A 57,671-nucleotide genomic window follows, 5' to 3' on the forward strand; every position below is an offset into this window, starting at 1 on the left:
TGTATATTATTCACCGTTTATTGAGGCCCCAACAGATCCACTGCGCTGAACAAGACCACCTCAGCCGCCAAGTGGCCGAGGACTCATCCTTCGGAATTTGGCAGCAAGCACAGCTTGAGAGGAATGAATTCCTTTCCCTGTGGATCACCGTGCTGTTAGGATGCACCATGATCCGACATCAACAAATATGGGCCGCCCTTGATCAAATCGCCGAAGATCACGGTTTGACGCCTTCGGGACTGGCCCGCCTGGCACAACTCGACCCGACCACGTTCAACCGGTCCAAGCGCACCACCGCGCAGGGCAAGGCGCGCTGGCCGTCGACCGAAAGCATTTCAAAGGTGCTTTCCGTCACCGATGTCAGTTTCCGGGAATTTTCCGAACTGGTGGATGGCAATGGTGCTGGGCGTATCCCTGTGATCGGCTTTGCCCAGGCGGGCAATCGCGGCTTTTTTGATGATGCCGGTTATCCGGTTGGCGGATCATGGGAAGACATCACCTTTCCGGCTCTGCACGATCCAACCGCCTATGGGTTGCGGATATCGGGGGAGTCCATGGCGCCGGTGTTTCGCGATGGCGATCTGATCATTGTCAGCCCGGCGTCAAACATCCGCCCCAAGGACCGCGTGGTGGTCAAAACCCATGAAGGCGAAGTCATGGCCAAGGAACTGGTCCGGCGCGGCGCGCTGGGTGTGGAGTTGAAATCCCTGAATCCCGATTTCGAAGACCGTTTTATTCCGGCAGAGGAAATCGACTGGGTCGCCCGTATTCTGTGGTGCAGCCAATAAGCATTCGAGTAAGCCTTTGGCCTTTCGCGCACATTCGATGATTGATCTATTCAAATCCGCCCTGCGACACATTACATTTGGTCTTAGCAAAAGAACCGGCTGATGCCAGAGGGGAAGGGGAACAATCGTTTGACGCTGCAACGCCATCACATTGTGCGTTCTCTGGTGGTTATCCTTGCCTATTTCGCAACGGGCTATGCCGGACTGCAACTTCCGTTCTTTGGCACAAGTGTAACCCTTGTCTGGCCGCCATCGGGCATCGCAATTGCCGCGATGGTGTTTTGGGGCTGGCGATATTTCCCGGCAGTGTTCATCGGTGCCCTTCTGGTTAATCTGGCGACGTCGCCGTCGGTGCCTGCGGCCCTTATGATTGCGGCGGGCAATACACTTGCCGCGGTGTTGCCCGCCCTTTTGATCGTGCGCCTTGCCGGGAATTATCCGCTGGCGCAATTCCGCAGCATGCTGGTTTTCCTTGCGCTGGGCGCGGTATGTAGCCCTGCCATAGCTGCCCTTTTGGGCAGCACCACACTCAGCATGATTGTTATCGGCAACTTTGATCAGTTCGGCGAAATCTGGCAGGGCTGGTTCCTGGGCGATCTGGTTGGTGCGATTGTGGTCGGACCACTGACCTTGCGCCTGATGAACCGGCAGCCGGTATCGCGTTCGCTCCAGCACTATGGCGAGCTTTCCTTCATCGTAATTGCAGCCGTCGTTCTGGCCTCCGCCGTTCAGACAACGCCGCTGATCTCAAAGCCCGAATATCTGTTTATCTTTGTCTCCGTACCGCTGGTGATCTGGGGGGCGGTGCGCTATGGGCTGCTGGGCGCGGTTCTGATCAACGCCGTCATCGTTGCCGACATCATCGTCTTTGCCGCCCTTGGCAATAAAACCTTTGTCGGCGTCGGACTGAATACAGGCCTTCGCAACCTTTATGGCTATGTCATTGCCATTTCGGTCTGCACCTTGTTTCTGGCTGCGGGCATGGAACGGATTGCCGCGATCACGACACGAACCCTTGATGGGCGGCAATCCGAAGATGTCCATCGGTTGCGCCGGACGCTGTCGATCATCATTGGCGTGATCGGGTTTGGCGTCTCGGGGCTGGCATCCTGGTACACCTATACCCAGCTTGTTGCCGCCGACCGATCATCAACCGACCAGTATCGCCTGGCGTTTGAAGCGTCCCTTCGCGAAGAACTTGGCGGGGCCACCGATGCACTGATCGCCGTCCGGACCCTGTTTGATGTGCATGGCAGCATTTCGGCCAATACCTTTGATGCGATGATTGCCCCATGGGTCAACCGTCGGCCCGGTGTTGCCGCCCTTGAATGGGCGCCGCATGTTGAACGCCGGGCGCGCGGCCTGATTGAAGAAAATGCCGAGCTGCGCGGGGTGACCAATTTCGCCATCCGCGCCCTTGTCGATGGCGAACTGCAAACGTCAAGCGAACAGGATACCTATTATCCGGTCTTCTTTGTCTTCCCGCGGTCAGGGAATGAAAAAGTCATCGGCTTTGACATGATGAGCGAGCCTTCGCGCCGACGTGCGCTTGAAACCGCCCTTCAGACCGGCAATGTCACCCTGACCGAGCCGCTCGAACTTGTTCAGGCGAATTCGGCGGTCGTGACCTCGCTTGCGTTTCTGGCAGTTGAAAATCGTCGGGACCGCACCGGACCACCACTTGGTGTCGCCATCGGGGTGTTGCGTCTGACCGACATGATCAGCCGGGCGGCACGGGTGGCGCGCATTCCACTGAATTTTGAAATCCATCTTGCCGACCTGAAATCCGAGTCTGATAAGAAACTTATCTATTCCAACCGGTTAGCCAACTATGCGATAGAGCACATTCAAGAGGAACTGGAAAAGCCGTTCAACCCGAATGTTTCGAACTTCACGTTTGGCTATCGCGACTGGACGATTGTCCTGCATCCGTCAGAGCCGGGCTTTGGCACGCTGCTTTATTGGCAGCCATGGGCGATCTTTGTGTTTGGCAGCACGGTCAGCATTCTGCTTTTGATCTATCTGCGATCACTGAACCGCACCGAAAAATACATCGTCAATCTGGTCGAGACCCGAACCCGCGAACTTGAAGACGCCCGCGCATCTGCCGAAAACGCCATGAACCGGGCCCAGCAGGCTGATCGGGCCAAATCGGAATTCATCGCCCATATGAGCCATGAATTCCGCTCCCCGATGACATCCATTTTGGGCTATGCGCAGCTCGCCAGTGACAGTCTGGACAAAGATGCCAATACCGAAACGCTGCGCAGTTACCTGTCGACCATTCGCGGGGCCGGTCGCCATGTCTTGTCGCTGATTGGCGATATTCTTGATATTTCCAAGATCGAGGCCGGTAAGCTTGTGCTGGAAGAAAACCCGTTTGACCTTCATCACATCTGCGAAGAAGTTGTTTCGATGATGCTGGTCCCGGCACGCGCGCAGGAAAGCACGCTTGAACTTGAAATCGATCCCAAACTGCCGCGCCATGTCACCGGCGATCCTGTGCGACTCAAACAGGTGCTGACCAATCTTGTTTCCAACGCCATCAAATTCACCAAACAGGGCAAGGTTCAGGTTCTGGTAAAGGCACTTGATGTCGGGGATGAAACCGTTTCATTCCGCATTTCTGTGCGTGATGACGGGATCGGCATTGCACATGACAAACTCGAAGCCATCTTTGATGCCTTCACACAGGCCGACACCACCACGACGCGTCGTTATGGCGGCACGGGACTTGGCCTGACCATTTGTCAGCGCATGGTTCAGGCCATGGGCGGCCGGGTGCAAGTCGAAAGCCAGGAAGGCAAAGGCAGCCGTTTCTGGTTTGATCTGACCCTGCCACGCAGCAGCGAAACCGACGTTGCCCGACAGGAAGGACAAACGGCAAACCCGGACGACGCCCGGTCTGAAAAGGCCGAGGCAGCTGATCCGGGCGCATGGAACTTGCTTTTGGTCGAGGACATCGAAATCAACCGCATCCTTGCCCAGAAACTGCTGGAAGCGCAGGGGCATACGATTACCACGGCTGCTGATGGCCAGATCGCGCTTGATATTCTTGCCGGGGCCGATTTCGACGCGGTTCTGATGGATCTTCACATGCCGGTTCTTGATGGCATCGAGGCCACCCGGCGTATCCGCGCCTTTGACGATCCGGTCAAGGCGACCATTCCGGTGCTTGCCCTGACCGCGGACATATCAAACGACAATCTCGAAAACTTTCACGAGACTGGCTTTGATGCCTATTGCACCAAGCCGCTTGATATCGCGATGATTGATGCTCAACTAGCCCGCCTTATTCACCGCAAATTTGACGCCCGTCTGGCGCGAAATGACACGCCGGCAACCTGATGCGCGGGCCGCCTAACGGCTGATACCGGTCATGGCTTTAAGTTCTTCGGCGACATTGGGCCCCGCAGTCAGGATCGGTGCGCCTTTTTCAAGCGCATCGGGTGCGCCCAGATAATCATTGGCCCAACCGCCGGCTTCCTGCATCAACAGGATCCCGGCCAGACAATCCCACGGATTGATATGCGGTTCGTAATAGCCGATCATCCGCCCGGCCGCGGCATAGGCCATCGAAAGTGCGCCCGATCCGTTCCGCATAAAGATGCCCTTGCGATCCAACAAGTCCTTGATAAACGGCATAATCGCGTCACTTGTCGTGCGATGTGACATGCCAAGCCCCATCACGCCATCGCCGACGGTTTTGGCCTCACTCGCCTTGATCGGCTCGCCATTGGCAAGCGCCCCCTGACCGCGACGGGCACTGAACAACTCTTTGCCACATGGCTGATAAATCAGGGCAATCTCGATCTTCCCCTTGACGACAAGGGCGATGGAAATGCACCAGCTTGGCATCTGATTGACAAAGCACGCCGTGCCATCAATCGGGTCAATCACCCACAGGCAGTCATTGTCGCCCTTCTCAATGCCCATTTCCTCGCCCAGGAAGCCGTCCTCGGGAAAGGTGTCGGCGATCTGATCACGAATAATCGCCTCGACATTCTTGTCGGCGATACTGACCATATCGAGCGGATTTTCCTTGGCCTCGACCTCAAGATCGCCGGCACTGCCGTCGAAATACTCCATCGCCCGCTTTCCGGCAGTGCGGATGACGTCGCGGGCATGTTCGAACCGCGCGTCGAGATCAAGTTTGACGTCATCACCCATCCTGTTTTCCTTTCAAAGCGGAAAGCGTCTCAAAATCAACTATCTATAGAAAAACCTATCGCATAACTGCTTGCAAGGTTTCATGACATTTCAAAGGCACTAATTCGGTGATGTTTTCTTTGACCATCTGATTGCAAAAATCCTATGCTAGGCAGCGCTAATGAACTGCCCCACAGGAGTACAAAAATGGGTCACGCCGCCACCGAAAGCACTGTCACAAACTGGACCTGGTATCAGGGCCAATGGCACGAAGGGAACCCAAACATCATGGGGCCGCAAACCCATGGTGTATGGATGGCCTCGACCGTGTTTGATGGCGCGCGCCGCATGAACGGCAAAATGCCCGACCTTTATCCGCATTGTGCGCGTGTGATCCGCTCCGCCGAACTGATGGGCATGAAGCCAGCGATTACGACCGAAGAAATTGTCGCCCTGGTCAAGGAAGGCGTTCAAAAGTTCGACCCGGAGCTGGCGCTTTACATCAAGCCGCTGGTCTTTGGCGGCGAAGGCTTCATCGCGCCGACGCCCGAAAGCGCGCAGTTCGTGCTATGCATTTCTGTCAGTGAAATGCCAGAAGCCATCCAGACCGGCTTTAGTGCCCGCAAATCAAGCTTCCGCCGCCCGTCGCCGGAAAGCGCTCCGACCGAGGCCAAGGCATCCTGCCTGTATCCCAATGTCGGTCGCGCGGTGACCGAGGCCACCAGTTCGGGCTTTGACACCGGCGTGATGCTTGATCCGATTGGCAATGTTGCCGAGTTTTCCTATGCCAACCTGTTCTTTGCCAAGGATGGCACGGTTTACACCCCGGCGATCAATGGCACGTTCCTGAATGGTCTGACCCGCCAGCGCGTGATCAAGCTTTTGCGTGAAGACGGCGTTGATGTCGTGGAAAAGACCTGCAAGTACGAAGAACTCGAAACCGCTGACGAGATCTTTGGCACCGGCAACTATTACAAGGTCGCCCCGTGCGTGAAACTGGATGACCGCAACCTGCAGCCCGGCCCGATCACGCGGCGCGCGCAGGACCTTTACACGGCCTTTGTTGCCGCCAGCGAAGACTGATCGTACTTGGCACTTAGGCACTGTGCACTTCGCACATGATCGACAGACAAACGGCCCGGATATCCGGGCCGTTTTTTTGTTCCGTCAGAACGCCTTCTTACTGCGTCAAGGCCCTCGTTCTTACTGCGCCAAGGCTCGGGGCGCGCTATTGCCCGCCACATACGGATATTGCGCAAAGATCGACGCCACCGCCGCCCGCACCGTTTCATTGGGGGCCTCGCGAAGCGAACTTGTCACCCGCGAAACAGCAGTACCTTCCCAGACCATCTGACGGGTCTGGCGGTCGACAAGATCGATGCTCAGCGTGCCCTCGGTGTAGCTATCGACATAGCCCGGTTCGACATAACCCGGCCAGCCGACATACATGCCGCTGCGATAGCCATAATAGCCGCCCATATAGACCGGCGGTGAGGAGCGTGTCTTTTCCTCGGTCTTGAGATGGAAATTGATCAAAAGGTCGGGGTTATGGATATCAAGCTGATATCCGCGCGACACCATTGCGGTGTTGATCGCATCCTCGATCCGCTGACCAGACAGGGTCTGATATTGCGCCTCGGCATTCTTGCCGGCCCCTTCGACAAAGGCGAATGTCTGATACTGTCCGAAATCGGCCGCCGGATCGGCATCGGTATAGATGCGCGGACCTGTGGCACAGGCCGCCAGGACCGTTGCCATCATTGCCACCAGCACAAGTTTCATCTTCGTCATTGCCCGTGTCCTTTGGTTTGAAATGTTTGCCGGACCAAGTGCGACACGCATCGGGTGAATGCGCCAATCCCCTAATTCATCATCAGAAAATGCGTAAATAATGGCAATCAACTTTTGAGGGAAAAACAACCGGGGTTTAGCCAAGCAGATCTTTGGCCAGTACGCGCAATTCATTGATCTCATCATCAAGGATGGCCCGATCCCCCATGCTATGGGCCAGAATAATCGCGCCTTGCCAGCGCATGATGATCTGACGACCGGTCTTTGCGGCTGTTTTGCGATCTGCCCCGCCTTCTTCAAGCTGATCCGCAACCCAGTTGATCAGGGCGTCAAACACCGCCTGGCCGGTTCTGCGCGACGGGGCGAAGTCGGCATCATTGGGCATATCAAGCATCAGTCTTGCCAACGGACAGCCGTGACTGACCCTGCGCGGGGTCATGGCATCAAGATAATCAAAGAACTTTGCCAACCGATCCGCGACCGAACGCGACGTCGAGATACTTTCAAGAAGCGGGACAAACTCCCCTTCCATGGTCTCAAGCGCCGCCAGGGCAAGGTCATGTTTCTTGGGAAAGCGGTAAAACACGCCACCGGCGGGTAACCCGGCCTCGGTCGCGACTGCCTGAATGGTGGCGGCGTGATAGCCATCGCGCCAGATCACATTCATCGCCGCACGGGCAAGCTTTTGACGCTTTTGCTCGGAACTCAGCTTGGTGGCCATGGATACCTCAACACATATAAGTCAGTTCACTAACTTATATCTTAAACATTATGTTCCTGTTAACTGCGCGGTTTAGGTGCCCTTTGGATGCCTTAGTCCGCATTTAGGCATACGGAGAAATTTGAAAGCATTGCACAGGGCGTGTATCACTGATCCATCGGACACACGCCAAAACGGCACAAGAGCAACAACACACACCGGAGCCACCGTGAAAAACAATCAATTCACCCTTGCTGATATCCGAAATGCGGTATCGGCCGGCGTGCTCAGCGAAGAGGCCTTTGCAAGGCTTGAAGGCTACCTTGCTAAACAAGCACAAGAGTCGCCTGAAACAGAAAAATTCACGCTGTTTCGCGGCATGAATGACATTTTCATCGCCCTTGGCATATGCGCACTGACCATCGGCTGGTTCGTTCTGTGGGGCCTGCTTGCTAATGGCCCGGCATTCTGGATTGCACCACCGCTTGCCATGATCGCCTATGTCGCGCTGGCGGAATATATCGCAGGTAAGCTCAAGGCGTCCCTGCCCTCGATCGCGATTATGGCCGCCCTTGGCGCGACGCTGATGATCTATGCGGTGGCGATTTACATGTCGCTTGCCGGGCCTGCCGGGCAGTTGTCCGATCTTGATACGGTGATTGATTTCGGGCAGCGGTCGATGAATGTGCTGGTGTTTGTCGCCATCATCGGCTTTGCCTTCCAGCTGGGCTTCTTCCTGCGTTATCGCCTGCCGGTATCCTTTGCGCTGATTGCTGCTGGCCTCGTTGGCGTTTTCTGGTCTGCTTTGATGGCGACCTTCGGCCCGGCGGCAGAACCCTATATCCCCTATCTGATCACGGCGACGGGCATCTTGTTGCTGGCCCTTGCGATCTTTATCGACAGCCGCGATCCCAAGCGGATCAATGGCTGGGCGGAATGCGCGTTCTGGCTTTATGTCTTTGGCGCACCGCTGACCATCCATTCGATTGCCGCAACGTTTGAGGCCGGCGCCCTTGCGATGATCCCGGTGATTATCATTGCCATGGTGCTGTCCCTGATCCTGGATCGCAGATCGCCGATCATCAGTGGCCTGATCTATGTCGGGTATCTGCTGCAATCCGGGTTCGAGGGGGCGGCGATTGATCCGTCCATGACCATCGTTCTGGTTTGCTTCATCGTTGGCGGGCTGGTGATGGCGTTTGGTGTGGGTTGGCAACGTGCCCGCCACGTGCTTCTGGCACCGTTTGAAGATCATCCGCTGCGGCGTTACCTGCCCCCAAGCTGATTTGAACGCATGAGGCCAGCACACATTCATGCTGGCCTCATGCGTTTTTATTATCGATGAAGCCCCGACTTCATCAATAGCAACAGGTTGCGCGGGTTCTCCCCCACCCGGCGCCAGGCATAGGCCCACCAGTCCTTGCCAAACGGCGCATACAGCCGCAGGCGATACCCCGCCGCAAGCAGTTCACGTTGCAACGGCTGATTGACCCCATAAAGCATCTCGAACTCGAACTGATCGCGCGCCCAGCCATTGTCATCGGCAAGCGCCGCGATCCTGAGCACCAAGTCGCGATGGTGACTGCCAAAGACAGGGAAAAACCCGCTTTGCTTGGCGGCATCTGACAACATCATCCCGGCCAGTTTCAGATAATTGGCATCAATCTGATCACGCTCGGTAAAGGATACGCTTGCCGGTGGGGCCATTGCCCCCTTGACCAGCCGCACCATCGCGCCGCGTGAAATCATGTCATTCAGATCAGATTCCGTCCGGTACAACCGCGCTTGCAAGGTTTGGGCAACCGGCACGCCAGCCGTCGCCAACCGATCGTGCAGCGCCAGCGTATCATCGACCATATCGAAATCTTCCATATCGATCATAAGCCGGATGGTCTGCGATGAGTTTGCCTGCGCGGCAATATCGCGGATCTGATTGGCGATCTCATCGACATGTTTGGTCAGAGCCGCCTCGCCCTGCATATAGCCCAGCTGCGACGGATCAATCGACACATGGACATCCAGTCCAGACATATCGAGGCTTGGCATCACAAAACAAAGCTGATCAACCGTTTCGCGGACCTGCGTGATGTCTTCAACATATTCACCAAGATAAAAGCTTGAAATCCGGATACTTTGTGCTGCCAGCGCATTTGCCCGTTTGACATGCCCGGCACCGTCATTGGCACTGACAAACTGCGCGGCCAGTCCGGTCTTGCGACCAATGGCCTCGCCAAGGGTGCGAAGCGGTTTGGAACAGGCGACCGCGATCATTGATTTCTGCCAAAATCCCATATCATTCAATTCCTTGCTGGTGACGCAAAGCACCGCAATAGCCAAACTGACCGGCAAATTATTGAATGATATGACCCAAAACGCAAAACGGCCCACCAAATGGCGGGCCGTTTGAGGCTCTTATCTGATCGATTGTTTACGCAGACAGGTCTTCACCCGCCAGAACGCGATCAATCAGGGCAACACTTTCATCAAGGCCATAAAGCGCGATGAAGGAGCCCATGCGCGGGCCCTGTTCCTGACCCAGCAGCACTTCATAGAGCGTTTTGAACCAGTCGCGCAGGTTATCGTAATTGTGGTTTTTGCCCACGGTGAAAACTTCGGTCTGGATGTCAGACGGGTCGGTGCCCGGTGCAATTTTAGCCAACGCATCGCGCAGATCCTGAAGGGCTGCTTTTTCTGCCTCGGTCGGGGCGCGGTAAGACTTGGTCGGTTTGACAAAGTCGCTGTAATAGTTGATCGCATAGCCGACCAGCTTATCAAGATACGGCGAGCTTTCAGGGGTTGCGCCGGTGGCATAACGCGAAATGAACTTCCAAAGCAGGTCGCGATCATCGGTATTGCAGACCGAAACAAGGTTCAGAAGAATACCGAACGACAACGGAATTTCGCGATCCGGTGCGGTCCCGGCATGAATGTGCCAGGCTGGGTTCTGCAGGATCTTTTCCGGATCGGTTTCGGTTTTAAGCTTTTCGGCAAAGGTCAGGTACTCATCCACGGTTTTCGGGATGACATCGAAATACAGACGCTTTGCGGTTTTCGGCTTCTGGAACATGAACAGCGACAGGCTGTCTTCCGGCGCATATTTCAGCCAGTCTTCCATCGAAAGACCATTGCCCTTGGATTTGGAAATCTTCTGGGCATTTTCATCGAGGAACAGCTCGTAGTTGAAGCCTTCCGGCGGGGTGCCGCCAAGCGCCTTGACGATCTTGTTGCCAAGCTCGACTGACGGAATAAGGTCTTTACCGGCCATTTCATAATCAACGCCCAGCGCATACCAGCGCATCGCCCAGTCCGGCTTCCATTGCAGTTTGCAATTACCGCCCGTCACCAGCGTTTCAACCAGATCACCGGTTTCCGGATGTTCGTAAACGATGCTGCCGCTCTCAGGCTTAAGCTCGGTCACCTTGGCCATCAGGACCTTGTTGGTGCCCGGCTCGACTGGCATGAACGGGCTATAGGTCGCACGGCGTTCTTCACCAAGGGTCGGCAGCATGATTTTCTGGATCGCGTCATAACGTTCCAGAAGGCGCAAAAGCGCCTCGTCAAACATGCCCGAACGATAACAGTCGGTCGATGATTTGAATTCGTACTCGAACCCGAAACCATCAAGGAATTCACGCAGCTTGGCATTGTTGTGATGGGCAAAGCTTTCATGCGTGCCAAACGGGTCCGGAACGCTGGTCAGGGCCTTGCCAAGATGCTGCGCGACCATGTCCTTGTTTGGAATATTGTCCGGGACCTTACGCAGGCCATCCATGTCATCGGAGAAGCAGAACAGCTTGGTCGGGATATCGCACATGGTTTCGAACGCGCGACGGACATAGGTCGTGCGCGCAACTTCGCCAAAGGTGCCAATATGCGGCAAACCCGACGGACCATAACCGGTTTCAAAAAGGACATAGCCCTTCTCAGGCGCCTTCTGTTTATACCGCTTGACCAGCTTGCTGGCTTCCTGAAAAGCCCAGACGTTGCTGTTAAGTGCGGCATCTCGAAGATCGGCTGTCATTTTTGAAACCTTGTTTGTCAGTTGGATCGTTAAATTCTCGGGAAATATACGTATCACGCTGATCGCATGTTTGCGCGAAGCTATACCCCACTTCGGGCCAAGATCAAGCACCTGTTGCGCATGGCTGCCAAATAATCGCGGAATTACCGGGCCAATCGCCGATATTTATCTGCAGGCGGTTGCTTGTAAAGCCAGCTCCGCGGCTACACCTAAGTGTAGTTGACTTTAGTCACCTGCCAACAAATATCGGATAGTGGGCAAGCACGCTTAAATTGTGAAGAGCTTTTATTGCATAACCATACGCTTATGCTGCGATACACTATTAGTTTAATTTAATACTATTGATCGTCCGCAAGCGAAGGCAAACCCGATCGACCAACCAAACACGATGATTGGAGTGTGTTGATGTCGTTTGGAGAGACCGGTGGGCACATCACCGAAAACGCCTTTCCGACGAAAAGTCCGGATCAAAGATTTGAACGCGTTGTTGAGTACGCGCCAAATGCCATGATCCTGATTAGTGCGGATGGCACCATGGAAATGGTGAACGCCCAGACCGAAATCATTTTCGGCTATGCGCGTGATGAACTGCTGGGCCAGCCGATTGAAATGCTGGTCCCCGAACGTTTTCGTACCGGACACCCGCGTTTGCGCCGATCCTATTCGGAGCAGCCCAATCCCCGCCCGATGGGGGCTGGCCGCGATCTTTATGCCTTGCGCAAGGATGGCAGCGAGTTCCCCGTTGAAATTGGTCTGAACCCGATCTCTGACGGTGAAAAGCATCAGATCCTTGCGGCTATTTCCGACATTTCCGAACGCAAACATCGCGAAGAACAGATCGCACGATCGCTTCGTGAAAAGGAAACGCTGCTTTCCGAAGTCCATCACCGGGTGAAAAACAATCTGCAGATCATTCACAGCCTGCTCGATATGCAGACATCCTCGGTCATTGACATCCAGGCACGCGAAGCTCTGATCGACAGTTGCAATCGCGTCCGGTCAATGGCGCAAATTCACCAGTCGCTGTATCAAAGCGAAGACATCGCCAAGGTGAATTTCGCCGATTTCTGCGAAAGCCTTATTTCGTCGCTTCTGGCGACATTCAATGTCGATATCAACCGGGTGCAAGTCAAAAGCAATCTGGCCCATGTCGAACTCACCATCGATCAGGCCGTGCCATGCGGACTGATTGCCAACGAACTGATCACCAATGCGCTAAAACACGGTTTCCCCGACGGCGCAAAAGGTCAGATTACGGTATCGACCCAGATGAATGACCAGGATGTTGTGACCTTGCGAGTATCCGATAACGGGCGCGGCATGCCCGATGACTTTACCCCGGGCACGAGTGACGGGCTTGGCCTGCAACTGATTGAACTGCTGGCCGACCAGGTTGGCGGCACGCTTGATATCACGACCAATGGCGAAACCACCTTTGTCATCAACTTCAAAATAGGGAAGTGATCGGGATGCCACATTCAGTCCATGTCATGATTGTCGAGGACGAACGTGTTATCGCCCTTCATTTGCGCAAGCAGCTTGAAAAGCTGGGCTACCAGCGCACCAGCGCACATACGCGCGGCAGTGACGCCCTTGCGGCCATCAATGAAGATCCACCTGACATTATCCTGATGGATATCCGCATCGAAGGCGATATTGACGGCATTGAAACGGCGGCTGGAATCCCGCCGCACCTGATGATCCCGGTCATCTATCTTTCGGCCCACTCCGAAGACGCGACACTGGCGCGCGCGCAAAAAACCCGTCCATATGGCTATCTGATCAAACCGTTTTCGGACCGTGAACTGCATGCCACGATCCAGATGGCGCTGGAACGCCGCACAGCCGAACTGGCCCTGTCAGAAAGTCAGCACCGTCTGTCGCTTGCGATGAACGCAGCCCAGATGAGTTGCTGGGAAATTGATGTCCTGACCCGGCAAATGCACTCCACCGGGCTTGGCAATGCCGACCTTAATCAGAATGCCGAAATCGTCACCGAAAGCTGGGATGGCTTTCTTGAACGCGTCGCAACAGAAGACCGAGACATGGTGCGCAAGGCCTTTGCCTATGCGGTTGCGCATGGCGATTTTTATGACGTTGTCTTTCGCAGTCTGGACACGGATCAGAACTATCGCTGGCTGCGGGCCCGCGGCAAGTCCTTTGGCGATGATCGCAAAGGGTCACAACGCATCATCGGCATGATGCAGGACATCACCGATCAGCGCCTGACGCAGGACAAGCTGCGCGAAGCCATGACGGTGTTTGAAACCACCCAGGACGGCATTCTTATTCTTGATCCTGACCTCAATGTTACCAACGCCAACAACGCCTATTACCGGATCACGGGCGAGACCGAAGAAAACACGCTGCAAAAGCCGCCCTATTTTCTTTCCGCCAATGAACATCCTGCCGAATTCTTTCAGGAATTGTTTTCCGGGCCGGGTGCCCGCCGCCAATGGCATCGCGATCTTGATACCCACAACGCCAGTCGTGGCCCGATATCGCTGTCCCTGCAGGTTATTGCCGTTGAAAACGAAGAACACGAGCTGACCCACTATGTGATGATCGTCTCTGACCGGACCGCCATCCGGCAGGCCGAACAGGAATTGCATTACCTTGCCCAGTATGACGGACTAACCAGCCTGCCCAACCGGTTGCTTGCGACAGACCGCCTTAATCGCGCGATTGAACGTTGCGAACCCAGCGGCATGATGGTCGCCTGCCTGTTTCTTGATATCGATGATTTCAAGACGATCAATGACACACTTGGCCATGCCGCCGGCGATCAGGTCATTCTGATTGCCGCAACCCGGATCAAGGGTATTACCGAACGCACCGATACGATATCCCGGTTGGGCGGCGATGAATTCCTGATCATTCGCGAAAACATTCCCAACGAAACAGCGGCCGCCAATCTGGCGCAAAAGATCATTCAGGAACTGCAACGCCCGTTCTATATCCGTGGCCACGAAATGAATATCGGGGCAAGTTTGGGCATTTCACTCTATCCCGTGCATGGCCGCTCATCGCACGACCTAATCCGCCTTGCCGATACCGCGATGTATGCTGCCAAGGATCGCGGACGCAGAACCTTTGCCCTCTATGAGCCGGAAATGACGGCCAATGCCGCCCATTACATGACGCGCTCCCTTGAATTGCGCCGCGGGCTTGAAAACGAAGAACTGGTTTTGCATTACCAGCCACAGATTGATGGCAAAACCGGCGACATGGTCGGTGTTGAAGCTTTGCTGCGCTGGAAACATCCGGTCCACGGGCTTGTCGGGCCACATGAAATCATCCCAATTGCCGAAAAAAGCGGGCTTATCCTTGAAATTGGCAGCTGGGTGATCCGCGAAGCCTGCCACCAGGCCCGTCGCTGGCAGGATGAATATGGCCAGAAACTGCGCATGGCCGTCAATGTATCGGTCCGCCAGATGCAGCAACCCGGTTTTGCCGACAGCATCGCCCATGAACTGGCGATTTCCGGCCTCCCGGCCGAGGATCTTGAAATCGAAGTCACCGAAAGCATGATCCAGGACGAAGTCAGCATGATCCAGACCCTGCACGACCTGCGGGAAGTGGGGGTTTCACTGGCAATTGACGATTTTGGCACCGGCTATTCATGCCTGCGGTCGATCAAAAGCCTGCCGATCAGCCGCATCAAGATCGACCGTGCCTTTGTAAGCGGAGTACCGGGCAACAGTGATGACGTGGCCCTGATCAACGCAATGCTGGCAATGGCGGGTGCGTTGGGCCTGTCGGTCACCGCAGAAGGCGTTGAAACCAAGGCACAATATGACTTCCTGCGCGATGTGCCGGGCATCAAGCTGCAAGGGTTCCTTTTCGGAAAACCTGTCCCCGCCGAGGAAGTGTTTGCGCCGACAATCGGAAAAACCAAACGATTTTAATAACAAAAACTACATATTCAGACAGCTTCCCTTTCCAAGTATTATACCTTAGAGTAATCGCCTAATATGACGTGCCTTATTGCACTGCCAAGCCATTGACTTGGCTGGTGCATTACTCAAATGCGATCTTCAAACGAAAGCATAGGTCGGAAGGATGACTGTATGAACTTTTCGTCCCTGTCCCTTGGCGCGAAGCTGACGCTTGTCAGTGCTGTAACCATCGCGCTCTGCCTGATTGCAGGCATATCTCTTCAAACCGTTCAAACAAGCCAGACCACCGAGGAACTGACCGTCGGCGAAGCACGTGGGGTGGCAAACCATCACGCAGAGCAGGCTGGTAGTGTTCTGAATGGCGGGATGTTGGTCGCAAAAAATCTGGCCGGGGCCTTTCGTGCGATCCGCGAAAAAGGCGGCGTTGATCGCGCGGCATATAACGAAATTCTCAGTCGAACCCTGATCGATAATCCGACACTTGCCGGCGCATGGGCAGGCTTTGAAACCGATGCCCTTGATGGCAAGGATGCCGATTACGTAAACGAGGGTGAGCCATTCGGCGACGGCAGCGGCAAATACGTCACTTATTATTATAATTTTGGTGACGGCATTACCCCCTATCACCTGACTGGCCTCGATAATCCCGAGATCAACGAATATTACACCACCCCGCGTGACACCAATCAGCCCTATGTCACCGACGCCATCACCTATGACATTCAGGGTCGTGACGTTGTTCTGACATCCTTTGTCTATCCGGTGCAAAACCCGAACGGTGATTTTCTGGGTGTGCTGGGCGTTGATCTTGAACTCAATGCCCTGTCAGAACGCTTTGCCGAATTGACACCGTTTGGCACTGGTACGGTCAATCTTGTCTCCGCCCAAGGAACCTGGGTTGCCCACGAAGACCCGGAAATCCGTGGCACCACCCTTGATGGCAACAACCCGATCCATGCGGCCATCCTCAAAACCATGCAATCGGGCGATGCGATGCGGATTGATGATGACACAACCATGCACATGATTGTCCCGGTCGAGATTACCGGATACCCCAACAAATGGGGCGTTGTGGTCAATGTGCCGCTGGCGACCGTCTTCGCCCCGGCAGACAATCTGCGCAATATCACCCTGATCGGCGGTGTCATCCTGTTGGCGATTGTCATTGCAGTGGTTCTGTTGTCGACCAGAACTCTGGTCGCGCGCCCGATGACGCGGGTGACCAGTGTGATTGATCACCTTCAGAAGGGTGAGTTTGACATTACAGTGCCCTATCTCAAACGCGATGACGAGATCGGGGCAATTGCCAAGGCGCTAGAAGCCTTCAAAGAGGCCTCCGCACGCATGCAGATGGCCGAACGTGAAAAGCTTCAAGCCGAACAGCGCGCCAGCGACGAACGCAATCGCACGCGCTTGCAGATGGCCGACGAGTTTGAAAAATCGGTGGGCTCGATCGTTGTCAATGTGTCTGACAAGGCCGGAAACATGGAACAAGTGTCCCGGCAAATGCGGCGTGCTGCTGATGAAAGCTCCGAACAGGCTGTTGTTGTTGCCGCCGCCGCGGACGAGGCAAGTGCAAACGTTCAGACCGTGGCGTCTGCGACTGAGGAACTGTCTGCCTCCATTCAGGAAATCAGCTCCCAGGTGGCGAAATCATCTGACATCTCGAACACCGCTGTCGAAGAAGCTTCACGTGCCAACGCCATGGTTACCGGTCTGGCCGAGGCGGCCGATCGCATTGGCGAAGTGGTTAACCTGATCAATGACATTGCCGCCCAGACCAATCTTCTCGCACTGAATGCCACCATCGAGGCAGCCCGTGCTGGCGAGGCTGGCAAAGGCTTTGCCGTCGTCGCACAGGAAGTCAAAAACCTGGCCAACCAGACCGCCAAGGCGACCGAAGACATCGCCCAACAGATTGGCTCCATCCAGTCCGAGACGCAAAATACGGTTGGTGCGATTGAACGGGTGACCGAAACCATTTCCAGCATCAACGAAATCGCCACCGCCATTGCATCCGCGGTCGAGGAACAAGGGGCTGCCACCGCCGAAATTTCAAGTAACGTTCAACAGGCGGCGGCGGGCACCAACGAAGTTTCGTCCTCTATCGGGATTGTTCGCAATACGTCCCAGGAAACCGGCGAAGCGGCCTCGAACGTCCAGGCCGGCGCAACCCAACTGGCCGAAGAAGCCCGCAATCTTGACGCACAGGTCAAAAACTTCCTTGATCGCCTGCGCAATATCTAGGGCGCAATCACACCTTTCGGCACATGACAAATCGGACGGCACCATGATTGGTGTCGTCCTTTTGTTTGATCCAAACTGCATTCAGTGATTGAATTCGAAAATAGTTTCACAATCCCCTTCACAAGCCGGGAATACTGACATGCTGCCGCTGCCCGTAACCATCTTTATCACCGCTGTATTTGTTTTGATGCTGACCGTGCTCAGCCTGATGGTTTCGATCCGGCGCGCCCAGCTTAATGTGCTGAGCGGGGATGGCGATGACAACACCCTGCGCCGGCGCATTCGTGCGCATGGCAATTTCGTTGAAAACGCCCCGCTTTGCATTCTGCTGATCCTTGCCATCGAGGCGATCCTGGCAACATCGACCATCATCTGGATTGTAGCTACCATCCTGATCGCAAGCCGGATTTTGCATGCCATTGGCACCCTGACCCGGTCCAAACGCATCATCGCACCGGCCATGGTCATGCAGCACATCACCCTTGCGATCTGCGGTGTCTGGCTTCTGATCCAGTCCCTTGGCAATCTGAGCGCTGCGGGCATGTGATGGGGTCTGGGGATTTCGCAAACCCGGATGTTGCGGCAAAATTCAATGCCTGCCCGGCGCACGCCCGGCGGGCATTGATGTCGATCCGGGGCTGGATCTTTGAACTGGCGGGCGAAATTGACGGGGCTGGCCCGATCACCGAAAGCCTGAAGTGGGGCGAACCCGCCTGGCGGCCCAAATCCGGATCGGGCATCACCATTCGTGCCGACTGGAAAGCCAAAACACCTGATCAGGTCATGATCTTTTTTGATTGCAAGACCGACCTGATTGACCGGACGCGCAGCCTGCTCTCGGCTGATCTGACGACCGAGGGCAATCGCGCCATTATCCTGCCGCTGGATCGACCCTTGCCTGAACCGGCGATCAAAACCGCGCTTGGCTGGGCGCTGACCTATCACCGGGACCGGAAACAAGATCGCAAACAGCAGGCGAACTAACCGCGATCAAACCTTCTGACCGCCGGCCTCCATCTGATCGCGCATGGTCCGCAAATCACGGTTCAGGCGTTTGGCGGTCTCGATATCAAGTCCGCTGGCCTCAAGAATGCAGGGCGGAACTTCTTCTGCCTTGTTCCGCAGATCTTTTCCGGCGTCCGTCAAGCTGACGCGCACAGATCGCTCGTCCTCCGGATCGCGCTTGCGGCTAACCAGTCCGTTGGCTTCAAGGCGTTTGAGCAACGGTGTCAGCGTACTGGATTCCAGATACAGCTTTGAGCCAATGCTCCGCACTGACTGATTATCTTCCTGCCACAGGGTCACCATCACCAGATATTGCGGATAGGTCAGCCCCAGATTATCCAGCAGCGGCTTATAGACCCGGTTAAAGGCATGACCAGCTGAATAGATCGAAAAGCACAGAAACTTTTCGAGCTGAAGCAGATCATCTTTGGATGAGTTGTCCATTGGTCTGGTCCTTTATTGTGGGTCAACAAGACATCGCATTGCGCAGAATTCTGCGCTTTCCATACCCACTGGCGATGTCCGTCTTCTCAAAACATCTTGGGTCTGAAATTTTCGAAGCCCAGCAAATTAAATCGCACGCGATTAAATAACAAGCGATTTTATTGCATGGCTGGGTTTCTCTTTTTTATATCGTGCACGACTTAATTGTGTGCGATACATAATTCAACAAAACGCAACGCCGCCCATCAAACATCACGGACGGCCCATTTAAAGGATCAGACCCATGAGCCCATTCAATTCAAAAGTTGCCGCTGCTGTTGTTTCTGGTGCACTGGCATTGTCGACCTCCCTGACCAGCACCGCAGCCTTCGCAGAGCCGGTTCTTGAAAACACCACCCAGGAGTTCATTGATGTCCTTTCCGCGTCTGGCGGCCCGGCCATCTACACTCTGACCCCGGCTGAGGCCCGCAACGTTCTGGCTGGCGCACAGGCAGGCGACGTTGCCAAACCAGCCGTTGATATCACCGACACCGTCTTTGGTGTTGGCCCAACAGGTGCCACCAAGGTCCGCATCATCCGCCCGGCGGGCAATACTGATCGCCTTCCTGTGATTGTTTATTTCCATGGCGCAGGCTGGGTGATGGGCGATACCGGCACCCATGATCGTCTGGTTCGTGAACTCGCGGTTCGCGCCAATGCGGCCCTGGTGTTTGTGGATTACGAACGCTCCCCCGAAGCACGCTATCCGATCGCGATTGAGCAGGATTACGCTGTGACCAAATATGTTGCTGAACATGGTGAACAGCTCAATATCGATCCAACCCGTCTGGCAATTGCCGGTGACAGTGTCGGGGGCAACATGACCGCTGTGGTGTCGCTTCTGGCCCAGGAACGCAAAGGTCCGGAAATCACCGCGCAGGTTTTGTTCTATCCAGTGACGGATGCCGATTTTGACAACGGATCCTATACCGAATTTGCCAACGGCCCGTGGTTGACCGAGCCTGCGATGGAATGGTTCTGGAACCAGTACCTGCCCGAAGGCGTTGATCGTACTGACCCGAAAATCACACCGATCCATGCAAGTGCCGATCAGCTTGCCGGTCAGGCCCCGGCACTTGTGATTACGGCGGAAAACGACGTGCTGCGGGATGAAGGCGAAGCCTATGCCCGCAAACTGAGCCAGGCTGGCGTTGATGTCACCGTCACGCGTTACAACGGCACGATCCATGACTTTGTCATGCTCAATGCCCTTGCCGATACCCCGGCTGCCAAAGGCGCAATTGCCCAGGCCGGTCAGTATCTCCACACCGCCCTGCACGGCGAATAACACGACGAATACAGGGGAATTGTCCCCAAACTTTAACACTCTTTAGGGTAGGTGCGGTTGCACCTGCCCGCCCCCGGCGACATATGAACCTAACAGCCGGGTAATCACCAACCGAACCAATGTTTAAACAAAGGATGAAAACCATGTCTGTTGATGTCAAATACACCGCACTCGCTTCTGCAACCGGTGGCCGCGATGGCCGCGCCTCGACTGACGATGGATCGCTTGATGTCAAGCTGTCCACGCCAAAGGAACTCGGCGGTGCTGGCGGTGACGGTCATAACCCGGAACAGCTTTTTGCCATGGGCTACTCGGCCTGCTTTATCGGCGCCATGAAGGCTGCCAGCGGCCAGACCAAGATCAAGGTGCCAAATGACGTCGGGGTTTCGGCTGAAGTCGGTATCGGTCCGCGCGAAGCAGGCGGCTTTGGCATCGCGGTTGAGCTCACTGTATCGCTGCCAGGTCTCGACAAGGCCGATGCAGAGAAGCTTGTGGAAACGGCGCACACCATTTGCCCCTATTCCAACGCAATTCGCGGCAATGTCGATGTGACCACGACCATCGCCTAAATTTCGTCTCCCCCCTGCTGGTCAGCTCCCCCCAAACTGTTGACCAGCAATTCCAGGCCCGGTGTCCCCCGCACCGGGCCTTTTTCTGTTCTCTGCCTGCTTGTGAAACAAACATTTGTCCTGCACTGTGGTTGGTGATGATCAATCAAAATGCCAAACAATCAAAATGACAGGAAACCGAAATGTCCAAGCAGCTTACCGTTGTTGCCACCGCACGCGCCAAACCCGGCATGGAAGACGAACTTGGCAAACGGCTTTTGGCATTGGTTGAACCGTCGCGCGCCGAGGAAGGCTGCATCAGCTACGACATGCACCAGTCAAATGACGATCCTGCCCTCTGGTTGGCCTATGAAACCTGGCGCTCGGAAGAAGACCTCGCCCGGCATTTCGAGATGCCCTACCTAAAGGCCTTTGCCGAGAGCAAGGATGAAGTGCTTGCACAACCGCTTGATGTCCGTAAATTCAGTCTCAAATCATAACGCCTGACTTGATCAGACTGGCTTTCAAACGTGCTTTTCGCCCTTTTCCTTTCCGCACTGACATCCGCAACCATCCTGCCCGGCACGTCCGAGGCGGCATTGGCCGCCCTCATTGCGTCCGGTGATCATGCCATATGGTTGTTGGTACTGGTCGCCACGGTCGGCAATGTTCTTGGATCGCTCATCAACTGGTGGCTTGGCCTTTATGCCGAGCATTTCAAGCACAAGCGCTGGTTCCCCGTCTCCGCCGAGGCACTGGATCGTGCATCGCGCTGGTTTGGCAAATACGGGCTGTGGTCATTACTGCTTTCATGGCTTCCGATTATTGGGGATCCGCTCACACTGTTTGCCGGGGTCATGCGGGTGCGCCTTCTGCCCTTCATCATTCTGGTGACCATTGGCAAGGCGGCGCGCTATGCCATGATTGCCGGTGGGGCAACTGGCTTGTCGAACATGTTTTCCGGTTGAATCATGAAATAATTCTTCAAAATATCGAAAAATAAAACCGCTCCCCTTCAGAAAATCCACCTTTGATTTAAATATTTAAAAATAAATCAATTGTAATATTACATCATCAATGTTTTCTTTTTATCTAACAGAGCCACGAAAAATACTTTTCACGGCCTGATTAAAAGGAATTTTATTTATGGCTATCGAAATCCCTGCATGGACAAAGCCCGGAATTTGGGGCGGCATTATCGGCGCCGCACTGATCACCATTGTCGGTTTTAGCACCGGCTCGGTGGTGTCTGGCGGCACTGCGCAGGAAATGGCCGATGCAAGCGGCAAGGAAGCAACGATCTCGGCAATGGCACCGGTATGTGTCGCCCAGTTCAAAATGCTTTCGCCCAACAATCAGACGGCGGAACTTACGGCCCTCAAGGCTGAAAGCTCTTACAAGCGCGACGATTTCGTGATTGCAAAAGGCTGGGCAACCATGCCGGGCAGCGACGAACCCAACAACGAGATCGCTCAGCGCTGTGCATCACTTCTGATGGATCTGACGACAAGCTGATCTGACACCGGTTCCGGTACAGCAACCGGAACACGGATATCGACAGCACGCAACGCAACCGGCTCCACATCCGGTTGCGTTTTTTTATGCCCAAAGCCGAAATCACCTTCGCGCAGGTCAATTTTGTTCAATAAACGCGACGCCAGACAGCGCATGTTGATCAACAACAAAAAACACACCGTGCGAGGAACACCAAGATGTCCGGCTTTAGCGCAACACTCAGCCTGTATCTTTCGATGGCCGCCTTTGCCTTGGCCGCCTCCATCACACCGGGACCGGTCAATATTCTGGTGTTGAGTTCTGGCGTGCAATATGGCTTTCGCCCGTCCCTTCGCCTTGTTTTTGGCGCGACGGCGGGATTTTGCCTTTTGCTGCTTTTGATCGGGCTGGGTCTGCATGAAATGCTTGAAGCCTTCCCGCAACTGACCACGGTCATTCAGTGGGCCGGGGTGGCGTTCTTGCTGTTCATGGCCTGGAAACTGGCAACGTCAAACGGCGAACTTGGCAAGGGCGATGCCGCATCTGGACCAAAGGCGATCACGGGGGCTGTCATGCAATGGCTTAACCCAAAGGCCTGGCTGGCCTCCATCGCCGGGATGGGCGCCTATGCCGCGTCCGGCGCGCCAACCCTGATCTGGGAATTCACCGCCATTTACTTTGTCATCTGCTTTGCCTCGGTCGCGTGCTGGGCCTATGCGGGCGCGTTCCTGTCGCGTTTCCTGGGCGAACCATCCCGCATCCGCGCATTCAACCGGGCGATGGCGGTGTTACTGATCGCCAGTGCTTTGTACTTACTAGCAGATTAGAATGGCAACCCACGCCGAAGCGCCTCGTATTCGTCAACTCCAACCCTATTCAACTGCGCAGTCATCTCCGCCACAGCCCTCTGCGCTTGTAACGGCTCTACATCAGCTATCCACTGAAAAGCTTGCTCATTTCCATTCGCTGCACAAGATTTAAAAACGAAAGTACCATCACCTTGTTTTTCAGCAAGCACTCGGCGCGTCGCTGAGTCCGGGGCAAATTTAATGAAGTCGCCATCTTTTGGGTTCGCACGCAAACTCAGTACTGCGTGTGTTTCATCCCCCTTCACCACGAGCCAATACTTGCCCACATCCTCGTTCTGAGCTTCGCAATCAGCTTTCCGATTCAATTTTAAAAGAGGAAAGAAGCGGGGCTCGTCCATTCGGACACTATCACAAAGAGGTTGCACGCAAAGCCAGTACTCGGCGCCATTTCCACCATCGGACTTCAGTATGGACCCTAAACCGAGTGTCGGCCGCCACTTTTCAGGCAGGGGCATAGCTCCATCATACTCACGAATAAGCTTAGATAGCCTGCCCATTCGAACGGTGACATTGCTGAGGTGTTGCTCATCCTGATAAGGCGCATGCCTAGCCGCCTTCTCCCACTTCTTACGTTGTTTCCCTTTAGGTTGTTGACCCAGAGCTGTTGAGTAGCATTTCTCCATCAAATCAAGAAATTCAGAAAGTGGAAGAGAGGTACCTTCTATTTCACGAGGATTAGGGCAGTTTAAATTTATCCAGTTTTCAAATCTTTCTTGAGATAAAGATTCTCTGTGAACAGTATTTGTAGAAAGTATGGACCTCAGCTGCATTATTAGAATATCCAGTCCAAACAATTCTGCATCATCAGAGTCAGATAAATACATACGGTGCCCTACAATTGCCGGATCAAGTTCTTTTGAAAAGGCCGACAATAGGCTATGAGTATTTTTCCTCAATGCCGCAACTGAATTAATTGCAAACGTTGGCAACAATCCATCTGTTATCTTCGAAAAATCTTCAATTAGCCTTTTAGGTAAATCGCTTGGAAGCACTTCTTTCTTATTCAAGAATATAATCCGAACGTCTTCACCAAGTGAAAGGCTGTTGTCGTGGTTCTTCACACACGAAACATCTCTACACTCCTCAACAATCCTAGATTTTAGGTTATCGGGGAGCGAATCGACCTCTTCTCCGGTATAAATGCATACCAACCGTGTTCGCCATTCACCCTTTTGATATGCAGATACTAAGTCCTGGACAATTTTTGATGTTAGTTCCGGGCTCGAGTTTTTTAAGAACCAATCTATGACAACGATATCCGCAATCTTGCTAAGTTTATGGGCCTGCTGAATAACTTCAGTCTCGTCATCATCGGAACTTGGAAACAAAAAAGATGCGGAGATTTCCTGATCAGCAAAACTTGCAATCAGCTCTTTGACCTTCAGATGGTGTTCGTCGGCGGACAAAGATACCGCCTCTACTGCATCCAGAGGTGCGTCGACTTTAATTTGTTCAACCACCTCGGCAGCGCCCATGGCTGCTTCTTCGGAATCATCCTTTTCTATGAGCAAAGGTATCTCTGATGATCCCCGATCCTGTTCAACCCATGGCCTGTCATCAATAAAAACAACGTTTGAAATAAAACTTTTGGCCGAATTAAACTGAAATTCGTTCCACTTTTCCGAGGGGGAAGCTGTCTTCTCCGCGATACTATTCATGTTTCCTCCCTTGGATCAGTATGGATCTTGAAAACTGGACCAACGTTTTCGCCACTCTTAACAAGCGTCAGATCAAAACCTTCTGCTCGCAATGTGCTTCGAGAAATTGATAGACCAATTCCTTTACCGCCAGACTTATCGCTTTCACCAAATTCGAATATTCGATCAACGTCTTTGGCTCGAATTCCGGGCCCATTGTTTTCAATCAGAAACCCTTCTGCGTCTGCATCAAACGTTACGCACTTTGAACCCTCGCCCTCATTGATTAGCCAGTAAATCGCATTATCAACGATGTTCGTAAATGCACCCAGGACAACCGACGACCGCGCAGTAATTGAGTGCTTCAAAAATGCTGCGCTTGGATCAAAGCGGATTTCGTTCTCGTCTATCCGTTTTTTGAACAGCCGGTGCAGATAAATTAAAATCATCTCGCCAGTTAATTCGACTGATCCAGTACGCATTTTTCGACCGATGGGGTCGATAATTTTCAGATAGTTGTCGAGTGTTTCAAAACTTGTTCTGAGGCGATTGTATATACGAAGAAGTCCATCATTCCTGCGAGCCCAAGGCTGGATCTCGTGAATGGCTGAACGCAAATCAGACGCAACATGGTCGAACTCATGTTGCAAAATCCCCAAGCCCATACCCATCTGAGCGTACTCTTCGTAGAACTCCACTTGCTCTTGGAGTTGCTCAGCCCGTTGCTCCCAAACAAAAGCTCGCGTATCTGCCGTATATCCACTTTTGAGATCTTCGATCAACGACAACATTTGATCCCGGACAGAGGAGAAATGTAACAATTGTTCTTTATTGATTTGCTCAAAACGGTTCTGAAACTCCGCATACAACCGTTCGATATCGTCGGGCCTGTTAACAGCGTCGCGCGTAAACTTCTCTACCCCATCCATCATTTCAGACTTAAACTTGGAGAACTCTAATTTGAATGTATCCCTTAACGCACGTTTAAACGCTTCTGTGGCTTGATATGCTTCATTTCGAATAGCGGCCACTTCTTTGACCAGCTCATTTGATTTATTCTGCAAGGCAGCTGAAGCTTGTACGGAGCGATAGACGTCGTCTATTTTGCGACCAGCTTCCTGTAAGCTTGCACTGATTTTGTCTTTTACGGGAGCAAACACATTTTCTTGCAAGTCCGAGATTAAGACTCCATACCGCGCCCAATCCTTAGAAAGAGCACCTTTGATAGGCAGACTGGCAGGCTTGGTAACCCTTGCTGACGCCTCTAAATCTCGCATGCTCCTATAAAATTCTATTCTATGACGGTTCAAAGTCTCGGCATATTCAGTGGGATCTGCAGCAGCATCTATATGGTTGATCAAATTAAGGTATTTAGCCTCAAGCTCAGCAGCATCTTTTGAGTACTCTTCATTTTCGTAAGATGAAAAGAAATTATTCAAGTGATCTGCTAGATTTTTACGCTGTTCCTCAACCCGCTTTCTTTGGTTTTGCGCAGCTTTAAACTCTGCATCAACCCTATCTTTTACTGCCCAGAACAGATCCGATTGATCACCACCACGCCTGAAAAACTCGATTGCCAACCGATCAAGCAAATTCATCAAAATCTGTCGAAAATCTCGGTATGCTTGGTTTTGTCGAAAACCTTCTCTTCCTGCTTTTTCTTGTAAACTGGGATTGGTTTCATGAGACACAGCTGCGTACCCGACCATCCGCCGGAACGAAAAGAATGCATCCTTTGCTGATTTCGCGCGCTTTCTTTCAACGTCCAGAAAATCAAAATCCGAGTTGCCATAGGGTAGGATACGAATACCATCTCGGTACATATAAATCCCACCGAGCGCTTCACACTTATCCCGAAGGCTTTTGTACTCGCCCTGATCCAGAAGGCTTTCGCGCTCCCATCCCATCAGGTACCCAAATTTAAAGCTGAAAGGCCCACATTTTGTCAGGCGCCCTTTCGCTCCAGGCCAGTTACAGATAAAGCGTACAGGTTCGTTATCATAAATTCGGACAGTTCCCTTAAATTGCCCAAACTCGTCGATTTCACCCTCAACATATTGATCGCAGTCTCTAAGTTCTCGATTGGTAAAGAACATGCCGCGAGCAATATGATCTGGAACGGAACCATCTATCTGATGATCGCGAAAATTTGCCGCTATCGGAGGGACATCTGCCTCCATCGAATTGCTGAAACCTAATAGATTGCGTTGCAGAGGTGTCGCTTCCTCATCTCCAGTCCGATCGCCATCGATGTCGCTATTAAGCTCTGGCGCAGTCGGCAGCATGATGAACTGAGTGCCGTACCCTCCATCACGAAGAGAAAAAGTCTTAGCTTCAGGATCACGCTCTTTTGCTTGTTTTTCCAAGAGAAGGTCAAATGCAGCTGGATCGACAGTGATTTGATCAAGCGTTTCACTTAGCTCTTCATATTTTCCCTTGCCAAGCTGAGGACGAAGAACTTCAAGGTTTTTGCGAATATCTGCGACAAGCTTATCAATATCTTCGCGGTTTGGAAGCGCGCCATCTTTAAACTCTGCAATCGGCACATCAATTTGCTGCACTTCAAGGCCAGGCTGCTCAAACAAGCCCCAATGGACCAAACAGACAACAAGATCAGAGACACCGTCTTCTCGTACAGCCCGGGTTAATAACAGTGTGATTGGTGCAATAGCGGCGATGGCCAGACGACCAATCCCCTTTTCCCCCATCATCGGGCGACGCGGCAGTTTTTTGGGGCCAGTCCAAACAGCGTCATCGCTGTTAGCCCCTACTCTGCTCTCAGTGCCAAGAGTGAGCCACCGGTTTTCCACGTCGGCACGTGTCATTCCATAGCCGTCATCACGCAAAACCATAATTCTTTGTTTGCGGAAATAGTCGACTTCGACACGCTCGGCATAAGCATCGTGAGCATTTTTGAAAAGCTCGTGAATAGCTGTCGGGATACCAGCAATTTGTTGCCGCCCCAAAAGATCAACTGCCCTTGCTCTTACGCCAATTTTCGCCATGGATTCTCCCTTAACTCCGGTTTAGCGTACGCAATTCACGGCAGGCAACCCAAAATTGCATTCAAAGCCATACCTCCACCCTTAAGAAGGGGTTACTAGGCTAATAATACGTTCTTGATACGCTCTGCGAGAACTTGCATCATTCTTGGTGGAACCGCATTGCCAATCTGCGTAGCTATTTCGCTTGCGTTCCCAGCAAATTTATATGTGTCAGGGAACGTCTGTAGACGCGCGGCCTCACGAAGCGTAATCGCCCGATCCTGTTCCGGATGAACATAACGGCCCCGTGTGAAGTCCGTGCATCCGGTCGTCAAAGTAGGCGCTGCTTTTTCCCATGACATCCGCCCATAGCAATCTGGGTATTCGTTGTCACTTAACCCCCTGTGACAATCCAAAACCAAGTGCTCCGGCAAAGAGTGCCTACTTCCGCCATTTTTGGGTATATGCTTTAAGCGCTCGAGATTTAGTGGCGAGTGCCGACGTTTGTAATGCAGTGGATCTTCTAGTGCTTCGCAATTGAACGAAGGTTCTGGAAGATCTCCAATGGCATCCCTAACAGTCATGGAATCGCAGTTATTTACATCGAAAAGGCCATCAAGCCATTCTTCACGTAGAGCAGCACAAAGCACCATCCTTACCCGTCGCTGAGGAATACCAAGCTCAGCAGCATCAACCTTTTGCGGCGGTCGAATGGAATAACCAAGTTTATTGAGATCACGACAAAGCTTCTCAAAAACGCGGTTTTTCTCAAGTCCAGGTACATTTTCGAAGACAACGAAAGATGGCTTGAGAGACCGAATGAACTTCACTGATCTCAGAACCAGATCAACCCTTTCATCTTTGGTTATGCGGTTGCGATTCCGGTTACTAAATGGCTGACAAGGGGCACAAACGATTAGTAGGTCTATCTGCCCCTTAAACCTATCGAACGTTCGCGCAGGAACTTTCCTTATATCTCCACGGACTAATTTTACATTCTTATGATTAAGAGAATAGGTCTCACACGCTTTGGGATCGAAATCCAAAGCGCCGACAACATCAAACCCAGCACTCTTGAGGCCAGAAGACACAGCACCAGAACCTGCAAATAAATCAATAGCTTGCAGTTTTTTTACCACTGAGCATCCGTCTATTCTAACTTCCAATTTCAAGTGCCTACTCCCCCATAGGCAGATACCCAAAAACCATACATGACATCCGTTATAAATCACAGATGACTGTTATCGGTTAACAATCTTGCTGTTTTATATTTCTTCAGATGAATTGCAAGCCTTGGCCTCAAGTCATGAGGATTATCAGGCGGCTTGCGCCCGGGCATATTGCCGTGGGGTAGCCGCCATAAGGCGTTTGAAAATGCGTTGGAAATGCGCCTGATCGGCAAAGCCGGTTTCAAGCGCGACATCAACGATCTTTTCCCCACGTCTGAGCGCATGGCGTGCGCGCTGCACCCGGCAATTGATCAGATAGGCATAAGGCGTCATGCCAAAAGTCTTTTTAAACGCCCGCACCAGATAGGACCGGGAATAGCCAACCAGTGCTGCCAGATCATCCAGACTGATATTTTCGGCATAATGGGCGCGGATATACTCGCCCACCCAGGCCATCTTTCGATCATGGACCGCACCGTTGGTGCGCAATTCGCAGCCTCCCAACACACCGCGCCGGTCAAGCTGCACATGCAGATCGCCAAAGAACGATACCAATGCCGTTTCCTTGCCAAGAATATCGACATCCGGATTGGCCAGCATATCGGCCAGATCAATCAAACCCTCATACAGATGCGGATCATGGCTGAGCGTATCGGAAAACATCGCGAACTTTCCGGCTGCGTCGGCATCGAGTTCAATCTGCAAATCGGTAAGCCAGTCCGGATCAACAAACAGCATGTCATAAACCCAATCCGCACCCTTGACCGGGTTGCAGCCATGCACATCCTCGGGGTTGAGGATCACCACTGAGCCTGCCTGCGTTTCATGGGTTTTGCCCCGGTTCCAATAGGTACTGTAACCGCCCTTCACCGTTCCGATGGAAAAGGTATCGTGGCTGTGGCGTTCATAGCAGACCTGATGCCCGTCCGCCACGCGCCGCAATTCGACAAACGGCATGGCGTCATCGCGCCAGAAATGCTGATTGCGGGTATTGGGGGCTGCCATTGTGGTCCGTCTTCTTGTGTTTGGGTGTTTGCTTTATAAATTCGAAGATAGGTCAATTTCCCCGGTGGCGCCACTGTCGCTGTCTGCTTATAGTGCCCCAAATGTTCGATGATCGTTCCGAAGAGTCCCAACCGCGTTTCATGCCGCCCAACGCACCTGTCATGGTCGTCGGATTGCGTCATGCCGTGTTTTTATCGCCCGATGGCGAGATCGAGGAACTCCCGCACGGGGCCGCGGCCAAACGTGCGCGGTCATCACGCCCCATTCTGGTCCATACTCCGGCCTGTGCACGGCGGCTGAAATCCGATCCGTTTCCGGCCCATGACCTGCTGGAGCTGTTTGCCTTTGTCCGCCCGGCACAGTTTTGTGTGCCGACCCCGCGCGGCATTGCATTGGCGACGGGCCAGAAACCGGCCGATGACCTTATTGGTCAGGCAGAGGCACTGGCAGAAGCCATGAAACGCCTTTTGCAGGAACTCGCCACCCTTCATCGCAACAAACGTGGCCCGGCCCTGTCGGTTGCATGGCCGATGGCGCGCGGCCACTGGCCGTGGGGTGTTTCGGTTCTGGCCGCCCTTGGTGCCGATGGCGATGGTCCGCATCGTTATGCGGTATATGAAGGCCTTAAAGTCTGGAAAAAGCTTGGCGAATGGGCCGAACATGCCCCGCCACCGCCGCCTGCCAACTATCCGGTTGATCCCAAGGATGCCCGTAAACGCCTGAAGGAACTTCTGGGCGAAGGCGCGGAAGAACGCCCGCAACAGGCCGACTATGCATCATCTGTCTGCTCCGCCTTTGGACCGCGCCTGCATGATGGTGCGCCAAACATTGTTTTGGCCGAGGCCGGAACGGGGACCGGCAAGACATTGGGTTATGTCGCCCCGGCATCATTGTGGGCCCAGAAGAATGACGGTGCGGTCTGGATTTCGACCTATACCCGTAACCTGCAACGCCAGATCGATCAGGAACTTGATCGCCTGTATGACGATCCCAAGGACAAGCGATTAAAGGCCGTCGTGCGCAAGGGTCGGGAAAACTATTTCTGCCTGCTGAATTTCGAAGAAGCGCAAAGACCGCTTAATCAACAACCGCATCAAGCCACCCCGCTTGGCCTGATTGCGCGATGGGCATCGCATACCCGTGATGGCGATATGGTCGGCGGTGATTTCCCGGCCTGGCTGACCGAATTGCTGGGCAATCGTTTTACCGGGGCGCTTGCCGATCAGCGCGGTGAATGCATCTATGCCGCCTGCCCGCACTATTCGAAATGCTTTGTCGAAAAGACTGTACGCCGCGCCCGCTCGGCCGAGATCGTGGTCGCCAACCATGCACTTGTCATGGTGCAGGCAGCCCTCGGCGGGCTTGATGATGCATCCATGCCGACACGTTACGTGTTTGACGAGGGCCATCATTTGTTTGACGCGGCGGACAAGGCATTTTCATCCCACCTGACCGGGATGGAGGGGCAGGAACTTCGCCGTTGGCTTCTGGGCGCAGAGCAAAAGGGATCATCGCGTGCGCGTGGCCTGAAGCAACGGCTTGAAACGCTGATCCTTGATCGTGACGAACTGCGTGATGCCGTCAATGCGGTGATTGTCGCTGCGCAATGCTTGCCCGAACAGGGCTGGCTATCGCGCATTCATGATGGATCACAACATGCCAAGGGCCCGGCGGAGGTCTTTTTGGCCCATGTCCGGGCACAGGTGATGGCACGCTCCGCCGAGGGGGATCGTGGCTATTCAATCGAGACCGATTGCAAACCCGCATTGAACGAGGTTCTTGCCAGTGCAGCCGACCTTGATCGCGCGCTGGAGGCCATGGAAAAACCGGCCAAATCGCTGATCAAGATCATCGCCCATATGCTCGATGAAAAGGCTGATGAGCTTGACAGTGCTGAACGCCAGCGCCTTGATGCCGCGATCCGCTCGCTTGAACGCCGCGCGATCATGCAGGTTGGTGCGTGGCGTGAAATGCTGGCTTCCCTGGTTGAGGAAACACCAAAAACCTTTGTCGACTGGTTTGCGATTGAACGCCAGTTTGGCCGCGACTTTGATGTCGGCATGCATCGCCATTATCTTGATCCGACCATCCCGTTGACCACATCCCTTGCCCCCACCGCGCACGGCATGGTGGTAACGTCCGCCACCCTGCGTGATGGCACAGGGGACGAAGAATTCGACTGGGCCGTGGCGGAGGATCGTACGGGTGCCGCCCATATGCCGCTGCCCGCCATCCGGGCGGCGATGAAAAGCCCGTATAACTACCGCGAACAAACCCGCGTGTTTATCGTCAATGATCTTGGCCGGGATAACCCGGACCACATTGCGGCGGCCTATCGCGAGCTGTTTTTGGCATCGGGTGGTGGCGCGCTTGGCCTGTTTACCGCGATTACGCGTTTGCGCGCAGTTTACGAACGCCTGACCGGGCCGATGGATGAAGCAGGTTTGCAACTTCTGGCCCAGCATATTGATGGCATGGATGTCTCGACCCTGATTGACATTTTCCGGGTGGAGCGCGATGCCTGTTTGCTGGGTACTGATGCGGTGCGTGACGGGGTGGATGTGCCGGGTGATAGCTTGCGCCTGATCGTCTTTGACCGCGTGCCTTGGCCCCGGCCCGATATCCTGCACCGCGCACGCAAATCGGCGTTCCATGGTGCCCGCTATGACGACATGCTGACACGATTGCGCATGAAGCAGGCCTTTGGCCGCCTGGTGCGGCGTGCCGAAGATCGCGGTGTGTTTGTGTTGCTTGATAACCGCATGCCCTCACGGCTTCTGGGTGCCTTCCCCGATGATGTCGAGGTCCAGCGTGTTGGCCTGCGCGAAGCGATTGAACAAACGCGAAACTTCCTTGGCAATGACCGGGATCGCGAAGAAGGTTAATCGGTTTCTTTAGCCTCAATTGTGACGGCGGAAAGGACATACCATGCATGTCATGCTGATGACCTATGGGACGCGCGGTGATGTGCAGCCCTTTGTCGCGCTGGGTCGTGGGCTGATCCAGAAGGGGCATCGGGTCACCGTTGCCGCGCCGGAACGCTTTGCCAGTTTTATCACCGATCATGATCTTGAACTCGCGCCCCTGACCGATGCACTGATTGCGCTTATGGATGATCCTCAATTTGCCCGTGCGTCTGATCCGAAGGCATCGACTTTTCAAAAGCTGAGATCATTATTGTCCATTGGTAAAAAGGCGCGCGGTCTTCAGGACACGCTGCTTGATGATATTTTCCGCGCCATTGATCAGGCCAAGCCCGACGTCATCGTTTTTCATCCGAAAACCTTTGGTGCGCTACCGATTGGCAGGCACTTCGGCATCCCGGTTGTGATGGCGCAACTGATCCCGTCCTTTATCCCGACCGGCGATTATCCGCATATGGGCGTTCCCGATCTTGTCCCAAGCGGTATCTTGGGTCGCTGGTACAACCGCTTGACCGGCAAGCTTATCTACCGGGTTTTGAACGCAACGCTGCGTCGGCAAGTTTGCCGCTGGGCGGTACGACGTCAAAACGGGATCGAGACCAAGTCTTTGGACATTGTGAAGTCCTGCCAATCCGACAGGCTTCGCATCATTCATGCCTTTGGCAACGCGGTGATTGCCCAACCCGATGACTGGCCGAAACACGCGACCGTCACCGGATACTGGTTTTTGGACGGAGCCACCCAAACAAACCCACCCGATCCGGCAGTACAAAACTTCGTCGAACGCCACAAAAACCTGATCTATATCGGGTTTGGATCAATGCACGGCAATGATCCGACCGTGATGGCAGAGATGATTGCCGAGGCGGTATCGCAGGCCGATGTTAGCGCTATCATCGCAACCGGCTGGGGCGGCATGGATAACATTAACTGGCCATCCAACATCCTTGCGGTGCGTGAAGTTCCCCATGACTGGCTATTCCCGAAAGTCGATATCGTCATTCATCATGGCGGGGCTGGCACCTGTGCCGCGGCCCTCTGCGCCGGTCGTCCATCCATCATCATTCCGTTTTTCGGCGATCAGCCTTTCTGGGCAAAGCGCCTGCACAGGCTTGGTGTTGCGCCACGCCCGATCAAGCCTGCAAAACTTGATGCCGCTATGCTGGCCCGACAAATCAAAACCGTCCTTGAAACGCCGTCCTATCGCAATAACGCCGAACGTCTGGCAAACCAGATCGCCGATGAAGACGGCATCACCAATGCGATTACCCAAATCACGCGCGCCGCTGAGCAACCTGACCTTCCCAAAACTGGAAGCCTTTGACACATCCCGGTGAAGCGCCTAAACACGATCCAGACAAAGCTTGATGGATCGCAACACGTGCAACGCAAACACCATATCAGTCTGATGTTCAGACAGGGCCTTTCGGCGCTGGTGGCTGTGGTGTTCCTTGCCAATACCATCATGTTTGGCTTCATGCATATTCCCATGGCAAAGGCCAACGGTGCGTCACTGGCCTCTGTGATGGATGGGGTGGTGCGCATTCCGATTGTCATTTGCACCGGATCCACTTTCAAAACCGTTCTGGTCCGCGCCGATGGGCTCCCTGATGAGCCGGGCCAGAATGCAGACGCGCCGGATGGCTTTGAATGTGCGCTGTGCGGTTTGGGTAATTATGCCTTTGCCATGCCGGTCACGCCGGAGCTTCCCGAACCGCAAGCAATCGAACTTAGCAACGCCGTTGCTGCCCTTCACATTACCGCGCGCAAGCACGTTTTCTGTGCCCTTGCGCCATCGCCACGCGCCCCGCCTGCTGTTTCTTGACCATTTGCCTTAGCACGCCTGAAAACCCGCAAGTTCCATAACAGGATAATTGCGCGTTCAGATCTGCTTTTTCCCAAAATTACCTGTGCCCTTGTCGTGTCGACGTCACACGCCTTGCGCACATGCATGGACAAGAAACATGACTGACACTTCGAAATCCCCGGCATCACAGGGGAATACAAGCCTGTATCGCGCTGTCTGGCGCTGGCATTTTTATGCGGGCCTTCTGATCCTGCCCTTCATGATCCTGATGGCGATCACAGGGGCGGCTTACGTCTATCGCGATGAAATCGATGACTGGTATCACGCCGACCTTAAATTCGTTGAGGCATCGGGCAAGACACCCCTTCCGATAAGCCAACAGATTGACGCCGCCCTCCTTGCGGTTCCGGGCGTTGCCGCCAAGGTCATGCCCCCGGCAAGTCCGGATCGCAGCAGCGAAATCGTCATTGCCACTGAGGCCGGCGGGCGCGAGGCGGTTTACGTTAATCCTTATACCGGTGACGTTCTGGGGCATATGCCCGATCGCACTACCATCATGTGGGTGGTCCGGCGCATTCACAGCCTTGCCGAATTTGGCACCATCCCGAATTACATCATTGAAATTGCATCAGGCTGGGCGATCCTTCTGGTTTTGACCGGGATGTATTTGTGGTGGCCGCGCGGCAATCAGAAAGGCGGTGTTGTCAGCCTGCGTGAAACACCCAAACGTCGCATCTGGTGGCGTGATGCCCATGCCGTCACCGGCATCTTCATTGGTGTATTCATTATCTTCATGGCAGGGACCGGCATGTTCTGGTCGGTATTCTGGGGCAAATATGCCAACCAGTTTTCCAATGGCACGCCCAATGGATATCCGTCCGGCGTTCGGGTCGATGTGCCGCTTTCGACCATTCCGATGATCGATGCCTTTGGCGACGTAAGTTGGACCAATGAAAACATCCCCCTGCCGCAATCAGTGGATGGTGGAGCCAATCCGGCCACAACGCCAAACCCCATCGGCATTGATCAGGCCGTCGCAACCTTTAACGATATGGGGCTGACACCGGGCTACGCGGTTGCCCTGCCGCGCACTGAGACCGGGGTTTATTCTGCATCGATCTATCCCGATGACTTGTCGCTTCAACGCGTCATTCACTTGGATCAGTATTCCGGAAGGCCCCTGATCGATATGGGCTATGCCGATTACGGGCCGTTCGGCAAGATCATGGAATTTGGCATCAATGTTCACATGGGCCAGGAATTTGGCATCGCCAATCAGATCATCCTGCTGGTGATCTGTGCCCTGATCATTTTCATATCGGTATCGGCTGGCGTGATGTGGTGGAAGCGCCGCCCAACCGGTGCCCTTGGCGTCCCGCCGATGCCGCGCGACACAAGCAAGCTCAAAATGGTCACCGCCATCCTTGCCATCGGCGGCATCATCTATCCGACTGTTGGCGCATCGATGATCGTCATCTGGCTTCTGGATTACCTGCTGGTCGCCCGCCCACAGCGCAAATTGCGCACGGCATAACCCCTGCCATCTCGTCGCGGTCCGCAAACATATTCGGGCCGCGACTTTCCATCTCAGTCGTTCTAGTCCTCGACAATATCGGCATCAATATTATGCCGGATCGCCAGTCGAAGCGCATTGAGGATCGCGATGATATCAATGCCCTCCTGCAACAGCGCGCCTGCAACTGGCGTGATATAGCCTGCTGCGGCAAAGCCCATGGCAACGATGGAAAGCACCATGCCGCCAATCACGCTTTGCAAAAGGATGCGGCGCATCGCCATGCTGATGTGAAGAAGCTCGTCGACGGTCACCAATGAGGCCTCTGGGATCACGGCACCCGCGGCATCGGCCGTCACCGCACTTTCCTTACCAAAGGCGATACCGACGGTGGCGACGGCCAGTGCCGGGGCATCGTTGATGCCATCGCCCATGAACAATGTCGGGGCCTTGGCGGTTTCTTCGCGGACGATCGCAACTTTCTGTTCCGGGCTTTGCGATGCCAGGCTTTCGGAAATACCCAGCAATTCGGAAAGGTAGCTGACCTCGCTTTCGCGGTCGCCTGACAGCAACATGACCTTTTTGAAGTGATGGATGTCGCCAAGATGGCCGACGAAGCTCTCGCCCTCTGCGCGCGGCGTATCGCGGAAGCGGAAGGTCGCGCCATATTTGCCATCGACAAGCACCACGCATTCAAGCCCCGCTGCCGTTTCCGGCAAAAGCCCGGCGATCTCGGGGTCGGATTTCATCAGTTTGTTGCGATGGGTGACGGCAACTTCATGGCCATCGACCTGCCCGCTTAGGCCCTGCCCCGGTTTTTCCGAGGCATGATTAACCTCATCAAGCGGCAGCTTGCGATCCCGCGCGGCGTTCAAAACCGCCGAGGCCAGCGGATGTTTGGAATAACGTTCAAGGCTGGCGGCCAGTCGCAAGACAAGGTTGCCATCCATGTCGGGTGCGGCCAGCACCTCCACCAGTTCGGGTCGGCCATAGGTCAGCGTACCGGTCTTATCGAAAATCGCGGTTTGGCAGGTGGGCAAGCGTTCCAGAACTGTCGGGTCGCGGATGACGATGCCACGCCGGGCGGCGATTGAAATCGCACTCATCACCGTGATCGGAATGGCAATCAAAAGCGGACAGGGTGTCGCCACCACAAGGACGGCCAGAAAGCGTGATGAATCATCACTTAGATACCCGACCAAGATCGCAAACAACAGGGCCGCCGGGGCAAACCACGCACCGATCTGATCACCAAGACGGCGAATGCGCGGACGTTTTTGTTCGGCCTCGGCCATGACATCCATGATCTGGGCATAACGGGAATCCCGCGCACGCTTTTCCGCCCGGATGATCAGGACCGCCTCACCATTGATCGCACCCGACAGCACATTGGTGCCCGGTGCCTTGGCCACCACATAGGGCTCCCCGGTCAGGTAGCTTTCATCCATGCTGCCATGGCCATCAACAACGATGCCATCGGCGGGCGCAGTTTCATGCGGAAAGACCGCGATCAGATCGCCAATGTCGATCTCATCAATCGCGATATCAGTAATCTCGCCATCGGGGGATTTGCGATGCGCGACACTTGGCATGCGCTTGGCCAGGGCATTCAGGGCCGAGGACGCCTTGCGCATGGCAAAGCCTTCAAGAACCTGCCCGCCGGTCAGCATCAAAATGATCAGACTGGCGGCAAGATATTCCGCCAACACCACGCCGGTAACAAACGCAATGGCGGCCAGAAAATCAGCCCCCATTTCACGCCGCAGAAGCTTGATTGCAAGCTGCGCCAAAATGGGGATGCCACCCACCACAAACAGAACCAAAAGCGGGAGGTCGGCCGTGCGTTGGCCCAGCATGATGTCTGGCAGACCAAACACCCCGGGAAACATCAGGATAAAATGCCCCGCCATGGCAAGCAGGGTAATGATCAGAATGGCGCGGTTAAGGGCCGGGGCGGACAAGGTATCATCACACCTTTCAAGAACACCAACCGGTGGCGTGTTTGCCATGCCTTACCCCTTATGTGTTTATGGTTTTCAGGCCTGCGAAACCTTGCCCATCGCCATTGATACCATCAGATAGCTGAAACCCGACGACAACAAATTGATGCCAATCAACAAACCAATCGCCCACGTGGCCGAGCTTGGCAATTCGGCAAAGATCAGGACACCCGCCAGAACCGAAATCCCGCCAGAAACCAGCATCCACTTCCAGCCCGGAAACTGTTTGAGCCACAGCGCCATCAGGGTTTCAAAAATCCCGTGCAGCAAAAAGGCAATGGCCAGCAACACGGTCAATGTCACGATGCCACCCTCTGGCATGAAGGCCAGCCAGCCGCCAATCAGGGCAAAGACAATCCCCTGCACGACATCAAGGCTGCGCCGTGTCGGGGTATCGGCATTCCAGGCCCCGTAAAAATGACCCAGCGCCCCAAACAGGAACAGCCAGCCAATCACGGTTTTAAAGGCAATTGTCGTCACAAAGGGAAAGGCCACCGCCAGCACGCCCAGGATCAGCATTACCACGCCGACGTTGCGCAGCCGTTTGCGCCCCTTTTCCAAAAGGCCACGCATTTCCGGCGTTCCGTCATTAACGATCAAGGTCATGGTAGGGTGCTCCTGACTGCTGTGGATCGCGGCAATATCAACCTGAAATTGCTGCAAATTATAGCCCATCTAACGCCTGTAGAATAGGACAAGTTCCCAATGCGCTGATCTTAGTCGCAGGCCTTCGCCGCCGTGATCAGGCGTTCAGCAACCGCACGCACCGCTGGGCGCTGGTCATAGGCCGGCTGCACCAAAAACGTCGCAAGCGGGCTTCGAACCGGTGCGAAAGGCAGCATGATCAGGTCATGATTTTCAATTGCCGCACGCGCAAACGGCAAGCGCGCCAAAATCACGCCAAGCCCCGCATCCGCCGCAGACAGCCCGACACTGTAATCCTCAAACCGGCGATCAGATGGCTTGGGCCGATACTTGACCCCATGTTCGGCCAACCAGTGCCGCCAGCCGGTGGCGTCGCTGTCATTTAAAAGCGGTAAACTTGCAATTGCATCTGCATCAAGGCTGTGCGGATCGCGCCCATCCAGAAGCTTGGGCGAAATCAGCGGCACGAGATCATCGGCAAACAACACGCTTGATTTGGTGCCCGGCCATTGTCCCTTGCCACAGCGAATGGCGATGTCGGTCTGCCCGCCATCGAAATCGGCCAGCCGTTCGGTAATCTCGAGTTCAAGCCGCACATTCAGATCACGCTCGATCTCGGGCACAAGCTTAAGAAACCAGATCCGGGCATAGGATGGCAGCAAACTTATTTTGATGACATCCGGTCCACGACGTTGCCGCCAGGGCTGCGCGCCTTGCGACAAAAGATCAATCGCCGCCTGTGTTTCGCGCAAAAACCGTTGTCCATCTGGCGTCGGACGCACCCCGCGGCCATAACGTTCAAACAGATCATAGCCAAGCCATTGTTCGACCTGCGCAACATGGCGGCTTATCACGCTATGCGTCACACCCATTTCACTGGCGGCGGCCGAAAAGGACCCGTTGCGCGCCGCGGCCATCACCGCGGGCAACAGCGCAAGAGGCGGAAGGGAAAGGTCATTGCTGTGCACCATATGCACATCTGATCCCCAAGCTATGTTCTATGTCAACACTCATGATCGCGCTATCAGCAAGACAGAAGACAAATTCATTCGCATAGAACGAAGGGAATGCCGATGTTCTCACAAGCCACTTTGGGCCTTGCCTGTGCCCTGATTACGGTTCTGTCCTGGGCGGCGGCCTTTCCGTTGATCGGGGTTGCGCTTTCGGGGCTTGATCCCCTGCCCCTTGCAGCAGTGCGCTTTGCGTTGGCGGCCTGTCCGGCTGTGATCTGGCTTGCGATCAAACGTCCGGAAATGCCCAAGCTGGTTGATCTTGCAAGGCTGGCTCTTGGCGGTGCGCTTGGCATCAGCATCTATAACTGGTTGCTTAATACCGGTCAGCAAACGGTATCACCGGGCGCGGCAAGCTTTATTATCAATACGCTTCCGATCTGGACGGCGATGCTCGCGACAGTGTTTTTGCGCGACCGGTTCGGGATTGGTGCCTGGATTGCCACGGCGGTGAGTTTTTCCGGCGTGGTCCTGATCGCCGTTGGTCAACCCGGCCCGATGCGTTTTGGCAATGGCAGTTCGCTGATCTTGTTGGCATCCATGCTGTCAGCCACCTACTTCGTTTTGGTGCGCGGGGTGATTACGCGATATGGCCCGGCCACCTGCACCTGCTGGACGCTGATCACGGGCGCGCTGTGGTTAACCCCGTGGTTGCCCGACGGGATGGCGCAAATCAGTGTGGCTTCGGTTTCGGTGATTTCGGCGGTGTTGTTCCTTGGTCTTGTTTCCGCATCCCTTGGCTATGCCACCTGGAGCATCGCAATCGGCCATTTCGGCCCGGCATCGGCGGCAAACTTTTTATATCTGGTGCCGCCGATTGCCGTTGTGCTGGCATGGACTCTAAACGGCATTACCCCCGATATCCTGACCCTGATCGGCGGCGCGGTTGCGATAACCGGTGTGGTTATGTTGCGCATTTCCATGGCAAGATCGGCGCGCAAGGCAACTGCGTAACCAAGGGTGTGCCGGGCCTGGCCCGGCATATCAGAACGATTATAAAGAAAAACTGATAACTGGTTCACAATTCGATGCTTTGACATGGGGGTTTCAAGGGTCTATCAAATCCCAGACCTTATCCAATCTGGATGGAAACCCGTGTATTTCACACCGCTCAACAGCTTGGTTGCACGACGCACCCTGTCACTTTGTGTGGCGTGGCTGTTGCTGGTCAACGCGCTGTTTTTCGGGTTCATGCACGCGCCTGTCGCGCTTGAAACCGTGCCGACGTCGAACACGGAAGTTTCCCAGACCTATGTCCCGCTAATTATCTGTACCGCAAATGGCATCAAAACCATTTCGGTTCCAGCCGACCTTGCCGCAGATCGCACTGCCAATCCGCACAGTTCCGACGCCTTTGATGGCTTCCAGTGCGCAAGCTGTGGCCTTGGCAACCATGTGGTCGGCATGCCGGTTGAACCTGAATTGCCGCTGATCCATCGGATCCGGCTGTCTAATCAGGTCACTGCCCTTCACATTACGGCACGTCTGCACGATTTCTGCCCGATTGCCGCATCCCCGCGCGCACCGCCGGTCGCCATCTGACCGGATTTCCAAGCACTGTCTTTCAGGTCCTTGATGGCTGTTTTACGCCACAACTGTATCTGACGGACGTGGTTCTATCCGATCATTATCCCATACCAGCCGGTAAAACCGGCAACTTCCGGGACATCCCGGTTCACAGACTGGTGTCGATACGCGACGGCATTGCCGCGTATCCGTAAGTTTGCCAATGGGAGATCCCCATGAACAAAGACGACGCCTTGCTTGTATTGGAAAAACTTGCCGAACCCGCCGTTCTGACTTTGCCATCCGATGCCAGCATCGGACATCACAGCCAGGACCACACTTATGTTTACATTGTGCAGTCCGGGCTGGCACTGCGCTGCAAATACACCGAACAAGGGGAAAGGCAGGTCTGCCGGGTTTATCGCCCCGGCGATCCGATCGGCCTTGAAATGCTGGCGGTGACCGACCCGTCACTGGTGATTGAAACCATCGCACCCTCGGTGATCAAACGCATACCGATCCAGCGGATCCGTCTTGCCCAGCAAAATGACGCCCGCACGCAATCGGCTGTGACATCGCTTCTGGCAAGCGAGGTCATGGATGGTCAGCAACTTAAGATCAGCTTTGGCACCGGATCGGCCATGCGCCGCATTTGCCGGTTCCTGTTGTGGTCTGCCCACAATGATCTGGTATCGCTGCCCAACCGTGAAAAGCTTGGCAATATCGTTGCGACCACGACCGAAACGGCCAGTCGCATGATCGCCAATCTGAGGCGTGAGGGTGCAATCATCCGAAACCCGCGCATGCCATCGACCATGCGGATTGATCGCGACAAGCTGTGCAAGGTTGCAGGCGACCCGCAACAACAATCGGCGGCATAACTGGCCGTCACGATCATCAAACAACAAACGCACCGGGATACCGTTCCGGTGCGTTTTCTTTTGGACCAACACTGATGCTGATTATGACCCGGTGGGCTAAGAACCGGGTTGGGCAACCGGGAAACGGGCGGGCGAGGTCAGGTTGGCCTTAAGCAGGCTTTCCATATCGCTGGCACTGATCGGCTTGCTGAAATAGAAGCCCTGAACTTCATCGACACCCTCGGACGCGATATGTTCAAGCTGGGTTTCGGTTTCAATGCCTTCGACATTGACCGCCATGCCAAAGGATCGCGCCAGGAACACGACGGCGCGCACGATCGCAGCATTACCATCGGAACTGTCGATATCAATGATGAAGGACCGGTCGATCTTGATCTTGTCCACCGGGAAGCGTTTGAGATAGGCCAGCGACGAATACCCAGTCCCGAAATCATCAATCGCGATACGAATGCCCTGATTTCGCAGGATGCCAAGCGTGATGGCGGCTTCGCGCGGGTTGTCCATCACGGCCCCTTCGGTCACCTCGAACTGCAACTGATGGGGATCAAGTTCAGTGCGCGAAAGCACTTCGCCGACACTTTCAATCAGGTCTTCATGGCGGGCCAGTTCAAGCGGCGAAAGATTGACCGATATGGTCAATTGGCCATACCCCGCATCGCGCCATGCCTTGGTCTGATGGCAGGCCCGGTTCAGCACCCATTTGCCGATATCGGCAATGATGCCCATGCGCTCGGCAACCGGGATAAAATCAACCGGGCTGACCTGCCCGCGTGACGGGCTGAACCAGCGGACCAGTGCTTCCATACCGATGATACGATGACCGACGATATCAATGATCGGCTGATAGAACAGCTCCAGCTCGTCATTTTCAATCGCGTGGCTCAGATCGCGTTCCATCGCCTTGCGTTCCTGAACCTCGACCTGAAGTTTCGGTTCAAAGAAGTGATAGCGATTGCGTCCCTCGGCCTTGGAACAATAAAGCGCCAGGTCGGCATTGCGCAGCAGGTCCTTTTCATCGCGACCATCCTGCGGATACATGCAAATCCCGACCGAGGTCGAGGCCTGCACTTCATTGCCATCCAGCATGAAACGTTCGGAAATGCGTTCGATCAGGCGCTGGGCGACAAAGGTCACTTCCTCGACCGAGCCCGGCTCGTGGATCAGAACCGCAAATTCATCACCGCCAAGACGCGCGACCACATCCTCGTTGCGCAGGCAAACCCGCATGCGTTCGCCAACCCCCTGCAAAAGCAGATCGCCAATCGGATGGCCAAGCGTGTCGTTAATGTCCTTGAAGTTATCAAGATCAAACATCATCAGGACAAAGTGGCAGCGTTCGCGTTTGCTGCGTGCAACTGCGGCTGCCAGACGTTCCTGGAACAGGGTCCGGTTCGGAAGCCCGGTCAGCCCGTCATGATGGGCAAGGAACTGAATGCGCGCTTCGCTGCGTTTGCGATCGGTAATATCGGTGATCGATCCGTCAATCAGGGTCGGACGGCCCTTCTCGTCGCGGACAAGACGGGCATTTTCCTCGACCCAGATGATTTTGCCGTCTTCACGGCGCATCTCGGTTTCAAAGCCCTGCACAATCCCGTCGCGCAACAACCGCCCGATAAACCGCAAACGATTGACCGGGTTCAGATAATGAAACGCCCAGTCATGTTCCTTGGCGATCAGGCTTTCGACCGCGTCATAGCCCAGAATGGATGCAAAGGCCGGGTTGGCCGACAGGATCGGGCCAAGCGGAATGCTTTGAAACAGGCCTTCTGCCGAGTTTTCGAAAATGCCGCGGAATTTTTCCTCGGCATGGCGCAATGCGCGTTCGACCGACAGTTTTTCTGTCACGTCCTGACCGATACAGATCACACCGGCAACATCGCCATCTTCGCCGAAATGCGCGCGTGCATTCCATTGCAGCAGGCGGGTTTCCCCGTCGCGGCGCTTAAATGACAGGACTTCGTCCTTGATGATTTCGCCCGACAGCAACCGGCGCACTGCGGTGCGGACCCGTGCGCGATCTTCCTCAACCAGCAAGAAGTCAAAGAAGTTCTGGCCTGCGGCCTCCATCCAGGAATAGCCGAAAGTCCATTCACATTCGCGGTTATATTCCAGAATGCGCCCCTCAGCATCGAGGAACAGGATGACGCTGCCCGCCGTCTGAACCAAGGCGCGATAGCGTTCCTGACGCCGACGCAGGTCATATTCCGCCTGCCGGTTCTTGGTAATGTCGGTGATGGTAACGCTATAGCCCAGCAGCATACCGCCTTCGCCACGAATTTCAGTGGCATTGACCCGCACCCAGATCTGGCTGCCATCGGCCCGGCGCATTTCAATATCGCGGGCCTGAACACCCTTGCCGGATGCAAGATCACGGCGCAGCTGAATGCGGTCGCTGTCGCTGGCATAAAAGGTTTCGGGATGGCGAAAATAGGCCTGGGTCACTTCGCGCACGGAATCATAATTGAACAGTGACGCGGTTTCTTCGTTCACATTGGTGATCGTGCCTTCGGCATTCAGCTCGATAATCCCATGCACCGCATGTTCAAGGGCGCGGCGATAGCTTTCCTCGCGCGTGCGTTCCTGACCAAACAGCACCAGACAACCCGAATTTTCCAGCGTGATATATTGCCACTGGAAGAACCGCTGCCCGTAATGGACGGTGCGCGGGCTGTCGGTGTCAAATTGCGGACCTTCGTCACTGACCAGCGGGCGCTGGTCGCTTGGATGCATCAGATCAAGCGGCGATGCCATGCCCATTTCAAGGGCAAGCTGCTCTGCCGCGCAATTGGTGCTGCGCAGGCGACCGTTGGTTTCCACCAGCAACACCGGTTGCGGTGAAATCAGCGATCCGATGCCCGATGAAACAGTGGCTTCAATGGTTGTAAAGCGGATATAGGTGCGCCGACCGATGCTCAGCTTCCAGCCGAACAACACACATGCAGAGTCCCGGAACCCGCATTCGATATAATGGTAGCCGCCAATATCAAGAAGCCGCCCGGAAAGTTCGGCAAGCGGTTTCGACAGACCTTCAACTGCGTCGGGAGAAACCCATGCGCCGACCTGGACACTCTCGTCATAGGCTTCGCGCCATGCTGAATTTACGAGCAATCGTCCTTCGTCTGGATCATATGCTCCAGACGGCAAACACAGGTGGCTGATCAACGCCGTCAACATACCGACGGAATCGATTGCGTTGATGTCTCCCATAGCGGCTTTATTCGTCATGTTTGTTGTCGCTGCGCGACCATAACTGCTACCCCATGCAGTGCAAAGCCAAATTTTCCCCGACGAGAGCCACCAACCCCAATCATTTTGCTTGTATTTTTGTAGCGGCTTCATTTTTTGTTCTTTTGGTCGCGCATGCTGCCTTTTTCACGGCTTTCAACGCCCGCGCGACCGGTGCCGACAGAATGAACGCGATTTCACTACGTAATCCTTAAAATCCTTGAAAATTCATCGGTTAACTGTTGCCCGTGGAAGTTTATCGGCATACCATCGCTCGGCTCGGTGGTTTTCACACTGTCCGGATCCCAACGTCAAAGTCCGGATAAAAGCGTTTCAGGGAACCATCCTCGATAAGGAGTAACCAACGTGATTTCGCATCAGGACGCCTTGATCTACACAATGGTTATGGTATCGGCCGCCGATAACGATATCACCGACGCCGAACTTTCCGCGATGGGCCGCCGGGTCCGTTATCTTCCGATTTTTGCCGGATTTGACAATGATGGCGTCACCAGTGTTGCGCGCGATTGCGCCAAGCTGCTGGGCGAAGAAGACGGCATGGACCGCACGCTGGATATGATCCGCGATGCCCTGCCGCGCAAACTGCGCGAAACCGCCTATGTCTTCGCCTGTGAAATCGTCCTGTCCGACAGCGAAATCAGCCAGGAAGAACTCCGCATTCTTGAATTGCTTCGCCACCGGCTTGATATTGACCGGTTGGTCGGATCGGCCATCGAACGCGCCATGGCGGCGCGCTATGTCCGGCCCGGTGATTTTTGATGTTTGCAACGACGGCCGCGGCACCTTGCCAGCACGGCCTCGTTGAGTGAAAAACGGTTAATTCAGCATTCCAACTTTGTGTTGGGCCTGTCTGATCGAATTTGTGGAACCCAAAGCGCATTTTGGGCGTTACGCCCTGAACCTGCTGCTCTTGGTCATCCATAATGGGTCAGGACCCAGCCAACAAAACTTTCCGGTTTCGGGCCAATGGGCGCGGACCGTTTTTGCGTCGCCAATTCAGATATCGCTACCGTCACACAAAGGGATCGCCGTCATGACCGCTCTTTCCGGGGAAAACATCGCCTTTATCGGACTTGGATTGATGGGGCGTCCGATGGCGCTCAATCTTGAAAAGGCCGGTGCCGTCCTGACCGTCAATACCCGTAATCCCGAAACACTCAATGCCTTCGAAGACCTTGGCATTGCAACGGCCGGCACCCCGGCCGATGCCGCGGCCGAGGCCGACATCGTCATCATCTGTGTTGCCAACACACCCGCACTTGAAAATGTGCTTCTGGGTGAAGAAGGCATTATTGACGGCCTCGAAGAAGGCACCATCGTCATCGACATGGGCACAACCTCGGTCGAAGCCACACGGCGCTTTGCCGATGTGGTCGAAGAAGCTGGCGGCACATGGATTGATGCCCCGGTTTCCGGTGGCACCCACGGGGCTGAGAACGGCACCCTTTCCATCATGGTCGGTGCATCGCCCGAAGATTTCGAACGTGCCCATCGGGTGTTTGACGTCCTTGGTTCGCGCGTCACCCATGTCGGCGATGTCAGTTCCGGCCAGATCGCCAAGGCGGCCAATCAGATGATCGTCGGCATCACCATTGGTGCCGTTGCCGAAGCCTTTTCCATGGCCGATGAAGCCGGTGTCGATCTTGATAAATTGCGATCTGCTCTGACCGGTGGCTTTGCCGATTCCGCGATCTTGCAAAAGCACGGCGAACGCATGATCGAACGCAACTTCGAGCCGGGCGGCAAGGTCGTCACCCAGCGCAAGGACCTGTTCCAGGCGCTTGAATTTTCCGAAGGCGAACTGGGGGTCGAACTGCCCATCACCCGTCTTGCCATGGAACTTTATGACGAATTGATCGACATGGGTCATGGCGATCTCGATCATTCAGCATTGATCAAAGTCTATGAAGAAGACTGATGCCGATAACGTCGAACTGGTCTCGGTTCTGACCTGCGCCGAATGCGGGCATGTCGAAACCGAAACCATGCCGACCGATGCCTGCCAGTATTTTTATGACTGCAAGGGGTGCGGCGCGGTTCTGCGTCCCAAGGCCGGTGATTGCTGCGTTTTCTGTTCGTACGGCACCGTCCCCTGCCCGCCGATCCAGTTGCATGGGCGCGATGCGGACGGTGGCTGTTGCGGGCATGGCAACTAAGCCGTCCAATTGATCAGGCAACAAAGATTAGGCAACAATGCCCGGCTTGTGACTGCCGATCCGATACAGATAAAGGTGGTCTGATCCGGCTTTCATCGGCACCTCGCCAAACGCCTGCCAGCCGGGAATGGCAAAGGCGCGTGATATCAAAATGCCGCCATTTGCCATACGCTGATCGAGCACATCGCCAACATCGCCCATCACCCGTGGATCAAGAAAACACACCACAACGTCGCCCGGATCGCGATCAAGGGTTTTAAAATCCCCCCGTATGAAATCAAGGTTGGGCCGTGCAGCCAAAACCGCCCGCATCCGGCTGATGGCATAGGGGATTGGCGAAAGCTCGATACCGGTTACTTTGACCTCCGGCCTTGCCCGCGCAATCGCCAGCGCCAGATCCCCCCAGCCAGATCCAAAATCCGTCACGGCCTTGGTATCGCCGGGGATATAGGCGATGATTTCGTCGGCTGCCTTGGCCGATGTCGGCATCGGAACGGCCTTGAGACGGATTGCATACCCCGCAATCAGCGCCAAAATAATTCCGACAAGGGCCAGTACGGATAAATCAGTCATCAACCATCCAGATATGTTAGGGTCCGTGCCGCGCAGTGGTGCCACAGGCATGCGCGTACCGCAAGTCACGGCATACACAGCCAACTGAACACATTTGCAGAAGATACCGGAATGAGCCACGAAGAAACCGACAGCCGCATAACCGAGCTTGAAATACAGCTTGCCCACATGGAAACCGTCGTCACAGACCTGTCCGACATGATCAAAAAACAGTGGGATCGCATCGATCTGCTTGAACGTCAGAACAAATTAATGTCGTCTGATATTAAACGCATGATCGATTTCCTGCGTACAGCACCCGAAGACGACGCACCACCGCCGCATTATTGATGGCACGCAGGGTTTGCTGGTTTCTGGCGATCACGCCTGCCAATGAAAGATCGATTTGACCAACCTTTATCTCGACATACCGACCTTTGACGACTTCGGAAAGGTTCTTGATGGCACGGTGTATCATGCCCTTCCCGATGACTGGTGGGTGGGTACATCCGATGTGATTGGGTCGACCAAGGCGGTCGAAGCCGGTCGATACAAGGACGTCAATATGGTCGGTGCGTCGGTGATCTGCGCGGTCAGCAATGTGCTTGGCCATTCAGATTACCCGTTCCTGTTTGGCGGCGACGGCGCAAGTTTTGCCTGCCCCCCGGATCAGATTGACGCAGTGCGCGATGCCATGGCATCCACCGCCATCTGGGCGGCTGAAACCCTGGATCTTGAATTGCGTGTCGGTCTGGTGCGGATCGGCGATATCCGGGCTGCTGGCCATGATGTCCGCATCGCGCGCTACGCCGTTTCCAATCCGGTTTCCTATGCCATGTTTGCTGGCGGCGGCATGCAATGGGCCGAAGATCAGATGAAACAGGGCAACAACATGATCCCGGCGGCTCCGCCCGGCAGTCGACCGGATCTGACCGGGCTTTCATGCCGCTGGTCCCCGATCCGGGCCGAGGGTTCGGACGTCATTCTGTCGATTATTGTTGCAGGACGTGACGACCGCACCCGGTTTGATGCCACGGTTCATGAACTGTTTGCCATTCTTGATGACAGCCCGCGCAAAAGCAGCCCGATCCCCGAAAACGGACCAGGTGTCGCCTTCCCGCCGCCCGGCATGCATCTTGAGGCAGAGGCCACCAAACACAAGGAAGGCGGTTACGTCAAAGCATGGCTCAAGGCGCTTTATATCGCGCTGATTGCGGCCATCCTGATGAAAACCGGCTGGAAACTAGGCGCCTTTGATCCACGCCGCTATCGCGATTACACCGGCTACAATACCGACTTTCGCAAATTCGGCGATGGCCTGTGGATGACGGTGAATTGCAGTTTGACCCGTGCTGAGGAAGTCGAAGCCCTTTTGCATGCGGCAGAACTGCAAGGCGATATTCATTTTGGCACCCATCGCCAACGCAGTGCGATCATGACCTGCATTGTGCCCTCCATCACAAGCGATGCGCATTTCCATTTTCTTGATGGCGGCGAAGGCGGCTATACCGCGGCGGCCACGGCGTTCAAGGCAAAAAGAAAGCGCGATCAGGCCCTTGGCGCATCACCCGCTAATGCGTGAAACGCATCGATTGTGACGCTACAATAGATTTCTTGCATGACCATGGATTATCCCGGACACTTCCCTGATCCCGCACGGATCAGGATAGCCCCATGGACACCCGCGAGCTCGAAACCCTTATCGCCGTTGCAGACGCGCAATCCTTTCATGGCGCGGCGGATCGCCTTGGCCTGACGCAACCGGCCGTCACCCGCCGTATTCAGCGTCTTGAAGAACGCATTGGCAAAAGCCTGTTTGACCGCGCCAGCAAGCCCCTGCAACCAACCATCGCCGGGCACCGGGCGCTTACCGAGGCACGCGATTTGCTGCGCCGCCTTGAAGGTTTCAGTGACTCTGTTCTTGGCAACACCAAACGCCAGGGCCCGTTTCGCCTCGGCGTAAGCCACGGGGCCGCCCCGCTTTTGGCCGCCCAAGAACTCCGTTCCCTGCATCAGGCCTTCCCGGACATGTCGCTTTCGATCAAAAGCGGCTGGTCAGCCGAACTTCTTCCGCTGCTGCGCCGGGGTGAAATTGATGCCATGCTGTCGCTTGACGGGCCTAATGGCATTGTTGGCGGGGTACAAAGCCGCGATCTGCCCGCCAGCCTGTCGCCGCAAACCCTGCTCGATGATGAAATCGTTGCCATAGGCCCGAAATCATCCCGTTCCCATCCGACAACCATCGCCGAACTTGCCAAAAACCCTATGATCCTGATGCCCGAAGGCTGCACCTTCCGCGCGCTTGGCAATGCATGGGCGCATAAAAACGGGGTCGAATTTACCTCGGTGATTGAGGTCTCCGCCCTTGAATTGCAGATCGAAATGGTCGCCGCCGGGGCCGGTTACGGGATCATGGCACGTCGGTTTTGCCAGCACAGCCCGGCCGCAAACCGGATCAAGATCCTGGATATCCCTGGCATGAACTGGGGTATGGCCATCACCCTGATCCGTCGCGCATCAAGCTCTGATCTTGACGATATTATCGACAAGGTTGGCGAACTGGTGATTAATGCCGGCAAAGCATCCGATACCCCCCATGCAGAAATGTTATCAGCATCATAATCCGAATGAATTGGACGCATAGCGCCACCGCGTTCAATATCGCCACCAAACAATAATCCCTCCCGGAGGAACGCCTATGAGCCCCACTCAAAGCTCGCCCCAAAGTCCGCCGCCGCAAAGCCCCACACGCATGACCATCATGCGGGCAAAAAAATGGTTCCCGTGGCTGGTTCTGCTTTCGGGCTGTCTCGTTTTGTCGCTGAACCTTGGTGTGCGTCAGTCACTTGGCCTGTTTATCCCCGATATGCTCAATGACACGGGCTGGAACGCTGCCACCTTTGGTCTGGCCTTTGCCATTCAAAACCTGATGTGGGGTATTTCCGCCCCGATCGCCGGTGCCATTGCAGATCGGTTTGGCACAACCCGGACCCTGATTGGCGGCGGTATCGTTTATGCGCTTGGGCTTTATCTGATGGGCACATCAGCCTCCCCCGGCGAGCTTTACCTCACTGCAGGTTTCCTGATCGGCACCGGTGTTGGCATAACGAGTTTTCCGGTGGTACTTGCCGCCATCAGCCGCGTTTTCAGCAATGAAAAGCGAAGCTTCGCACTGGGTCTGGCCTCCGCCGGTGGTTCCGTTGGTCAGTTGGTAATGGCCCCGACCACCCAGGCGCTCAACAGCTCGCTTGGCTATGTCTCAGCGCTTGTTATCCTCGCAGCCATTTCGATGCTGATCATCCCGGCCGCCTTTGCCATGACCGGCAAGGCCGAAGGCAACAGCCCAACCGCCACCCCCGATCTGGGTCCGCAAGGCTTGGCCGCCGCGTTCCACGAGGCCCGCAAACATCGTGGCTTCGCATTGCTCAATGCCGGTTTCTTTGTCTGCGGCTTCCATATCGCGGTGATCGCCACCCACCTTCCGACCTTTACCGAACTGTGCGGCTTGCCCCGTTCGGTCGCCGCCGAAGGTCTGGCATTGATCGGTCTGTTTAACATTGTCGGCACGCTTACGGCCGGCTGGGCCGGTGGCAAATGGCGCAAGAAATATGGCCTGTCGTTTATTTACGGCATGCGTGCACTGGTCATCGTGATCTTTATCTTCGCACCCAAAACATCCGAAACCATCTTGCTGTTTTCGGCATCGATGGGCGCACTTTGGCTTTCGACCGTGCCACTGACCAGTGGCCTTATCGCACAGGTCTTTGGGCCGCGTTACATGGCAACCCTGTTTGGTATTGTCATGCTGTCCCATCAGATCGGCGCGTTCTTTGGCGCCTGGATGGGCGGCATTGTCTATGACCTGACCGGTAATTTCGATGCCGTCTGGTGGGCATCGGTGGCTCTCGGCGTCTTTGCCGCCATCGTCCATATGCCCATTGATGACAGGGAACTGCGCGCCACGGCCAAGGCGTAGGTTCGCCAAGCATTTCACAATTCAAAGCAGCGCCCGGCACCATTCGGGCGCTGCTTTTTTTGTCCTCTTTTCCAACCATCGGCTTTGCGTTAAAACGCAGACCATGGACAGACCGATTTACATCACCCCCGAAGGGCTAGAGGCCCTTAAATCCGAACTCGACCACCTTTGGAAAAAGGAACGGCCCGAAGTCGTGGCTGTCGTCCATTGGGCCGCGGGCAATGGCGACCGTTCGGAAAACGGGGATTACATCTATGGCAAAAAGCGCCTGCGCGAAATCGACCGGCGTGTGCGATACCTGCGCAAACGGATCGAGGATGCCGTCGTTGTCCGCTCTGATGAACAACCCGATCACGCCCACATCTTCTTTGGCGCCACCGTCACCTATGTGAATGCCCGCGACGAAGAAAAAACCATCCGCATCGTTGGCGAGGACGAAGCCGACAGCCTCAATGGCAAGATCAGCTGGATCTCGCCGGTGGCGCGCGCCCTGATGAAATCGGGTGTCGGCGATGTGGTGACGGTCCGCACACCGTCCGGCGAAGACGAACTCGAAGTCCTTGAAATCAGCTATCCGGCCTAAATCTACATCCGGCTTTTAACCCGCCGTGTTGGCTCGGCAACTTGCGGATCATCTGGCCAATAATGTTTGGGATAACGCCCCTTCATCTCGGCCTTCACCTGCGCATAGGATCCGTTCCAAAAGCCGATCAGGTCACTGGTCACCTGAATGGGCCGTTGCGCGGGGGATAGCAGATGCAGCGTCACCGCAACCTTGCCATTCGCCACCTTTGGCGTTTCGGTGGCGCCAAACATTTCCTGCATGCGCACCGGCAAAGCAGGTGTTTCACCGCTATAATCAATGCGGATGTTTGAGCCCGTGGGCACCTGCCAATGGGTGGGGGCCAGACGATCCATGTCCTGTCGCTGGTTCCAGTCAATCCCGGCGAGTAACGCCTCAGACAGATTGATCTGTTTAAGCTGGCCTCGTTTGGCAATGCCACCAAGATAGGGTGCCAACCAGTCTTCAAGCGATCCCAAAAGCCCTTCATCAGAAACATCGGGCCAGACATCACCCTCCACCCGATGAAGAAACGCCAGCCTTGCGCGCAAACCTTCTGATGCCTTGTCCCATGGCAGGCAATGCAGGCCGAGCTTGCGGATACCCTCGATCATGGCCGCTGTAATCGCCTCCGGATCGGCTTCGTCATGGGTGGCTTTTTCATCCAACACCAGTGCGCCAATCCGGCGCTGCCAACGGGCCGCCACCGCATCGCTTTGCGCGTCCCAGAAGACTTCCGTGCCCTCGGATATCTGATCGGCAAAATGGGTCTCAAGGGTTGCACGCGCCACCGGGGCTGCAAGGTAAATCTTGGCCTCGCGCGCCTGCCCGTCCAGCTCGGCCACCGCGATATAGGGCTCCGACGCCAAGCTATCTTCATTGGGTAAAACACCACCGCGCCCGCCCGACAGGCGATAGCGCGCGTCCGCCCCCTTGCGCCGCTCCCCGATTCGGTCGGGATAGGCAAAGGCCAAAAGCAAGCCAACCTCATCGGCCCGATCCACGCGCGCGGTATCGGGTTTTGCCAACCCGCCCTGCTTGGCGGCATCGCGCAAACGGCGGGCCAGTTGCTTGGCGGCCTCGGAGATCATTTTGGGTGCCCGGCCCTTGATGATCGCTTCCACCCGAATGCGCAAATCCGCCCCGCGCCCGCGCATGAAATCGCGATCAGACAACAAAGCCGCTAAGGCACAGGCGACATCATCAAGGCCAAGCTGTGCGCCGCGCAACATCATATGCGCCAACCGCGGATGAACCGGCAATCCGGCCATGGCAGTGCCCATCGGCGTAATGCGGTTATCATCATCAAGTGCTTCAAGCCCGCGCAAGACATCGCGCGCCTGATCAATCTTGGCATGATCGGGCACATCGAGCCACGGCAGCGTTTCGGGATCGGTAACACCCCAACGGGCCAGCTCCAGCGTCAGCGGTGCCAGATCGGCATCAGATATTTCCGGCGCGGTAAAGGGCGCACGGGCACGATGTTCGTTTTCCGGCCACAGACGATAACACACGCCCGGTTCCAGTCGCCCGGCGCGACCACGGCGCTGCTCGGCACTGGCTTGTGATGATTTGACCGTGACCAGCCGCGTCATGCCCGATGCCGGATCAAACCTTGGCAGGCGTTGCAGGCCGCTATCAATCACCACCCGAATGCCATCGATGGTCAACGACGTTTCGGCAATCGCCGTGGCCAAAACCACCTTGCGCTTGCCGTCCGGGGTGGGCTGGATCGCGATGTCCTGCGCCTTGGCATCCATTGCGCCATAAAGCGGGGCGATGATGACATCACTTCCCACTGCATCCTTAAGCGCGCCTTCAACCCGGGTGATTTCGCCCTGCCCCGGCAGGAAGGCCAGGATCGATCCGCTTTCCTCGCGAAGCGCCGTTTTGATCGCCGATGTCATTTCGGCGTCTATGCGGACATTGCCCCATTTATCGGGCTTGGGGGCCACGTATCTCGTTTCAACCGGATAGGCGCGGCCTTCGGATGTGATCACCGGGCAATCGCCCATCAGGCGTGCAATCGGTTCGCCATCAACGGTGGCGGACATGACAACAAGGCGCAGATCATCCCGCAGCGCCCCTTGCGTTTCAAGGGCAAGGGCCAAGCCCAGATCGGCATCAAGGGACCGTTCGTGAAATTCATCAAACAGGACGGCGGCAACACCCGAAAGTTCGGGGTCATCCTGAATCATGCGGACCAGAATGCCCTCGGTGACGACCTCGATCTTCGTGTCCTTGGAAATCTTGCTGTCAAACCGGACGCGATAGCCCACACGCCCGCCAACCGCCTCGCCGAGTAACTGCGCCATGCGCCGCGCACTGGCACGCGCGGCCAGACGACGGGGTTCGAGCATGATGATCTTCTGATCCCCGCGCCACGCGCAATCCAGCAACGCCAGCGGCACCTTGGTCGTCTTGCCCGCCCCCGGTGGGGCCTGCAGCACGGCATTGGTGCCCCGTTCCAGCGCGGAAATCACATCCGGCAGAACAGCATCAATCGGCAGGGCGGGAAATCGGGAACTCATATGTTTTCAATACTCAGCTTGGCACAGCAGATGTCTGTTTGCGGGCATTGCCTAGCAATATCCCTGCGGGGTTGGCCGGGGCAATGAAAATCACGCCAGAATTTATTCTGGCAGCGGATGCCGATTGATCGGCCTCAATGCGCGCGCCCCTGATGATGATAGAATGGTTTTATTGTTTTGGGCAGTTTCCCGCCTTCGATCTGCAAAAATGCGACGGGTCATCTGCACATAATGGTCTCATCCCTTCGGAACAGGAGACTTATGATGAAAAGATATCTCGCAATTACCGCAGTCGGACTGATGCTTGCCGGTGCGCTTGGCGTCGCCCAGGCCCAACAAGGCCCACAAATGATGAACCCTAACGGCCAAGGCATGATGCAAGGTCCGGGCATGATGGGTCAGGGATATGGCCCGGGCAACGGACAAGGTTACGGTCCCTGCAACACGATGCCGTGCAATGACGGTGCGATGGGGCCCGGTATGATGAATGGCGGCATGATGATGGGCGGCATGATGGGCAAAATGCATGGCCCGGAAATGATGATCGTCATGATGGACACCAACGGCGATGGCCAATTGGCGCTTGAAGAATTCCAGGCGGTCCATAACCGGATGTTCAACTATCTTGACGAAAATGGCGATGGGCAACTGACCGCTGACGAGCTGCGCCAACGCTAGGCGCAATGATCAGGCCCCGCGCCTGACACCAAGGATGATGCCCTGCTCCGCTCCGATGCGCTGCAGGGTCTTCATCCCGCGCGTCAGGCCATAAAGCGTTTCCATCGCCCCTTCCGCCTTGGCCCGCGATGCTGCCGCGCGTGTGATGTCATAAAGCCCACGAAACACCGGTTCGGGCAAGGCACGCAAAGCCGCCTCCTTCTCCACCCGGTTCGGATCGGGATGGGCAAAACTGAGTGGCGCGGTCGGGTCGAAATTTGGCATGGTTTAATCTTGCGGGCTCGACGGGTTGGGGTCGGTGTTTTCTATCACGATTGACAGCGCCCAGACCATCCATGCCTGCGTCCAGCGCATGTAATTGCGCCGATCCGGTCTGCCGTCTTTCTTGATCCCGGCAAAGAACAGATCGCGGCTCGGATCAAAAAGCCTATCTGCGGCCCATACTGCCACCCGGATTACGTCATCCAGCTCCCCAAACCGGCAAAGACTTGCCATCGCCTGTGCAACTGCATGGGCATCAAGGTAGCCATCGCGCCCGGCAAAGCTGCGCGGCAGATCATCTTTATCGAAGCACGCAGCGCGATAGAATTGCCACCCACATGCAATGGCATTGTCCAGCCCGCGTATCCCCAAATTTCGAAACCGGTCCAGCAGATCAAGTACATAGCCCGTGTGAAACCCGTCCACGAACTGGTGATGGGACCGCGTGCCATAGGCCCAACTGCCATCAGCCTTTTGCGCATTGATAACGCGCGCCACCGCCTGTGCGTTTTTATCATTCGGCCCGATGATCCGATGCAGCGCAAAGGCCGCCCACAGGCTGGCATTATGGATTTCAACGTTACTGTGATCGAAATAGGCGAAATAGCCCTCCCGCCAGAGCTTGCTTTCAACAAACCCTGCTGCATGAACCAACGCCGGGTGATCCTTTTGCATCCCGCTTTGAAGTAACGCGTCAACGACAAAGCTTGTCACAATCGCATTGCTTTGATGGCGCTTGGCGTAAAAGGCCCGCGCCTGCCATTCAAACGGATATCCCCACCCGCCATCCGGGTTTTGCATTTCAAGCAGGCGTCCCCGAACATCACAAAGGACCACACCATGCGCAGCGCCACTTAGCAGGGCTAGTGTCTTGGGATTGACCATAGGGGGAATACGAACAACCTTGCGCAAACCTTGCGGGCCACGCTTGATTGCCTGTAACCATGCCAACCGCGCCAGTCCGAACCGGCCAAGGCCGCTTGCGCGGAATACAGCACTTTCAAGCCCGTCAAAGGGATCAGCCCCGGCAAAGCCATCGGCGACCATGCGGGCCATCACGCGATCCCGGATATCGATCAGACGATCCCTATTCATGCGCACACCCCGCACGCGAAGCAATCCCCGCCGCGATCCCGCAACAGACCAGATAATGACCGTAATTCAACGTATTATCCGTCACCATCGTCAGCATCACCGAAAGCAGGATACAGACGGCAAGGCGCGCATGGCGCACGGTCCAAAGCATGACACCCCATCCCGTCGTCCAAAGCATCGCCCCGGCAATGCCGGTTTCGAACAGCATGCGGAAGTGATCGTTATGCAGGGCACCAAAGGATGCAAAGGAT

50 protein-coding genes (1 of these 50 running past the window's edge) are annotated in these 57,671 nt (G+C 55.2%); 31 read left to right on the plus strand and 19 right to left on the minus strand.

What is annotated here, in order from left to right:
- Positions 1–167 precede the first annotated feature (167 nt).
- Positions 168–788 carry a S24 family peptidase gene (locus tag AC5Q5A_RS18525; RefSeq protein ID WP_008890227.1) on the plus strand — a complete coding sequence of 207 codons (621 nt, stop codon included), beginning with the start codon at positions 168–170 and terminating at the stop codon, positions 786–788.
- A gap of 102 nt (positions 789–890) precedes the next feature.
- Positions 891–4,136, plus strand: a complete 3,246-nt coding sequence (locus AC5Q5A_RS18530; RefSeq protein WP_493896186.1) for a CHASE domain-containing protein — start codon at positions 891–893, stop codon at positions 4,134–4,136.
- Positions 4,137–4,148: 12 nt separating this feature from the next.
- On the opposite strand, the gene AC5Q5A_RS18535 is transcribed toward AC5Q5A_RS18530, so the two are convergent.
- Positions 4,149–4,958 (minus strand): inositol monophosphatase family protein, encoded by an 810-nt coding sequence (locus AC5Q5A_RS18535; RefSeq protein WP_493896187.1) that lies wholly within the window; start codon positions 4,956–4,958, stop codon positions 4,149–4,151.
- A gap of 186 nt (positions 4,959–5,144) precedes the next feature.
- On the opposite strand from AC5Q5A_RS18535, the gene AC5Q5A_RS18540 reads away from it, so the two are divergent.
- The gene (locus tag AC5Q5A_RS18540; RefSeq protein WP_493896188.1) at positions 5,145–6,020 is read left to right on the plus strand and encodes a branched-chain amino acid aminotransferase; all 876 of its coding nucleotides are present in this window, start codon (positions 5,145–5,147) and stop codon (positions 6,018–6,020) included.
- A 120-nt stretch (positions 6,021–6,140) separates the two neighbouring features.
- Here the strand turns inward: AC5Q5A_RS18540 and AC5Q5A_RS18545 are convergent, their stop codons facing one another.
- Positions 6,141–6,728 carry a DUF4136 domain-containing protein gene (locus tag AC5Q5A_RS18545; RefSeq protein ID WP_493896189.1) on the minus strand — a complete coding sequence of 196 codons (588 nt, stop codon included), beginning with the start codon at positions 6,726–6,728 and terminating at the stop codon, positions 6,141–6,143.
- Positions 6,729–6,864: 136 nt separating this feature from the next.
- Positions 6,865–7,449 carry a TetR/AcrR family transcriptional regulator gene (locus AC5Q5A_RS18550; RefSeq protein WP_493896190.1) on the minus strand — a complete coding sequence of 195 codons (585 nt, stop codon included), beginning with the start codon at positions 7,447–7,449 and terminating at the stop codon, positions 6,865–6,867.
- Between the two features lie 208 nt (positions 7,450–7,657).
- Between AC5Q5A_RS18550 and AC5Q5A_RS18555 the strand changes: the two genes are divergently transcribed.
- Positions 7,658–8,713, plus strand: coding sequence for a hypothetical protein (locus AC5Q5A_RS18555; RefSeq protein ID WP_493896191.1), 1,056 nt, complete (start codon positions 7,658–7,660; stop codon positions 8,711–8,713).
- A 50-nt stretch (positions 8,714–8,763) separates the two neighbouring features.
- Here the strand turns inward: AC5Q5A_RS18555 and AC5Q5A_RS18560 are convergent, their stop codons facing one another.
- Both AC5Q5A_RS18560 and AC5Q5A_RS18565 read right to left on the minus strand, forming a co-directional pair.
- Entirely contained in the window at positions 8,764–9,720 is a 957-nt protein-coding gene (locus AC5Q5A_RS18560; protein ID WP_493896192.1) for a proline dehydrogenase family protein, read from the minus strand.
- A 136-nt stretch (positions 9,721–9,856) separates the two neighbouring features.
- Complete coding sequence (locus tag AC5Q5A_RS18565) at positions 9,857–11,449, minus strand: lysine--tRNA ligase (protein WP_493896193.1); 1,593 nt, start codon at positions 11,447–11,449, stop codon at positions 9,857–9,859.
- 405 nt (positions 11,450–11,854) lie between these two features.
- On the opposite strand from AC5Q5A_RS18565, the gene AC5Q5A_RS18570 reads away from it, so the two are divergent.
- The 5 genes from AC5Q5A_RS18570 to AC5Q5A_RS18590 all read left to right on the plus strand — a co-directional run bounded on the left by AC5Q5A_RS18570 (position 11,855) and on the right by AC5Q5A_RS18590 (position 18,579).
- Positions 11,855–12,913 (plus strand): sensor histidine kinase, encoded by a 1,059-nt coding sequence (locus AC5Q5A_RS18570; RefSeq protein WP_493896194.1) that lies wholly within the window; start codon positions 11,855–11,857, stop codon positions 12,911–12,913.
- 5 nt (positions 12,914–12,918) lie between these two features.
- Positions 12,919–15,357, plus strand: a complete 2,439-nt coding sequence (locus tag AC5Q5A_RS18575) for a two-component system response regulator (protein ID WP_493896195.1) — start codon at positions 12,919–12,921, stop codon at positions 15,355–15,357.
- Between the two features lie 162 nt (positions 15,358–15,519).
- Entirely contained in the window at positions 15,520–17,595 is a 2,076-nt protein-coding gene (locus tag AC5Q5A_RS18580) for a methyl-accepting chemotaxis protein (RefSeq protein ID WP_493896196.1), read from the plus strand.
- 139 nt (positions 17,596–17,734) lie between these two features.
- Positions 17,735–18,142 carry an MAPEG family protein gene (locus AC5Q5A_RS18585; RefSeq protein WP_493896197.1) on the plus strand — a complete coding sequence of 136 codons (408 nt, stop codon included), beginning with the start codon at positions 17,735–17,737 and terminating at the stop codon, positions 18,140–18,142.
- Positions 18,142–18,579, plus strand: a complete 438-nt coding sequence (locus AC5Q5A_RS18590; RefSeq protein WP_493896198.1) for a DUF1801 domain-containing protein — start codon at positions 18,142–18,144, stop codon at positions 18,577–18,579. Before AC5Q5A_RS18585 ends, AC5Q5A_RS18590 begins: the two co-directional genes overlap by 1 nt.
- 6 nt (positions 18,580–18,585) lie before the next feature.
- Here the strand turns inward: AC5Q5A_RS18590 and AC5Q5A_RS18595 are convergent, their stop codons facing one another.
- Positions 18,586–19,044, minus strand: a complete 459-nt coding sequence (locus AC5Q5A_RS18595) for a MarR family winged helix-turn-helix transcriptional regulator (protein ID WP_493896199.1) — start codon at positions 19,042–19,044, stop codon at positions 18,586–18,588.
- Positions 19,045–19,327: 283 nt separating this feature from the next.
- On the opposite strand from AC5Q5A_RS18595, the gene AC5Q5A_RS18600 reads away from it, so the two are divergent.
- The 6 genes from AC5Q5A_RS18600 (at position 19,328) to AC5Q5A_RS18625 (ending at position 23,240) form a co-directional block, all read left to right on the plus strand.
- Complete coding sequence (locus AC5Q5A_RS18600; RefSeq protein ID WP_493896200.1) at positions 19,328–20,371, plus strand: alpha/beta hydrolase; 1,044 nt, start codon at positions 19,328–19,330, stop codon at positions 20,369–20,371.
- Between the two features lie 143 nt (positions 20,372–20,514).
- A complete protein-coding gene (locus AC5Q5A_RS18605) occupies positions 20,515–20,940 on the plus strand; it encodes an organic hydroperoxide resistance protein (protein WP_008890243.1) in 426 nt (141 codons plus the stop codon).
- A 182-nt stretch (positions 20,941–21,122) separates the two neighbouring features.
- Entirely contained in the window at positions 21,123–21,419 is a 297-nt protein-coding gene (locus AC5Q5A_RS18610; protein ID WP_493896201.1) for a putative quinol monooxygenase, read from the plus strand.
- Between the two features lie 30 nt (positions 21,420–21,449).
- Entirely contained in the window at positions 21,450–21,887 is a 438-nt protein-coding gene (locus AC5Q5A_RS18615; RefSeq protein WP_063087747.1) for a YqaA family protein, read from the plus strand.
- A 178-nt stretch (positions 21,888–22,065) separates the two neighbouring features.
- Positions 22,066–22,434, plus strand: a complete 369-nt coding sequence (locus AC5Q5A_RS18620; protein WP_120226462.1) for a hypothetical protein — start codon at positions 22,066–22,068, stop codon at positions 22,432–22,434.
- Between the two features lie 197 nt (positions 22,435–22,631).
- Positions 22,632–23,240, plus strand: coding sequence for a LysE family translocator (locus tag AC5Q5A_RS18625; RefSeq protein WP_493896202.1), 609 nt, complete (start codon positions 22,632–22,634; stop codon positions 23,238–23,240).
- On the opposite strand, the gene AC5Q5A_RS18630 is transcribed toward AC5Q5A_RS18625, so the two are convergent.
- The 4 genes from AC5Q5A_RS18630 to AC5Q5A_RS18645 all read right to left on the minus strand — a co-directional run bounded on the left by AC5Q5A_RS18630 (position 23,237) and on the right by AC5Q5A_RS18645 (position 30,077).
- Positions 23,237–24,940 carry a response regulator receiver domain gene (locus AC5Q5A_RS18630; RefSeq protein WP_493896203.1) on the minus strand — a complete coding sequence of 568 codons (1,704 nt, stop codon included), beginning with the start codon at positions 24,938–24,940 and terminating at the stop codon, positions 23,237–23,239. The two genes, AC5Q5A_RS18625 and AC5Q5A_RS18630, sit on opposite strands and share 4 nt — an antisense overlap.
- Positions 24,937–27,924, minus strand: coding sequence for an ATP-binding protein (locus tag AC5Q5A_RS18635; protein WP_493896204.1), 2,988 nt, complete (start codon positions 27,922–27,924; stop codon positions 24,937–24,939). Before AC5Q5A_RS18635 ends, AC5Q5A_RS18630 begins: the two co-directional genes overlap by 4 nt.
- Positions 27,925–28,019: 95 nt before the next feature.
- Entirely contained in the window at positions 28,020–29,075 is a 1,056-nt protein-coding gene (locus AC5Q5A_RS18640) for a DNA cytosine methyltransferase (RefSeq protein ID WP_493896205.1), read from the minus strand.
- 144 nt (positions 29,076–29,219) lie between these two features.
- Positions 29,220–30,077, minus strand: coding sequence for an AraC family transcriptional regulator (locus tag AC5Q5A_RS18645; RefSeq protein ID WP_493896206.1), 858 nt, complete (start codon positions 30,075–30,077; stop codon positions 29,220–29,222).
- A 101-nt stretch (positions 30,078–30,178) separates the two neighbouring features.
- Between AC5Q5A_RS18645 and AC5Q5A_RS18650 the strand changes: the two genes are divergently transcribed.
- The 4 genes from AC5Q5A_RS18650 (at position 30,179) to AC5Q5A_RS18665 (ending at position 36,342) form a co-directional block, all read left to right on the plus strand.
- Positions 30,179–32,962: an ATP-dependent DNA helicase gene (locus tag AC5Q5A_RS18650; RefSeq protein ID WP_493896207.1), complete on the plus strand. Its 2,784-nt coding sequence runs from the start codon at positions 30,179–30,181 to the stop codon at positions 32,960–32,962.
- 43 nt (positions 32,963–33,005) lie between these two features.
- Complete coding sequence (locus AC5Q5A_RS18655) at positions 33,006–34,325, plus strand: glycosyltransferase (protein ID WP_493896208.1); 1,320 nt, start codon at positions 33,006–33,008, stop codon at positions 34,323–34,325.
- Between the two features lie 57 nt (positions 34,326–34,382).
- Positions 34,383–34,826 (plus strand): DUF2946 domain-containing protein, encoded by a 444-nt coding sequence (locus AC5Q5A_RS18660; RefSeq protein ID WP_493896209.1) that lies wholly within the window; start codon positions 34,383–34,385, stop codon positions 34,824–34,826.
- 139 nt (positions 34,827–34,965) lie between these two features.
- A complete protein-coding gene (locus AC5Q5A_RS18665; RefSeq protein WP_493896210.1) occupies positions 34,966–36,342 on the plus strand; it encodes a PepSY-associated TM helix domain-containing protein in 1,377 nt (458 codons plus the stop codon).
- A 62-nt stretch (positions 36,343–36,404) separates the two neighbouring features.
- Here AC5Q5A_RS18665 and AC5Q5A_RS18670 read toward each other — a convergent pair whose 3' ends face one another.
- From AC5Q5A_RS18670 to AC5Q5A_RS18680, 3 genes are all read right to left on the minus strand, one after another.
- Entirely contained in the window at positions 36,405–38,330 is a 1,926-nt protein-coding gene (locus tag AC5Q5A_RS18670; RefSeq protein ID WP_493896211.1) for a heavy metal translocating P-type ATPase, read from the minus strand.
- A gap of 27 nt (positions 38,331–38,357) precedes the next feature.
- Positions 38,358–38,927, minus strand: a complete 570-nt coding sequence (locus AC5Q5A_RS18675) for an HdeD family acid-resistance protein (RefSeq protein ID WP_040823471.1) — start codon at positions 38,925–38,927, stop codon at positions 38,358–38,360.
- A 110-nt stretch (positions 38,928–39,037) separates the two neighbouring features.
- The gene (locus AC5Q5A_RS18680) at positions 39,038–39,937 is read right to left on the minus strand and encodes a LysR substrate-binding domain-containing protein (protein WP_493896212.1); all 900 of its coding nucleotides are present in this window, start codon (positions 39,935–39,937) and stop codon (positions 39,038–39,040) included.
- 102 nt (positions 39,938–40,039) lie between these two features.
- On the opposite strand from AC5Q5A_RS18680, the gene AC5Q5A_RS18685 reads away from it, so the two are divergent.
- From AC5Q5A_RS18685 to AC5Q5A_RS18695, 3 genes are all read left to right on the plus strand, one after another.
- The gene (locus AC5Q5A_RS18685) at positions 40,040–40,930 is read left to right on the plus strand and encodes a DMT family transporter (protein WP_493896213.1); all 891 of its coding nucleotides are present in this window, start codon (positions 40,040–40,042) and stop codon (positions 40,928–40,930) included.
- 141 nt (positions 40,931–41,071) lie between these two features.
- Positions 41,072–41,518 (plus strand): DUF2946 family protein, encoded by a 447-nt coding sequence (locus AC5Q5A_RS18690; protein WP_008890257.1) that lies wholly within the window; start codon positions 41,072–41,074, stop codon positions 41,516–41,518.
- Positions 41,519–41,718: 200 nt separating this feature from the next.
- Positions 41,719–42,363 (plus strand): Crp/Fnr family transcriptional regulator, encoded by a 645-nt coding sequence (locus AC5Q5A_RS18695; RefSeq protein ID WP_064788484.1) that lies wholly within the window; start codon positions 41,719–41,721, stop codon positions 42,361–42,363.
- 96 nt (positions 42,364–42,459) lie between these two features.
- Here the strand turns inward: AC5Q5A_RS18695 and AC5Q5A_RS18700 are convergent, their stop codons facing one another.
- On the minus strand, positions 42,460–45,471 hold the full coding sequence (locus AC5Q5A_RS18700; protein ID WP_493896214.1) for a sensor domain-containing protein: 3,012 nt from the start codon (positions 45,469–45,471) through the stop codon (positions 42,460–42,462).
- A 483-nt stretch (positions 45,472–45,954) separates the two neighbouring features.
- Here AC5Q5A_RS18700 and AC5Q5A_RS18705 point away from each other — a divergent pair, with 483 nt between their 5' ends.
- From AC5Q5A_RS18705 to AC5Q5A_RS18715, 3 genes are all read left to right on the plus strand, one after another.
- Entirely contained in the window at positions 45,955–46,368 is a 414-nt protein-coding gene (locus AC5Q5A_RS18705; protein ID WP_008890260.1) for a tellurite resistance TerB family protein, read from the plus strand.
- Between the two features lie 274 nt (positions 46,369–46,642).
- Positions 46,643–47,527: an NAD(P)-dependent oxidoreductase gene (locus tag AC5Q5A_RS18710; RefSeq protein WP_063087726.1), complete on the plus strand. Its 885-nt coding sequence runs from the start codon at positions 46,643–46,645 to the stop codon at positions 47,525–47,527.
- Entirely contained in the window at positions 47,514–47,765 is a 252-nt protein-coding gene (locus tag AC5Q5A_RS18715) for a GDCCVxC domain-containing (seleno)protein (protein WP_493896215.1), read from the plus strand. The genes AC5Q5A_RS18710 and AC5Q5A_RS18715 overlap by 14 nt, the downstream gene beginning before the upstream one ends.
- A gap of 27 nt (positions 47,766–47,792) precedes the next feature.
- Here the strand turns inward: AC5Q5A_RS18715 and AC5Q5A_RS18720 are convergent, their stop codons facing one another.
- Positions 47,793–48,338, minus strand: a complete 546-nt coding sequence (locus AC5Q5A_RS18720) for a class I SAM-dependent methyltransferase (RefSeq protein ID WP_493896216.1) — start codon at positions 48,336–48,338, stop codon at positions 47,793–47,795.
- A gap of 111 nt (positions 48,339–48,449) precedes the next feature.
- On the opposite strand from AC5Q5A_RS18720, the gene AC5Q5A_RS18725 reads away from it, so the two are divergent.
- The 5 genes from AC5Q5A_RS18725 (at position 48,450) to greB (ending at position 52,876) form a co-directional block, all read left to right on the plus strand.
- Complete coding sequence (locus AC5Q5A_RS18725) at positions 48,450–48,668, plus strand: SlyX family protein (RefSeq protein WP_063087720.1); 219 nt, start codon at positions 48,450–48,452, stop codon at positions 48,666–48,668.
- A 55-nt stretch (positions 48,669–48,723) separates the two neighbouring features.
- Positions 48,724–49,899 (plus strand): DUF3095 domain-containing protein, encoded by a 1,176-nt coding sequence (locus AC5Q5A_RS18730; protein WP_493896217.1) that lies wholly within the window; start codon positions 48,724–48,726, stop codon positions 49,897–49,899.
- Positions 49,900–49,991: 92 nt separating this feature from the next.
- Positions 49,992–50,939, plus strand: coding sequence for a LysR family transcriptional regulator (locus AC5Q5A_RS18735; RefSeq protein ID WP_493896218.1), 948 nt, complete (start codon positions 49,992–49,994; stop codon positions 50,937–50,939).
- Positions 50,940–51,015: 76 nt separating this feature from the next.
- The gene (locus AC5Q5A_RS18740) at positions 51,016–52,293 is read left to right on the plus strand and encodes an MFS transporter (RefSeq protein WP_246879191.1); all 1,278 of its coding nucleotides are present in this window, start codon (positions 51,016–51,018) and stop codon (positions 52,291–52,293) included.
- Positions 52,294–52,396: 103 nt separating this feature from the next.
- A complete protein-coding gene (greB, locus tag AC5Q5A_RS18745; RefSeq protein ID WP_493896219.1) occupies positions 52,397–52,876 on the plus strand; it encodes a transcription elongation factor GreB in 480 nt (159 codons plus the stop codon).
- A gap of 2 nt (positions 52,877–52,878) precedes the next feature.
- Here the strand turns inward: greB and hrpB are convergent, their stop codons facing one another.
- Positions 52,879–55,386: an ATP-dependent helicase HrpB gene (hrpB, locus tag AC5Q5A_RS18750; protein WP_493896220.1), complete on the minus strand. Its 2,508-nt coding sequence runs from the start codon at positions 55,384–55,386 to the stop codon at positions 52,879–52,881.
- Positions 55,387–55,650: 264 nt separating this feature from the next.
- Here hrpB and AC5Q5A_RS18755 point away from each other — a divergent pair, with 264 nt between their 5' ends.
- Positions 55,651–56,064 carry a hypothetical protein gene (locus AC5Q5A_RS18755; protein ID WP_493896221.1) on the plus strand — a complete coding sequence of 138 codons (414 nt, stop codon included), beginning with the start codon at positions 55,651–55,653 and terminating at the stop codon, positions 56,062–56,064.
- A gap of 9 nt (positions 56,065–56,073) precedes the next feature.
- Here AC5Q5A_RS18755 and AC5Q5A_RS18760 read toward each other — a convergent pair whose 3' ends face one another.
- The 3 genes in view from AC5Q5A_RS18760 to AC5Q5A_RS18770 are tightly spaced (at most 3 nt apart) and all read right to left on the minus strand, a layout consistent with a single transcriptional unit that may run on beyond the window.
- Positions 56,074–56,328, minus strand: coding sequence for a hypothetical protein (locus tag AC5Q5A_RS18760; protein WP_493896222.1), 255 nt, complete (start codon positions 56,326–56,328; stop codon positions 56,074–56,076).
- Between the two features lie 3 nt (positions 56,329–56,331).
- Positions 56,332–57,420 carry a prenyltransferase/squalene oxidase repeat-containing protein gene (locus AC5Q5A_RS18765; protein WP_493896223.1) on the minus strand — a complete coding sequence of 363 codons (1,089 nt, stop codon included), beginning with the start codon at positions 57,418–57,420 and terminating at the stop codon, positions 56,332–56,334.
- Positions 57,413–57,671, minus strand: partial view of an O-antigen ligase family protein gene (locus AC5Q5A_RS18770; protein ID WP_493896224.1) — the end only. Its footprint extends 827 nt past the window's final position; only the last 259 of its 1,086 coding nucleotides appear in the window; its start codon lies off the right edge, out of view; it ends in the stop codon at positions 57,413–57,415. The genes AC5Q5A_RS18765 and AC5Q5A_RS18770 overlap by 8 nt, the downstream gene beginning before the upstream one ends.

Source organism: Thalassospira sp. CA1 (assembly GCF_059052855.1).

Excerpts from the sequence above, each read along its gene's own strand:
- AC5Q5A_RS18630 (WP_493896203.1), bottom strand. The coding sequence starts at position 24,940 with ATGAATAGTATCGCGGAGAAGACAGCTTCCCCCTCGGAAAAGTGGAAC.
- AC5Q5A_RS18645 (WP_493896206.1), bottom strand. The coding sequence starts at position 30,077 with ATGGCAGCCCCCAATACCCGCAATCAGCATTTCTGGCGCGATGACGCC.
- AC5Q5A_RS18665 (WP_493896210.1), top strand. The coding sequence starts at position 34,966 with ATGACTGACACTTCGAAATCCCCGGCATCACAGGGGAATACAAGCCTG.
- AC5Q5A_RS18675 (WP_040823471.1), bottom strand. The coding sequence starts at position 38,927 with ATGACCTTGATCGTTAATGACGGAACGCCGGAAATGCGTGGCCTTTTG.
- AC5Q5A_RS18735 (WP_493896218.1), top strand. The coding sequence starts at position 49,992 with ATGGACACCCGCGAGCTCGAAACCCTTATCGCCGTTGCAGACGCGCAA.
- AC5Q5A_RS18625 (WP_493896202.1), top strand. The coding sequence starts at position 22,632 with ATGTCCGGCTTTAGCGCAACACTCAGCCTGTATCTTTCGATGGCCGCC.
- AC5Q5A_RS18565 (WP_493896193.1), bottom strand. The coding sequence starts at position 11,449 with ATGACAGCCGATCTTCGAGATGCCGCACTTAACAGCAACGTCTGGGCT.
- AC5Q5A_RS18710 (WP_063087726.1), top strand. The coding sequence starts at position 46,643 with ATGACCGCTCTTTCCGGGGAAAACATCGCCTTTATCGGACTTGGATTG.
- AC5Q5A_RS18570 (WP_493896194.1), top strand. The coding sequence starts at position 11,855 with ATGTCGTTTGGAGAGACCGGTGGGCACATCACCGAAAACGCCTTTCCG.
- AC5Q5A_RS18595 (WP_493896199.1), bottom strand. The coding sequence starts at position 19,044 with ATGGACAACTCATCCAAAGATGATCTGCTTCAGCTCGAAAAGTTTCTG.
- AC5Q5A_RS18655 (WP_493896208.1), top strand. The coding sequence starts at position 33,006 with ATGCATGTCATGCTGATGACCTATGGGACGCGCGGTGATGTGCAGCCC.
- AC5Q5A_RS18530 (WP_493896186.1), top strand. The coding sequence starts at position 891 with ATGCCAGAGGGGAAGGGGAACAATCGTTTGACGCTGCAACGCCATCAC.
- AC5Q5A_RS18585 (WP_493896197.1), top strand. The coding sequence starts at position 17,735 with ATGCTGCCGCTGCCCGTAACCATCTTTATCACCGCTGTATTTGTTTTG.
- AC5Q5A_RS18600 (WP_493896200.1), top strand. The coding sequence starts at position 19,328 with ATGAGCCCATTCAATTCAAAAGTTGCCGCTGCTGTTGTTTCTGGTGCA.
- AC5Q5A_RS18725 (WP_063087720.1), top strand. The coding sequence starts at position 48,450 with ATGAGCCACGAAGAAACCGACAGCCGCATAACCGAGCTTGAAATACAG.
- AC5Q5A_RS18525 (WP_008890227.1), top strand. The coding sequence starts at position 168 with ATGATCCGACATCAACAAATATGGGCCGCCCTTGATCAAATCGCCGAA.
- AC5Q5A_RS18680 (WP_493896212.1), bottom strand. The coding sequence starts at position 39,937 with ATGGTGCACAGCAATGACCTTTCCCTTCCGCCTCTTGCGCTGTTGCCC.
- AC5Q5A_RS18755 (WP_493896221.1), top strand. The coding sequence starts at position 55,651 with ATGAAAAGATATCTCGCAATTACCGCAGTCGGACTGATGCTTGCCGGT.
- AC5Q5A_RS18590 (WP_493896198.1), top strand. The coding sequence starts at position 18,142 with ATGGGGTCTGGGGATTTCGCAAACCCGGATGTTGCGGCAAAATTCAAT.
- AC5Q5A_RS18535 (WP_493896187.1), bottom strand. The coding sequence starts at position 4,958 with ATGGGTGATGACGTCAAACTTGATCTCGACGCGCGGTTCGAACATGCC.
- AC5Q5A_RS18670 (WP_493896211.1), bottom strand. The coding sequence starts at position 38,330 with ATGGCAAACACGCCACCGGTTGGTGTTCTTGAAAGGTGTGATGATACC.
- AC5Q5A_RS18620 (WP_120226462.1), top strand. The coding sequence starts at position 22,066 with ATGGCTATCGAAATCCCTGCATGGACAAAGCCCGGAATTTGGGGCGGC.
- AC5Q5A_RS18575 (WP_493896195.1), top strand. The coding sequence starts at position 12,919 with ATGCCACATTCAGTCCATGTCATGATTGTCGAGGACGAACGTGTTATC.
- AC5Q5A_RS18610 (WP_493896201.1), top strand. The coding sequence starts at position 21,123 with ATGTCCAAGCAGCTTACCGTTGTTGCCACCGCACGCGCCAAACCCGGC.
- AC5Q5A_RS18540 (WP_493896188.1), top strand. The coding sequence starts at position 5,145 with ATGGGTCACGCCGCCACCGAAAGCACTGTCACAAACTGGACCTGGTAT.
- AC5Q5A_RS18550 (WP_493896190.1), bottom strand. The coding sequence starts at position 7,449 with ATGGCCACCAAGCTGAGTTCCGAGCAAAAGCGTCAAAAGCTTGCCCGT.
- AC5Q5A_RS18635 (WP_493896204.1), bottom strand. The coding sequence starts at position 27,924 with ATGGCGAAAATTGGCGTAAGAGCAAGGGCAGTTGATCTTTTGGGGCGG.
- AC5Q5A_RS18715 (WP_493896215.1), top strand. The coding sequence starts at position 47,514 with ATGAAGAAGACTGATGCCGATAACGTCGAACTGGTCTCGGTTCTGACC.
- AC5Q5A_RS18740 (WP_246879191.1), top strand. The coding sequence starts at position 51,016 with ATGAGCCCCACTCAAAGCTCGCCCCAAAGTCCGCCGCCGCAAAGCCCC.
- AC5Q5A_RS18580 (WP_493896196.1), top strand. The coding sequence starts at position 15,520 with ATGAACTTTTCGTCCCTGTCCCTTGGCGCGAAGCTGACGCTTGTCAGT.
- AC5Q5A_RS18560 (WP_493896192.1), bottom strand. The coding sequence starts at position 9,720 with ATGGGATTTTGGCAGAAATCAATGATCGCGGTCGCCTGTTCCAAACCG.
- AC5Q5A_RS18760 (WP_493896222.1), bottom strand. The coding sequence starts at position 56,328 with ATGCCAAATTTCGACCCGACCGCGCCACTCAGTTTTGCCCATCCCGAT.
- AC5Q5A_RS18650 (WP_493896207.1), top strand. The coding sequence starts at position 30,179 with ATGTTCGATGATCGTTCCGAAGAGTCCCAACCGCGTTTCATGCCGCCC.
- AC5Q5A_RS18695 (WP_064788484.1), top strand. The coding sequence starts at position 41,719 with ATGAACAAAGACGACGCCTTGCTTGTATTGGAAAAACTTGCCGAACCC.
- AC5Q5A_RS18720 (WP_493896216.1), bottom strand. The coding sequence starts at position 48,338 with ATGACTGATTTATCCGTACTGGCCCTTGTCGGAATTATTTTGGCGCTG.
- AC5Q5A_RS18765 (WP_493896223.1), bottom strand. The coding sequence starts at position 57,420 with ATGAATAGGGATCGTCTGATCGATATCCGGGATCGCGTGATGGCCCGC.
- greB (WP_493896219.1), top strand. The coding sequence starts at position 52,397 with ATGGACAGACCGATTTACATCACCCCCGAAGGGCTAGAGGCCCTTAAA.
- hrpB (WP_493896220.1), bottom strand. The coding sequence starts at position 55,386 with ATGAGTTCCCGATTTCCCGCCCTGCCGATTGATGCTGTTCTGCCGGAT.
- AC5Q5A_RS18545 (WP_493896189.1), bottom strand. The coding sequence starts at position 6,728 with ATGACGAAGATGAAACTTGTGCTGGTGGCAATGATGGCAACGGTCCTG.
- AC5Q5A_RS18685 (WP_493896213.1), top strand. The coding sequence starts at position 40,040 with ATGTTCTCACAAGCCACTTTGGGCCTTGCCTGTGCCCTGATTACGGTT.
- AC5Q5A_RS18605 (WP_008890243.1), top strand. The coding sequence starts at position 20,515 with ATGTCTGTTGATGTCAAATACACCGCACTCGCTTCTGCAACCGGTGGC.